The organism is Oscillibacter valericigenes (assembly GCF_021531915.1).
In the GTDB taxonomy this organism is placed as follows: domain Bacteria; phylum Bacillota; class Clostridia; order Oscillospirales; family Oscillospiraceae; genus Oscillibacter; species Oscillibacter valericigenes_A.
In genome coordinates, this window is the sequence record NZ_JAFBIV010000015.1 from 1 (window position 1) to 52,081 (window position 52,081).

The following is a 52,081-nucleotide window of genomic DNA, read 5'->3' on the forward strand; positions in this document are numbered from 1 at the left end:
GGATCGAAACGCCCCCACGTTTCTGGAGGGGGGCACAGGGGGAGAGGTCTTTGCGCCAAAGACCTCTCCCCCCTTCCCCGTCCCGGTGGGGGCCATCGGACAACGCTCAGGTCCGGTAATCGCCGTTGATCTTGATATAGTCGTAGGTAATGTCACATCCCCAGCAGGTGCAGGAACCGCTTCCTTCGCCCATGGTAATGTTGATCTCGATATCGTGCTCGGTCAGGATCTTCTTGGCGAAGTCCTCGTCAAAATCCAGGCCCCGGCCCTGCTCGCACACGGCGATGTCGCCCGCCGCGCTGGTGAAGTGGACATCCACCTTCTCCGGGTCGAACTCCGCGCCGGAGTAGCCCATGGCGCACAGCACCCGGCCCCAATTGGCGTCGGCGCCGAAGATGGCGGCCTTGGTCAGGGTGGAGGAGATGACGGACTTGGAAATGGTCTCAGCCTGGGCCTCGTCCGCCGCGCCCTGGACGGTGCAGGTGATGAGGTGCTTGGCGCCCTCGCCGTCGGAGGCCATCTTTTTCGCCAGGGCCATGCACAGGGCCTGGAGGGCCTCCAGGAAGGCCGCGTAGTCCTCGCCCTTTTCGGTGATGGTCTTGTTGCCCGCCAGGCCGTTGGCCAGCACGATGCAGCTGTCGTTGGTGGAGGTATCGCCGTCCACGCTGATGCGGTTGAAGCTGACGTTGACGGTTTCCAGCAGAGCGGTACGGATCATTTCCGGGGAAATGGCGCAGTCAGTGGTCAAAAAGCACAACATCGTACCCATATTGGGGTGGATCATGCCGCTGCCCTTGGCGATGCCGCCCATGCGGACCACTTTGCCGCCGATGACGGTCTCCACCGCCGCTTCCTTCTTCTCGGTGTCGGTGGTCATGATGGCGTGGGCCGCCGCATCGCTGGCCTCTGCGGAGTGGTCCAGAGCCGCGTACAGCTCCGGCATGCCGTCCTCGATGACCTTCACATTCAGGGTCTGGCCGATGACGCCGGTGGAGGACACCAGCACGTCCTCCGGCTTGCAGCCGATGGCCTTGGCCGCCGCCTGACACATTTTGATGGCGTTCTCCTCGCCCTGGGGGGCGCAGGCGTTGGCGTTGCCGCTGTTGGCGATGATGGCCCGGGCCTTGCCGTCGGCCAGGTGGGTCTTGTCCACATGGATGGGGGCGGCCTTCACCACGTTTTTGGTGAACACGGCGGAGGCGGCGCAGTCCACGTCGGAGACGATGAGGGCCACATCCTTCTTCCAGTTGGCGTGGGTCTTGACGCCCACATGGATACCAGCGGCCTGGAAGCCCTGGGCGGCACACACGCCGCCGTCGATAAATTTCAGCATAGTCGTTACCTCGTTTTTCACAGGTTCAGGCCCGTCGTTTCCTCAAAGCCTAACATCAGATTCATATTCTGGACGGCAGCGCCGGTTTTGTCATCCCGGCCGGTTGCCGCTTCAGCGGCGAGGACGGGTGACATTCCCTCGCGCCCAATGGGCGCCTCCGGCGCAGGCCCACTTCACAGGTTCAGGCCGGTGGTCTCGTCAAACCCCAGCATCAAATTCATGTTCTGGACGGCAGCGCCGGAGGCGCCTTTACCCAGATTGTCGAACAGGGCGGTAATAGTGAACTGTTCATCGTTGCCCGCCACGTACAACACCAGGGTGTCCTTCCCCGCCTGGGCGTTGGCGTACAGCTTGGCGGTGTCCGTATCGTCCGCCACATGGACCAGGGCCGCTCCCGCGTAGTAGTCCGCCAGCTTCTGCCGGACCTCCGCCAGGGTGGAAACACCCTGCATTTGGCTCATATGAAAAGGAACGGTGGTAGCCATGCCCTTGTAGTAGTCGTCCACGATGGGGGTGAACACAGGCTTGTTATCCAGGCCGCAGATCTTCCGCATCTCCGGCAGGTGCTTGTGGCTCTGGCCCATGCCGTAGGGGCAGGGGGCCAACAGGGCCGCGTCCTTGTCCGGGGCTTCGTACTGGGCGATCATCTTCTTGCCGCCGCCGGAGTAGCCGGTGAGGGAGAAGGCAGACAGGCAGGCGTCCCTGGGCAGCAGGCCCATGGCCACCAGCGGATACACCACGCTGATGAAGCCCGTGGCGTGGCAGCCGGGGTTGGCGACACGCTTGCTGTTCTGGATGGCCGCCCGGCGCTCCGCCGACAGCTCGGGGAAGCCGTAGTCCCAGTCAGGGTCCGTGCGGTGGGCGGTGGAGGCGTCGATGACCCGGGTGGTGGGGCTTTCAATGAGACCCACGGCCTCGACAGCCGCCGCGTCGGGCAGGCACAGGAACACGATATCCGCCGCGTCCATCAGCTTCTTCCGCTCGGTCGGGTCCTTGCGCTTTTCCTCGTCAATGAGGAGGAGGTCGATATCGCTTCTCACGGAAAGGCGGTCGTAGATCTGTAAACCTGTGGTGCCGTCCTTGCCGTCGATATATACCTTTGGTTTCAATGGGAACATCCCCTTTTATTTGGTGTGGGCTTTCACAAAGTCCTCGATGGCTTCGATCTGGCGGGTGGTCTCGCTGACGGCGGGGCCGCCGTAGCTGGCCCGGAGGGCCATGCAGTTCTCCAGGTTGATGGCCTCGTACACGTCCTGGTCAAAGAGGTCGGACACGGTCTTCAACTCGTCCAGGGTCAGCTCTTCCAGGGTCTTGCCCTGGGCGGTACAGGCGGCCACCAGCTTGCCGGTGACGGTGTAGGCGTCCCGGAAGGGCATGCCCTTCTTGGTGAGATAATCGGCGCAGTCCGTGGCGTTGATAAAGCCCTTGCCGGCGGCCTTGCGCATGTTGTCCGTGCGGACGGTCATGGTGTCGATCATGGCGGCGAACACGGGCAGGCACATCTCCACGGTGTCGATGGCGTCAAACACCGGCTCCTTGTCCTCCTGCATGTCCTTGTTGTAGGCCAGGGGCAGGCCCTTCATGACGGTCAGAAGGCTCATGAGATCGCCGTAGACCCGGCCCGTCTTGCCCCGGACCAACTCCGCCACGTCGGGGTTCTTCTTCTGGGGCATGATGGAGCTGCCGGTGGCGTAGGCGTCGTCCAGCTCAATGAACTTGAACTCCCAGCTGCACCAGAGGATCACTTCCTCGGAGAAGCGGCTCAGGTGCATCATCAGGATGGACAGGGCGGACATCAGTTCCAGGGCGTAGTCCCGGTCACTGACGCCGTCCAGAGAGTTGCTCATGGGGGCGTCGAAATCCAGGGCCTTGGCGGTCTGCCAGCGGTCGATGGGGTAGGTGGTGCCGGCCAGGGCGCCGCTGCCCAGAGGGCACTCGTTGAGACGCTTGGCACAGTCCTCCAGCCGGGTCACGTCCCGGGAGAACATGCTGGCGTAGGCCATGAGGTGCTGGGCGAAGGAGATGGGCTGGGCCCGCTGCAGGTGGGTGTAGCCCGGCATGACGGCGGTCTGGTACTGCTTGGCCTGACGGCAGAGAACCGTTTCCAGTTCCAGAAGCTGGCCCACGATGGTGGGGATCTGCTCCCGGACGTACATGCGGAAGTCCAGGGCCACCTGGTCGTTGCGGCTGCGGGCGGTGTGGAGCCGCTTGCCGGCGTCGCCGATGCGGGCGGTGAGCAGGGCCTCCACGTTCATGTGGATATCCTCGTTGTCGGCGGTGAATTCCACCTTTCCGGCTTCCACATCCTCCAGAATGGACTGCAGGCCCTCTAAAATGGCGGCCACATCCTCCATGGAGATGATGCCGCAGGCCCCCAGCATCTTCGCGTGGGCCATGGAGCCGGTGATGTCCTCCCTATACAGCCGCTGGTCAAAGCTGATGGAGGCGTTCAGTTCGTTTACCAAGTTATCGGTTTCCTTCTGAAACCGGCCACCCCAAAGTTTCATACATGTTGTCCTTTCACCACGAACGCGGGGCGAAGAGGTCTTCTCCGTCCCGCTGGCGTGTTTTTCTTTTCAAAGAGGTGTCCCCGGCCGGGGACGGGGATGTGCCCCTGCTGGGGCACGCGGGGGATGCGCCGCTTTGCGGCGCGGGAATGCGGCCCCCACTTTTCTTTGTCTTGCCAAAGAAAATGGGGGGTGCATTCCCCGCACCGGGCTTCCGGTGCAGCTTCTTAAAGTTTGCCCTGCTCGCGAAGGGCAAGGACGGTATCGGGCAGGCCCCACAGGTTGATGAAGCCGGTGGCATTGGTCTGGTCGTAGCTGCTCTCGTTAAAGGTCACCAGCTCCTCGGAGTACAGGGACTCGGGAGAGGTGATGGAGGCGGTGATCATGTTGCCCTTGTACAGCTTCAGCTTCACGCTGCCGGTGACGTGCTCCTGGGTCTTGTCAGCGAAGGCGGACAGGGCCTCCCGCACGGGGGTGAACCACTTGCCGTTGTAGATGAGGTCCGCGAAGTCCACGGCCAGCTTGGCCTTCATGTGGGCGGAGTCCTTGTCAACAGTGATCATCTCCAGGCACTGGTGGGCCTTGTAGAGGATTGTGCCGCCCGGGGTCTCGTAAACGCCTCTGTCCTTCATGCCGACCAACCGGTTCTCCACGATGTCCAGCAGGCCGATGCCGTTCTCGCCGCCTAGCTTGTTCAGCTTCCGGATGATGTCGCTGCCCTTCATCTTCTCGCCGTCCACAGCCACGGGCACGCCCTTTTCAAAGTCGATGGTCACGTAGGTGGGTGCGTCGGGGGCGGTGATGGGGCTGACACCCATCTCCAGGAAGCCGGGCTTCTCGTACTGGGGCTCGTTGGCGGGGTCCTCCAGGTCCAGGCCCTCGTGAGAGAGGTGCCACAGGTTCTTGTCCTTGGAGTAGTTGGTCTCTCTAGAGATCTTCAGAGGCACGTTGTGGGCCTCGGCGTAGTCGATCTCTTCATCTCTGCCTTTGATGTCCCACTCTCTCCAGGGGGCGATGATGGTCATGTCGGGGGCAAAGCGCTTGATGCCCAGCTCGAACCGGACCTGGTCGTTGCCCTTGCCGGTGCAGCCGTGGGCGATGGCGTCGGCGTTCTCGGCCTTGGCGATCTCCACCAGCTTCTTGGCGATGATGGGTCTTGCAAAGGCGGTGCCCAGCAGGTACTGCTCATAGCTGGCGCCCATCTTCAGGGCGGGCCAGATGACGTCCTCCACCATCTCGTCGGTCAGGTCGGCGATGTACAGCTTGCTGGCGCCGGTCTTGATGGCCTTCTCCTCCAGACCGTCCAGCTCGTCGCCCTGGCCCACATCGGCGGCCACGGCGATGATCTCGGGATCGTTGTAGTTCTCCTTCAGCCAGGGGATGATGATGGATGTATCCAGGCCGCCGGAATAGGCCAGGACGATCTTCTTGATGTCTTTCTTATCTTTCTTCATGATGGATTCCTCCGTATGTGTTGTTTGATGATGGTTGAATTATACGCCTATTATGAATATTTATGCAAGTGTCATGTTGCACAACATTTTCTTTCTTCTTTGGATATTTTTGCGCACTCCCACAACGCAGCCGGATATATTTGCTGTTTTTGGCCACTTTGGCAGGACCGTTTCCCCGCCGTCCTCCCCTCTCGCGTATATTTTCACGGAATATGCGAATATTTATGTATATATGCACACATTCGTGGTCAGACAAAAGCAGCGGCCTATTCAGACCGCTGCTCAATTTTCTCTTTATACCATCTTCTCCGGCCGGACCGTCTCGTCGAACTCCTCGGCAGTCAGCAGGCCCAGGGACAGGACCGCTTCCTTTAAGGTAGTGCCGTCGTGGAGGGCCTTTTTGGCGCACTTGGCGGCGGCCTCGTAGCCGATCTTGGGCGTCAGGCAGGTCACCAGCATCAGGGAGTTGTGCAGGTTGTACTCCATCCGCTCCACGTTGGGGGTGATGCCCTCCACGCAGTTGGTGCGGAAGGAGTCCATCACGTCAGTCAGCAGCCGGGCGGAAAGCTGGAAGTTATAGGCGGACACCGGCAGGAACACATTCAGCTGGAAGTTGCCCTGCGAGGCCGCCATGCCGATGGCGGCGTCGTTGCCCATGACCTGCACCGCCACCATGGTGACGGCCTCGCACTGGGTGGGGTTCACCTTGCCGGGCATGATGGAGGAGCCGGGCTCGTTCTCCGGGATGTGGAGCTCGCCCATGCCGCAGCGGGGGCCGCTGGCCTCGAAGCGGATGTCGTTGGCAATTTTCATCAGATTCGCCGCCAGGGCCTTCAATGCGCCGTGGGCAAACACCAGGGCGTCCTTGCTGGTCAAAGCGTGGAACTTGTTGGTATCAGGCACGAAATCCAGGCTCGTCATCTCCCGGAGCTGGGCGCACACCATCTCGTCATAGCCCTTGGGGGCGTTGAGGCCGGTGCCCACGGCGGTGCCGCCGATGGCCAGCCGCTCCAGCTCCATCAGGGCCAGCTTCAGCATCCGCACCGGGGCCTCCACCAGCTCCCGCCAGCCGGATACCTCCTGGGCGAAGCGCAGAGGGGTGGCGTCCTGCAGGTGGGTACGGCCGATGCGGATCAGGTCGGGGTACGCCTGCTCCAGCTTTGCAAAGGCCGCCGCTAGCCGCTCCGCCGCCGGGATGACATCGTTGGCGACGCTCATGGCCGCCGCGATATGGAGGGCGGAGGGGAAGGTGTCGTTGCTGGACTGGGAGGCGTTGACGTGGTCGTTGGGGTGGAGGGTCACGCCGTGGTCCGCCGCCAGATGGGCGATCACCTCGTTGACATTCATATTGGTCTGGGTACCGCTGCCGGTCTGCCACACCACCAGGGGGAACTCCTCGTCCCACTTGCCGGCGCGAATTTCCTCACAGGCGGCGGAGATGGCCCCGGCCTGCTCCGCCGTCAGCTTGCCCATCTGCGCGTTGGCCCGGGCGCAGGCGTCCTTTAAATAAGCAAAGGCGGTGATGATCTCCCTGGGCTGGCGCTGGCCGCCGATGCGGAAGTTCTCCACGCTGCGCTGGGTCTGGGCGCCCCAGTGCCGGTCCGCCGGGACCGCGATCTCGCCCATGGTATCGTGTTCGATGCGGGTATTCATAGGTGGTTCCCCCATTTGTACAAAATTTGGCATCATTATACTAGCAATGGCGTGGATACGCAAGAGGGAGCGTCACGGTTTCCAGGGGGAAAACCGGAACCGCCCCAGCCCCCGGGTCTCCAGGACGGCGTAGTCCTCCGTCCCCTTCTGGGCGTACCGTATCCGAAACACGCCTTTCTCCGGGTCGTACTCCGCCGTAACGGAGTTGGCGCCCCAGTTGTCGTGGTTAGGCAGGCCGGTCAGGTCCAGGATCCCCCTCCAGACGGTATCCCCCCCGGCGCTGGTAGACGAACACGTCCCGGCGGCCGTCCCCGCCGAACTGGACGTTGGCCGCCAGCTCCTTCCAGCCCTTCCCGTCCAGGTCCACGGACCAGTCCTGGGGCCCCTCAAAGCCGAAGCTCACGGCAATGGGAAAGGTGCCCCGGTCCGTCACAGCGTAGTAGGTCCGCTTCTGCCAGATGGTGCCCTCGGTCTGCATGTAGCCGTCGTAGCCCAGAATATCGGTGAAGGGAATGCTGCCCTCCGGCCATGGCTGCTTGCTCATACGGTTCTCCTCCTTCGGCATTGTCCGCCGGACCATTCAATGCCCCGGCCCGGCAGGGGGTGCAAAAAATACCCGGGGCCTTTCGGCTCCGGGTATCACCGTGCGTTTTTACTTTTTTCCGGCCCAGCCGGCGGGGTTGTCGTAGGGGCGGTAGGCGGAGGTCAGCACCTTTTCAAACACCGGGGCGTCGGGATTCTCGATGCGGCTGAGGATCTGCTCACCGGCGGCCTTGCCCAGCTCCTCGGCAGGCTGGACGATGCAGTCCATCTGGCCGGAATAAAGCTCATAGAAATTGGAATCATAATCCACGAAGCTGACCAGGTCAATGTCCCGGGCCAGCTGGATGCCCTTCTGGTGCAGGTAGATGATGGTCTCGGAGGCCATCAGGCCCTGGCAGACCACGATGGCATCGCACCTCTGCTCCAGCAGCTCGTCCAGGCAGGACTGGACGCTGTTCTCCATAGAGTTGCCGTAGCGGATCAGATCATCCTCCACCGGCAGGCCGCAGTCGGTCATGGCCTCCCGGTAGGCGGAGATGCGCTCCTTGGTGGAAGACAGCCGGGGCAGGCCGCCCACGATGCCGATGCGCTTGGCGCCCTTTGCCGCCAGACGGCATACGCTGCGGTAGATGGGCTGGAAGTTGGACACGCAGATGGAGGAGTACTTCTTCACGTCGAAGGTGCGGTCCACCAGCACCACCGGGAACCCGGCGGGGATCAGCTGGTCGAAGCGCTGGAAGTCCTCCATGGTGCTGGCCACCAGCAGGCCGTCCACCAGACCGGCGCTGAGCAGACGGATGTTGTTCTCCTCCCGCTGGGCATCCTCCTTGGTGTTGGCGATGATCAGGTGGTAGCTATGGGCGGAGAGGTAGTTCTCCACCGCCTCGATGATGGTGCCGAAGAACTTGTTGGAGATATCCGGTACGATGAAGCCCACGGTCTTCTTCTTTCCGGTGCGGAAACTGCGGGCGGAGGCGTCGGGCGTATAGCCCAACTCGGCGATGGCCTGATAGACCTTTTCCTTGGTCTCGCCGGAGACGTAGCGGGTATTGTTAATGGTATGGGACACGGTGGCGGTGGAGACACCGGCCATCCGGGCAACGTCACTGATGGTCACTTTCATATCGGTTCACCCTTTTGCGTAAACGCTTTTCTTTTTGCGCAATCAATTAGCTTATGCACAGTATAGGACAGGTTTCACGCATCCGTCAAGACTTTTTCTTCTCTTTTCGTCAAAAGTTCCGTGAATATTACCATTTTCCTATCAAAATTCACAAGCGGACATTTGGAATGTTATCTGAAATGACGATTGTCAAAAAGGTCTCTTTATGGTACTATAATGGGCGTATCCCAACAAAACAAACGTTTACGCAATCGTTTCGGCGTGTTTCCGTTTCTAAATTGTGTCAAAATATTGAAAGGAGCATATCATTTATGAAAACTCAGATCGGTATCAATGGTTTTGGCCGCATCGGCCGTCTGGCCTTCCGCGCCGCCCTGTCCCGCGATGATGTGGAGGTCGTTGGCCTGAACGACCCCTTCATGAACCCCGAGTATATGGCCTACATGCTGAAGTATGACAGCGTCCACGGCAAGTTCCCCGGCGAGGTCTCCTCCGAGGAGGGTGCCCTGATCGTCAACGGCAAGAAGTACCCCGTCTTCACCGCTCTGGAGGTCAAGGACATTCCCTGGGCTTCCGTCGGCGCTGAGATCATCTTCGAGTGCACCGGCAAGCACCTGAGCAAGGACCTGTGCCAGGGCCACATCGACGCCGGCGCCAAGCATGTCATCATGGGCGCTCCCTCCAAGGATGACACCCCCATGTTTGTCATGGGCGTCAACAACGACAAGTACACCCCCGACATGACCTTCGTGTCCAACGCCTCCTGCACCACCAACTGCCTGTCTCCCATCGCCAAGGTCCTGAATGACAACTTCGGCATCGTGGAAGGCCTGATGACCACCGTGCACTCCGTCACTCCCACCCAGAAGCTGCTGGACGGCGCTTCCCTGAAGGATTGGCGCGGCGGCCGTGCTGCCACCGGCAACATCATCCCCTCCTCCACCGGCGCCGCCAAGGCCGTGGGCAAGGTCATCCCCGAGCTGAACGGCAAGCTGACCGGCATGTCCATGCGCGTTCCCACTCTGGACGTGTCCGTGGTGGACCTGACCGTCCGTCTGGAGAAGCCCGCCTCCTATGAGGAGATCTGCAAGGCCATGAAGGCCGCCTCCGAGGGCGAGTTGAAGGGCGTTCTGGGCTACACCGACGAGGATGTGGTCTCCAGTGACTTCCTGGGCGACACCCGCACCTCCATCTTCGATGCCAAGGCCGGTATCGCTCTGACCGACACCTTCGTGAAGGTCGTCTCCTGGTACGACAACGAGTGCGGCTACGCCACCAAGATGGTGGAGCTGGCTGCCTATATGCACTCCGTCGACAACAAGTAATCTGTCTCACAGGATATTTGCTTTATCGTACAGCAGCCGTCCGGGCCGAAAGGTCCGGACGGCTGTTTTTTTGTCGAGACGGCGTTGTTGCGGACCGGTTCGCTGCATGGTATGATGGACTCGTTCAATCGGAATTTAAGGAGGTGTTCTGTTGCTTATTCTCATTATTTTTGCCTTGATACTTCCTTTTATTTACATAAAAAAGCCTGTTAGAGCCAAGAATCTGGCTGCTTATGATGTCATCATTGTTTTAGGTCATCTACCTAATGCTGACGGCGAAATGAGCACAATAATGAAATCAAGGATTTTTAAAGCCATTGAGCTTTACCATTTAAACCAGAGGCCGATGATCTTATGTGGCGGCTCTCACTTTGATCGACCCGAGGAAGCAAAACTTATGGCCAAAGAAGCTTTAAAAAACGGTGTTTTAAGAGAAGATATTTTATTAGATGATAAATCTTTGAATACCTATGCAAATATCAAGAATGCTAAAAGGATTATGGATGAACATTCCTATAAGAAGGCTATTATTGTATCATCTTCCTGGCATGCTTATTTGAGTGCCCGTTTTGCGTTTGAATTTGCGATAGATAATGCCATTGTCAATGCGAATAGGCCAGAGGATTTTACCTTTTTTCATGTTATATTAGCTTATGTTTATATGTATATCCACACTTATAAAAATCTCTTTTATCGTCTAAGTCATCCGCATCAAAGATAAATAATTTGTAAGCAAAACTATGTGCTATGATGTCTTCCGGTGAGTAGCTCCGATAAATTCCAGTTTATCGAATAGCGATATTCATATAAAAAGGCACAGACCATATCGCCATACAAAAACATTTCCCCCCATCCGCTCCGTCGGCGAATGGGGGGCTTACCCGTTGGTTGGATTGTCCAATGGTCGATACCTCTTGCTTTCTTGAATTACCGTTCGGAAAGGGGGATGAAACGTGGGAACTCTCGTCTTGCCAATCCTTAAAACATCAGGTACACGCAGTTTCAACTCGTGCGGCTCATCATAGTGAGGTATGTTTCGTCTTTGGTTCTGTCGGAGTCACGCTGTTTATTTGCGGTTTTGAACGGTGCTGAGGTCACAGTTTTGGAATCTCTTGAGCTTGCTAGCCCATGGGACTCACTCCTTTCCTGTGTCTACAATGTACAACACTTTCTCATTTTTGTCAATATGTTTTATGCAATTTTCATATTTTCAACAAACGCAAAACGTTTGCAGTCAGCAAGGCGAACAAAGGTCGATCACTGCCCCAGCTCCGCCAGAAACCGCTCCGGAGACAGGGCGCCATCCATCGCGAAGGCCTCCAGCAGGGCATCCAGATTGCCGTCGTCATGCTCGATCTCGCAGCTGAACCTCCGGAGCGCTTCCGTCAGTCCGCAGACCGCCGCCAGCCGCTCAATTACCAGCACGGCAAACACGCACAGCTCCGCTCTGCCCAGCAGGTCGGCGTCGTTGACGGCTTTCAGCAGGTAGCGGAAGGCAAAATAAACGGCGATGCGCTCCAGCAGCTCCTCCGGCACGGCCTCCGGTTCCACCGTTTCCGCCTGTTTCAGCAGGGCGGGCCAGTCCGGGTCCATCACCTCCAGAGATGCCAGAAAAGACAACGCAGCCGGGAACAGGCCCTCCGCCGCCGGAGACAATACGGCTTCCCCTACCTCCGGCAGTTCCTCCGGACAGTCCTCCTCCAGGCAGTCCTGGGCCGCCAGCGCCAGGGCCAGGAAGGATGCCAGCCGCGCTTTCAGGGGCCGGCTCCGGTCCGTCAGCAGGTCCAGCATCCGCCCCCGCAGCGGCAGCAGATGCGTCAGCCAGTCGTCTCCGTCTTCCTCCGGTTCCTCCGTTTCAAAGCTGCGGAAGGTCAGCGGCGCTTCACTCCCCAGCAGCAGGGCGTTGGCCGCCGGACAGGAGGCGGACAGGGTGATCTCCCGGAAGGGGCCGTAGTCCTCGGTGAACCGGGGGTGCTCCCGGCAGGTGACGCTGGTGGCTTCCTCACCCAGTTTTTTATGAATTTCGCAGAGGTTGTCTTCGTCCAGAAAAGGGCACCGCCCGCCGTTCAGAGGAAAGCACAGGTCGCCGTCCTCGTCCTCTTTCAGCGCGGAACGCAGCTTCTCCCCCAGGTCCCCGGGCACCGTTTCATAGAACGCGGCGCTCTCCTGGTCAATGACCACCTCCCACTTTTCACAGCAGGTGTGGGGGCAGGCCCCCGCAAGGCACTGAAACTGATCAAAATAATCCGGCACACGCACCAGCATGGCAATTCTCCTCTCAGTCGACCTCCTGCCGCAGCAGGCGGAAGTGGTTTTTCCGGAACTCCAGGACCCCCTCGTCCCGCAGCTTCCCCAGGGCGGCGGACATGGCGCTGCGGTCCACCGCCAGGAAATCCGCCAGTTGCTGGCGGTCCAGGGGGATGTCGAACTCCGCCGTTCCCGCCCGCAGGGCCTGGGCAGACAGATAGCTCAGCAGCTTTTCCCGGGTGGTGCGCCGGGCCATGTGGCGCATCTTCTCCGTCAGCATCAGGTTCTTTTCCGCCAGCAGGGCCAGCAGGTTGGCGGACAGCCGCTCCGACAGGTGCCCCGCGTCCAGAAAAAGCGCCCGCCCATCAGTGGCCGCCAGCACAGACACCGCCAGGGGCTTTCCCGCTAGGGCGTAGGACTCCGCGAAGATCTCCCCCGGCCCCGCCAGCCCCACGATGCTGCGGTTCCCCCAGAAGTCCTCCCGGATGATGTGGACGCCGCCCTCCAGCACCAGCCCCAGGCTGCGGGGCGTCTCCCCCCGGCGGAGCAGCAATTCCCCTTTGGCAAAACGGACCTCCCGGGCCGCCGCCCGGTCCAGCAGGGCGGGCAGTTCTTTGGCAGGAATATCCCGGAACAGAGGTGCGGCGGAAATTTCCATAGGCTTCTCCTTTAATTTGTTGGAAAAACAACAGACTTTTCAGTTCTATTGTAGGATACTGTACCCACCAACGCAAGAGAAAAAACGATTAAACATCGAAAAAGGAGATATACTACCATGGTACGAAGAATCATTGAGATCGATCAGGAGAAGTGCAACGGCTGCGGCGCCTGTGCGGCGGCCTGCCACGAGGGCGCCATCGGCATGGTGGACGGCAAGGCCACTCTGCTGCGGGACGACTACTGCGACGGCCTGGGGGACTGCCTGCCCACCTGCCCCACCGGGGCCATCACCTTTGTGGAGCGGGAAGCGGCGGCCTATGACGAGGCGGCTGTTTTGGCAAAAAAAGCGGCGGCACTGAAAAACAGCGCCCCGGTGCAGGTTCCTCCCTCCGGCGGCTGCCCCGGCAGCATGGCCCGGGCCATGAACCGGGATGACGCTCCCGCCGCGCCCACCGTCACCGCCGGTCCCATTTCCCGTCTGGCCCAGTGGCCCATCCAGATCAAGCTGCTGCCCCTGGAGGCTCCCTTCTATGACGGCGCGAAGCTGCTGATCGCGGCGGACTGCTCCGCCTTTTCCCGGGCGGACTTCCATGAGCGGTTCATGAAGGGCCATATCACCATGATCGGCTGTCCCAAGCTGGACGAGGGGGACTACGCCGAAAAGCTCACCGAGATCATCCGCCGCAACCACATCCGGGAGGTCACCATCGTCCGCATGGAGGTCCCCTGCTGCGGCGGGCTGCAGCGGGCGGCGGAGACGGCCCTGCAAAACAGCGGCAAGTTCATTCCCTGGCAGGTGGTGACACTGGGCCGGGATGGAAATATCATCGACTGAACTGGAGGAATATCCATGAACGCGACGGTCAACGAAAACTGCATCGGCTGCGGCCTGTGTGCCGGGGTCTGCCCCGAGGTCTTTTCCATGGGGGACGACGGCTTCGCCCACGGCGGCGAAGTTCCGGCGGAGCTGCTGGACAGTGCCCAGGAGGCCCGGGACGGCTGCCCCGTCAGCGCCATCAGCATCGAGGACTGAGCGAAAGGCCCGGAAAGCGTCATGCTTTCCGGGCCTTTTTCTGTCTATTCCTTTCCGTCCGTGGCGGCGAAGTACGTGCCCGCCAGCATGATCACCAGCGCCGCTATGTAGGTGCCGCTGGGGGCCTCCCAGAAGATCACCATGGACAGCCCTGCCCCCACGAAGGGCGCCGCCGCGTAGTAGGTGCTGGTCTTGGCCGCCCCCAGATGCCGCTGGGCGTAGATGTAGAAATAGATGCTGAGGCCGTAGGCCACAAAGCCCAGGGCCAATGCGCAGAGGCACAGAAGCGCCCCCGGCAGCCGCTCTCCCAGGGCAAGGGCGATAACCAAGGACCCCAGGCCGGAGCCGAAGCCCTTGATGACCACGATCTCCATAGGGTCCTTGGAGGAGAGCATCCGGGTGCAGTTGTTCTCAAAGCCCCAGCAGACGCAGGCCAGCAGCACAAAAAGGGACCCCCAGGAGAAGGACAGGCTGCTCATGTCCTCGAAGGACAGCAGCAGGCTGGAGGCCGTCACCAGGGCGATGGCCAGCCAGAGCCGCTTGGAGATGGCCTCCCGGAACACCACCAGCGCAATGATGGAGGTGGCCACGATCTCAAAGTTGTTCAGCAGGGAGGCGTTGGCCGCCGTGGTACGGGTGAGGCCCACCATCAGGAAGATGGGGGCGGCAATGTCCAGCGCCACCATGCCCACGGTGTAGGGCAGCTCCTTTCGGGTGAGGGGCCGTTCCTGTTTCTCACGTCCGGCAGCCCGCTGGGCGGCGCCCATGAGGAACACCCCGGCGCCCGCCCCCAGATACAGTAGCGCCGCCATGACGGTGGCGGGGACCTGCCGCAGCAGCAGCTTGGAGACCGGCGCGTTCACCGCGTACAGAACCGCCGCCAGCAGGGCGAAGAAGGTGGCTTTTTTCTGTGTTCTGTCCATGGACTGCCTCCTCACTTGAGAAACCGGTCGATGGCCTCGTTCAGGTCGTCGAAGGCCTGCTGGTCGCCGCTTTTGGCCGCCTCCACCATGCAGTGGTTCAGGTGGTCCTTCAGGATCAGCTTGCCCGTGTTGTTGATAGCCGACTTCACGGCAGCCAGCTGGATCAGCACCTGGGTGCAGTCCCGTCCCTCCTCCACCATGGTCTTCACGGCCTCCAGATGGCCGATTGCCCGGGACAGGCGGTTAACCACGGCCCTCGTCTCGGCATGGGGGTGTTCGTGATGATGTTCTTCCATACAAATATCCTCCATATCCCCCCAGGGAGGATATGGAGGATGATACACCTGTTTTCCCAAAAAAGCAAGGGCCTGGACGTTTTTCGCCGTCAGGTGTTGTCCCGGCTGATGGGCTCCCGCATCAGCAGCCGCCGCAGGGCCTTGCCGTTGAAGGGGATCAGGGGATAGAGATAACCCTTGCCCACCATGGGCTTGGTGGTTGCCAGCAGCACCAGGATGCCCAGCACCCCCAGGACGAAGCCCCACACGTCGAAGGCCGCCGTCACCAGCAGCAGGACTACCCGCAGCAGCTTGAAGGCGTAGCCCATCTCATAGCTGGGCTGGGCAAAGCCCGCCACGGACACAAAGGCCATATACACCAGCACCTCCGGTCCCAGCCACCCGGCCTGCACGGCGAAGTCGCCCAAAATCAGGGCCCCCAGCATGGAGAAGGAGTTGGACAGGGAATCCGGCGTATTCAGTGACGCCAGCTTCAATACGTCGATCAGGAACTCCACCACCAGCAGCTGCCACAGCAGGCCCAGGGAGGCCGGCTCCGGGGAGGAGAGGAACTCCAGCCACTCCGGCAGCCGCCCTGGCTCGCTGACCATGAGATACCAGGCCGGGGTGATGAACATGGAGATCAGGAACACGATGATCCGCAGCAGCCGCAGGTAGGACCCCACCAGGGGCGGGAAGTAGTACTCGTTGGCCTCCTGGGTGAAGTCGAAAAAGGTGGTGGGCAGGATCATCACCGAGGGGGAGTTATCCACCATCAGCACAATGTTCCCCTCCAGCACACTGGCGGCGGCGGTATCGGGCCGCTCCGTGTAGCGGACCTTGGGAAAGGGGTTGTACCACTGTTTGGGGCGGATGGCCTCCGCCAGGCTCTCCTGGGCCATGGTAAGGGACTTCACGTCCACCGCCTTCAGCTTTTGGCGGACCTCCTCCAGCAGTTCCCGGTCCACCCGGTCCTCCAGGTAGCACAGCACGGCGTCCGTGCGGGAGCGGGAGCCCACCTTGTGGCCCTCCATGGTGAGCCGCGGGTCCCGGATGCGGCGGCGCAGCAGGGCCATGTTGGGCACCACCGCCTCCACAAAGCCGTCGTGGGACCCCCGCAGCACCTTGCCGTCCGGCGGCTCCCCCACACTGCGGGCCGGGTACTCCTTGCAGTCCATGAGGGCGGCGCCCCGGACGCCCTCCACCAGCAGCAGCGTCTTGCCCAGCAGGACGCTGGTGACGATATCGTCCACGTCAAAGCTGACATTGCTCTCCGAGAAGGTGACGAAGTGGTCGATGAAGGCCTGCATGTCCGCCAGGTCCCGGACCTCCTCCGCCGTCACCCGCAGCCAGAAGGCCCCCATCCGCTCCAGGGTGCCGTCCTTGCCGTATCCGTCAACCACCCAGATGCGGGCCCGCCGCCCGCCGATGACGTAGTCCCGGCTGACCATGTCGCTGCTGCGGCCCACTCCCAGTGTGTCGTTGAACCAGGCCACATTGTCCATGTAATGCTCCGAAAGCGTCTCCATAGGCCACCTCCATTGATGGAAGTAGTATGCGCGTTCAGCAGGCTTTTTACCCGCCGGACGCCGCCCAAATACACCAAAAGCCGGGTGAAGGGAATGTTCCCCTCACCCGGCTTTGTATTCAGTCCTCCGGCGGCACCGCCAGCTGGAAGCTCTCCCAGGTATGCCCCGCCGCCTCCACGGCCGCCCAGGTATACCCGGCCCGTTCACATTCTTCCCAGGTCAGGTAGCGGAAATAGAACTCCACTTCCAGGTGGCAGGGCAGGATGTCCAGAATGATCTTCTCAATCTGGTCGAACTCCGCCGGGACACCCGCCACCTCCGGAAAGAGGACCCGCAGCCTGCCGTCCCCCATCTCCACGGCCCGGGCCCGGATGCCGCAGCCCCGCAGGGTGCGGTCCATGGCGTCGGGCGTCAGGCTGTCGCCGTCGATCTGCAGCAGGGCCGCGATGGCCGCTCTGCGCTCCTCCGCCGTGGCGGCGGCGGGGCGCCGGGCGAACAGCGCCTCCCGGCGGCGCAGGCCCTCGTCCTCGGCGGTGGCGGTCAGGGATTCCCGCTCCACGGTGTCCAGCTTTCCGCCGATGCCGTCAAACCCCGCTCCCAGGGCCGCCAGCTCCGCGCCGTTGATGGTCCCCCGGCTCAGGTCATAGACCCCCAGGGGCTCCAGAAGCGCCCGCAGATATGCTTCATACATGGCTCACGCCTCCATTTCCCTCACCGTCAGGGTCCCCAGCACCGGCAGCACGGTATCGTCGGCAGCCAGGTCCGCGGCGGGAGCGGAAAAGCGGTAGTTCTCCACGCCCTCCAGGGCATAGAGCCGGCTCCCCAGCTCCGCCAGCCGCACCGGCCTGCCCAGGAGCCGTCCCGTGAAGAAGGTGGTGATGCTCTGCTCCGCGGCGGCCTTCACCCCGTCGAAGGTCCAGCCTTCTTTCTTCGCCACAGCCACTGTCACATCCACCGCCCGCACCGTGGGGGCCTTGACCTGCACGTCCACCGCGATCTCCCGCTTGGCCTGCAGTTCCGCCGTCAGGGCGGTCAGCAGAGCTTCGGAGGGCAGGCCGCTCTCCGCCGCCACGTAGACGTCCACGGTGCCGATGCCCCGGGCCCGGCCCACGGCTCTGGCCGCCGCCACGCCGCTGACTCCCATGGCCGTCTGCTCATACCAAGCGGCGTTGGCGCCGTTGGGCAGCCTCTGATAGCTCTCCAGGATCCGGGCCCGGAAGGCCTCGTCCCCCTCGGCGTCGGCGCCGCCGTAAAAGGCGGCAGGGTTGGTGCAGCCGGTCACCGCCAGGGGACAAGCCGTCAGGATGCGGACAGTCCCCGGTGCCGCGTTGCCGTCAGCGCCGCCCTCCAGGGCCTCCGCCGGAGCGTCCGCCGTCAGGGTCCCCGCCGCCAGCACCACCGTCTGGAGGGTCTGGAACCGGACCTCCCCGGCGGTCATGCACACGGTGCCCGCCGGGATGGTGATGTCCGACACCGGCGCCATCTCCACGGAAAACCGCAGGGTCCCCACCGCCTTTGATGCCGGCTGCCGGGTCAGGCCCCGCATCTGCCCGTGGCGGTCCAGATAGACCCCCTGGGCTGTCTGGGGAAAGCTCTGGTCCAGCACCCAGTCCGCCTGGATATCCAGCGCCTGGAGCTGGGCCGCCGCGGCCCACAGCCGGACCGACAGGTCACAGCCCTCCTCCGGCGTGAACCCGGCCCGCTGGGCGAAGGCCTCCAGTAACTCCCCATAGATCGTTTCAATCTCTCTCACTGTCGTCTCCTCTCATGCCCGCAGCTCCACCGTCACCGACAACGGCGTTCCCTCATAGGACAGCTCCGCCGTCAGCGACGCGCTGCCCGCCTTCTGGAGCAGTGTCACCTGCTCCACCGACAAGCCGGGTTCCTCCTCCAGCGCCTCCGCCACGTACTGCCGTGCGGCGGCCTGCCGGGCGGAGGTCGGCAGCTGTCCCAGCTGCCACAGGCGGCTGCCCAGATCCTCCCGGAAGGGGAAGGCCCCCCGCTTGGCCGTCAGCCGGAACAGTACCCGCTGCAAAAGCGCCTCCTGCCCTCCCACACGACGGAGACCCGCCGCGCCGTCAGACACATAGTCGCCGTTCTGAAGCGCCAGTTCCATCAGACCACCTCCTGACCGCAGGTGCAGGGCTTGTAGAACTCACCGTTGATCACCAGCGTCCCCCGGATCTCCACCGTGCCGTCTTTCCGCAGATAGATGGAATTATCGCCCGGGCCATAAAGATAAACCTCCCCCGGCAGCATGCCCTTAGGGACAGTCCCCTGCCGCATCCCCGTTACGCACTGCTCCTCGCCGCCGGGGCCGCCCTTGATGACCAGCACCGCCGCGCCGTTCTCCGGCTGCCATATATAGCCGCCGGGGCCGTACACCGGCAGCGCCCGCACCTCGCCCCGTGTCACCACGCCCACGCTGTCCCCGGCGATGGTGGTCATTCCCATGTCCGCGTCCGCCGTGGGCTGTTGGCCCCGCATCTGTCTGGAAAGCCACATCTCAACCACGCTCCTTCAATGTCAGTGTCGCCGTGTATCCGTCCCGGGCGGAATACACGTTTTCCGCCTCCTGCACCCGGAACTCCCCTGTCAGGCCCATGCGGTCCAGGGACAGGGACACCCAGTCCCCTGGGAAAGCCAGGAAGCTCCCCGGCAGGGTCACCGTCACCAGCTTCTCCTCCTCCCGGGACTTCTCGATCTGGTATTGGCCGGTGTAGCGCATGGCGTCCCAGGTGCTCTGCCCGGGGGTGTAGACCACCCGGCGGCACTGGCCGCCCCGGGCGATCATCTCCGGGTTCTTCACCGAATAGGAGGTGTTCCGGGTCTTGTCGATGACCAGCGCCTCCGTCAGCACGCCGTAGTGGTCCTCTCGCAGGGAGCAGGCCAGCACCGGGTCCGTCTCCCCGATGGTCAGCCGCTTCTTTGGCGCCCGCTCCGGCACCGCCAGCAGGGCGCCGTTGGTGGCAAAGCGGGGCAGGAAGCCCCCGTAGGTCCGGCAGAAATCCACCAGCGCCTTCCACTGGCTGCACCCCGCCGCCACGGTGTACACCGAGTCGGCCCGCACATCGGCGATCTCCCGGGTCACCACGCCGTAGGGCGTCACGTGGCAGCGGATGATCTCCGCCAGGGTGGCCGCCTGGTACGTCACCGGACGGCTCTCGTTGTCCAGCAGCCGTGCGGCGGCTCCCCGTCCGGTGATGGTGGCGGTGATCCCGCTGCTGCCCAGGTCCACCGTATACTCGTCCACGATGCCCCGGGACACGATCTGCCCCTTCTCCATACCCAGGAAGCCCGCCGCCAGCCGCAGCACCGGCGCCATCTCCTTCCGGTACAGGAAGGTGACGGAATAGCTGTCGCAGGGCACCCCGCCGGTGAGATTCACCCGCCAGCTCAGCAGCGGCGGCAGGTCGTAGACCTTGTGGTCACTGGTAAAGATCCGTCCTGTCATGGGATCGTCACCCTGTCCCCCGGATAGATCAGATTGGGATTCTTGATCTGGGGATTGGCCGCGATCAGGGCCGTCAGGCTCACGCCGTGCCGCTTCGCGATGCCCCACAGGGTATCTCCTTTCTTCACCAGATACACCGCCGCCTCCGCCCCGGCGTCCGTACCGGCAGAGGATGTGTTTTCTCCCTGAGAAGGGCTCCCCACATCCACCTGGGTCAGGCCGCCGTCATAGCCGTTCCAGTCCTCCCAGAATTCGAACCGGTAGCGCACGTAGTCCGGCAGCGGCTCCTCCGTCACCGTCAGGGACGCGAACCAGGCCCGCTCCGTCTGCCAGACGGGATGGACCAACAGGCCCGAGCCTCCCTCCCGGAAGACCTCCGCCAGCTGCCGGAACTGCTCATAGGCATTCTCTCCGGCGAACACGCCCTCGCCCCGCAGCACCTGGTATCCGCTGCCCAGGTCCTGGATCACGCACCGCCCGAAGGGCACCGGATGGACCGCCAGCCTTCTCTGGCGCTCCACCACATAGACCTCCGGATTGTGGGGCCAGGTGTAGTCCTTGAATCGCATGGGCGTCAGCCGCATGCCCATTCCTCCCTTCAATAGATGGAAAAACCACCGTCATAGCGGCGGGCGTCCCGCTGGATGGCTCTGGACACCTCCCGGACGCCGCTCTCTCCCACAGCGGAGCTGCCTGCCGGCCACGTTCCGCCCCAGCCCGTGAAGCCGCTGTCCGGAGGCCACACCGTCCCCCACTCTCCGGCGGCGTCCCGTGTCACAAGCTCCCGCCGTGTTTCTTGGGACGCCGCCGTGCCGGTCTGCCGTTCCTGCGCCCGGTATCCCCCCGCCGCAGGCACGGTCTCCTCCGCTCCGGCGGAGCGGGCCAGGTCACCTTCCGTCTCCATGGACCGGGCCGCACCCGCATACACCGCATTCTCCACGGTCCCGCCGTCTCCGGCCCGCGTCTCCTCCGTTTCGCCGCCCAGCAGCAGCGCCGTCAGGGCGTCCCGCTGCCGCCGCAGCAGCTCTCCCATGTAGTCCAAGCCTATCCCTCCTTCAGCGCCAGAAACCGCTCCCGGTCAAAGGCGGGATTGTCCCCGGCGGTGGCCGGGGGCTCTCCCTCCGCCAGCTGCCGCAGGAGCAGTTCCATCTCCCGGGGCGTCAGGGTCTCCAGGACCTCCTCCCCGCTTCGGAACACCGCCCTGCCTTCGCAAAAGCAGCTCTCCGCCAGCACCCGGGCGTTGCAGAGGAGGGCCCGTTCTCCGGGCTCCTCCGCCGCCTCGCCGCTCTCCCGCCAGATGGCCAGCAGCCGTCCCGCCGTCAGCTGCCGCAGCTCGTCCAGTTCTCTCATGCCGTGGTCTCGATGCGCTTGGCGGCCACCACGGTGATCTTCTCCGCCACCATGGCGTTGAGCTTGCCCTCTTCCTCAATGGCGCTCCACTCACAGCCGCTGTAAATGATCTTCCGGTCCGGCTTGCAGATGACCAGGGAAAAATCCGTCAGGTCATAGAAATTGATGCCGTCGGAGATGGCGTCGTCGGTGGCATACAGCCGGGTCAGTTCCAGCACGTATTTCCGCTGTCCCGCGATGGTGGCCACCGGCTCGCTCTCGCCAAAGGCCTCCACGTTTTTGGAGGATTTGCTGGCCTTGGCGGTGTAGCTCTGCACCACCGCCACCTTTTTGCCCTCCAGCTCCAGATAGATGTCCGAGCTGGTGGGGAATCCCTTTACTTCCATATCCCGTTCCTTTCCCTACTCCGTCAAACGGTGATATGCACCGTCAGGTAGATCTGGTTGAGACCGTGGGCCACGGCAAAGCTGAACTCCACCAGACACACGGTGGGGTCCTCCTCCGATGCCGTCACCCGCACCTCGCCATAGCTGTCGATGATCTCGGCGGCCACCTTCTTCTCCAGCTCCACGATGACCTGGGACCGGATGGCACCCCGGCTGCGGGCCGTGTTCTTGGCTCTGGAGAAGCGGCTCCGCAGGGCGGAGCGCATGGTGGGGATGATGTCGTCCACGATGAGAATGGTGGTCAGTTCCCGCCAGGTGGTGTCCGCCGCGCCGCCGGTGGTGGTGCGGGTGGTGATGCCCCGCACGGAGGAGATGACTCCCGCCACGCTCTCCAGAGGCGTCACGCCGCCCCGCACCAGCAGGTCCACCTCGTTGTCGCCGTAATCCTCGGCAAGACCCCCCAGGCCGGACAGCTCCGCCCCGTTCAGGGGCACCGCCGGGTCCCCGCCGTCGGCCAGGACACCGGCCACCGCCGCGGCGGCAAAGGCGCCCGCCAGAGCGTTGCCGTTACTGTCCAGGGCGTCCGGCCCCACCAGGACCATCCGCTCGCTGTTCAGCTTGGCGGCCCGCTCCACCAGCTCCGCCGCCGTGTCGCCGTCGCCGCCCACCACGGCGATGCGCTCCCTGCGCTGGGCGGAGGCCGTTTCCACGGCAGTCCGCAAAGCCTGCTGCACCGCCGCGTCAGCGCTGTCGCAGACCACGATCTGCATTTCTTTTTTGCCCAGCGCGTCAAAGGCCGCCTGATAGTCGCTGACCGCGCCCGTGTCCGCCACCCGGACGGCCACCACCGTGGCGGTGCCGTTGGCGAACAGCAGCCGCAGGATGGTGCTCATACCGGGAGTGGTGTCCTCGCCGAACACCGCCACGCCAGCCGCGTATCCGGTAATGGTCACCGCTTCCCCCACCGTGCCGCGGGCGGCCCTGGCCGCCACACCCACGGTCTTGCTGCCGCGTCCGGCGGTCACCACCGCCGACGCGTCGTAGGCCGAGTACACGCCCGGCCGCTCATGCCTGATCTCGCTCAATCCCGCATGACCCCTTTCAAAATAAAGTCCAGGAAGATCTCACCGTCCTCCTGGCTCTCCGCCACGAAAACGGCCTGACACCGCAAGCTGCCCCGCCGCAGGAACAGCCCCGTGGCCTTCTCCCATTTCAGAGCCTCCCACCGCAGCTCTCCCGGCCGGATGCCGCTGGGCAGTCCGCCCAGCAGCACCTCCGCCGCCTGCCTGCAGCCCGCCTCGCAGTCCGCCGCCCGGGGCCCCCGGATGTCCACGGTGATGTCCCCCTCCAGCTGCTTGCCGTAAAGCTCCCGCACGGTCCCGGCTGTCTCGTCATAGACCTCCCCCAGGTAGTTGCAAAAGCCCATGGCTTTGCCCTCGACGGCCCCCACGGCCACTGCCGCCACGGCGCCGCTGTAGTCCTTGGCAAAGCCCTCCGGGAAGGCCTCTACCGCCGTCAGCCCCGCTTCCCGCAGGGCCTTCAGCACCGCCTGCCGCACCTGTTCCAATTCCTTCATGTGGCCGCCTCCTTTGCCCGTTCCAGTGCCGCCCACCAATAGAGCTGGGTCTCACCCACAGACCAGGGGCGGCTGCTGCGGACCCGGTACGTCACACCATCCCAGGTCATCCGGTCCCCCGGCTCCACGGCCGTCTGCCCCAGATACAGCCACAGCCTGCCGTCCACGGCGCCAAGCCCCGTCATCTCCGACGGCACCTGCTCCTGACGACCTGTGACCGGCTGCAAAAAGGCCCGGACCGCCGCGTCTCCACCGGCCAGGTGGACCGTCACTTCCTGCCCGTACCGGCACAGGACCTCTTCGATCATCCGCTTCATCCCCGCACTCCCTGAAAGGCAAAGTCCGTCTCCGCCGCGTAGGGTGCCATGAGCCGCTCCGCCGTCTGCCGCAGGGCGCCAGCCACCTCCGCCGCGTCAGCCCCGTCCCGGCCCTTCACGGAGATCTCCCCCGCCTTAAACTCCCTTACGCCGCCAGAGCGACTCACCATAAAGTCCGCCGCGGCGGTAAAAGCCGCCGCGCAGCAAAAGACCGTTCCGCACGTTCCGGTGGTCATGCCTTCCCGCAGCCGTGCGGTCCAGACCGTTTCCGCCGCGGCGCACAGGGGCTTCAGCAGCGCCCGGTCCTCCTCACCGGCACCGGCCACCGCCATAGCCAGCGCCAGGATCTGTTCCCCCATCCGTCTTCCCTCCTTGTCAGTTATCCAAAGGGACGGCATTCCGCCGTCCCTGCCTTACACCGTCAGGACCTTGGAAGCGTCCTGGAACAGCTTGGCAAAGCCGGAGATGGAGGTGATGGCGGCCCGCTCCAGCTGGCGGTCGATGAGTTTGTCGTACTCCACGGTCACCTCGCTGCCGCAGATCTGCTCCAGGGCGTAGTTCTTGTCCAGGCCGATGAGTTTGCCGCTGCCCAGGGCGCTGGTGCGCAGCAGCTTGGCGCCCTGGGGCGTGGTCAGGGTGCCGGTACCCTGGAAGTTCAGGCCGGTCAGGGGATTCTGGAACTCAGGCAGCTTCAGCATGGCCAGCATCATGTCGTTGCTCACCAGCAGGGTGTTCATGGTGTAGGGGTCAAACTGGCTCCAGAAATCCAGCAGCGCATCGTAGCTCAGAGTCCCGGCAGTGCCGGAAATGGGGCTGGTGCCCACCTTGAAGGTATCGGCGGCGTTGTCGTTGCCGTCGCCGTCGCAAAGGACCTTGATGGCGTCCTCCAGATGCATTCTGCCGATGTAGGCGCCGATCTGGCGCAGGGTCACGGAGAACAGGTCCAGCCGCTGGAAGCGGATGGCCTCGTAGGAAGCCACCAGCATGCGGCCACGCTTGTGCAGACGCACCAGGTTCTCCTGGGTGCGGACGGTGGTCTGGGGGATGGCAGCGCCCTCCTCCACCCGCAGCAGCTTCTTGTCGGCCTCGGTGGGCACGGAGGCGATGGAACGGTAGTCCATGCCGTCAAAGCGGGTCACGGTGGCGGTGATGTCGGACAGGATGCTCTCCTCCTCCATGCCCTGGCGCACCACGCGGGATACGAACTCAGGGAACAGCACGGCAGACTCACTGGTGTGGAAGAACTTCTCCACCATGTCGCTGCCGGCACCCTTGACCTTGATGTCGAAGCGCTTCAGCTGGCGCTGGAAGGCGTCCAGGCCCTCCAGGGCCGTGCCGCTGTAGTGCTCGCTGGGGTCCAGCTCCTCCAGGGTCTGGCTGAAGGTGTGGCCGCTGCGGCCGTACATACCCTTTTCCAGCTTCACGTTTTCAAAATGATAAGCCATCTCGTCTCTCCTCCTTACAGTACAAAAGTGACCAGCTTGCCGGTGGTGTCCACATCCACCACCAGGCAGGCGCGGCCGTTGGTGTCGGCCTTCACGCCGCCGGTGCCGTTGGCGGAAAGGCCGCTCCAGCCCAGAACGGGTGTGGTGCCGGTGTAAGGCACCTCCACCATGCCGCCAAGGATCACGGCGCAGGCAGTGCCGTCACGGCCCACCACATCCACAACACCGGCAAAGGCGTTGCCGTCTGCGCAGGCGCTCACCGTGCCGTTGGCACTGACCTTCACCACTTTGCCCTCGGCCACGCCGCTGCCGCAGGCAAAGGTGGCGCTCCACTGGCCGATGCCCTCAAAAGAATGCTTCATATCCTTCCTCCTTCTATGTTGTTGTCCCCATCAGACAAGGAACACCGTTTCATCGCCCCGCTCCTCCACGCACTTTCTGCGCAGCTGGGGCGCCGCAGGGAAGCGCCGGGCTGCCTGGACCTCGTAGCCGCGCTTCAGTTCCAGCAGCTCCGGCTCCTCCAGCCGGTCCATGGCCTTGCCCAGCACGCTGCCGTCCAGGCCGTCATCCGCCAGCATGGCAAGGCGCACCACCTCTTTCCGCAGTTCCTGCAGGTACTTTCGGCCCAGGGCGGCCTGCTTCCGCAGCAGCGCCGCCTCGCCGCCCTCCTGGCCGAAGCGCTTCACCACGCCGGCCTCCCGCTGGGCGGGCACTGCCACGAAGGACCACTCGTAGGCGTCCACAGGCTCCCGCAGCTCCGTAAAGCACAGCCGGTCTCCGTACATCTGGCCCCGCACGTGCTGGCAGCAGCCCTCCTCGGCGCCGCAGACGGAGCACACCCGCTTCGCCACGCTGCAGCCCACACTGACTTCTTTCTTGATGCCGCCCTCGATCTCCGCGATCAGGTCGGCGTTCTTCTCGGTCCGCAGCAGATAGGCCCAGCCCTTGAGCCAGCAGTAGCCGTCTCCCGCGGTGGTCACTCTGGCCGCCTCCCGCACCACCTCCGTGCGGTAGATGCGGGCCGTCTGGCCCCTGGCGGACCACTGGTGGTCAAAGATGCCGCTTTTGCCCAGGAACAGCTCTCCCAGCCGTTCCAGCGCCGCCGTGTCGAACCGCTCAAAATCCCGGTCCACCTCGTTGTCGCACAGTCGCACGCTGAACACGTAGACCTGCTCCTCCGTCAGCGCCGTTCTGGCAAACTGATTGATGTACGCCAGTTCCTCCCGGATGTCCATGCAATTCCTCCTTCGTTGTCAAAAAGTCCGCTTCCAATGGCAGAAGCCAGGGTTTTCTCACTGTTTCCGCTCCCGCTCATCATTCTCAATTCTCAGCTTCCTGGCCTGTTCCCGATAGAGCTCCGCCCTGGCTTCTTCCACCTGGTCCTGCAGGTTGATGTCGTCCCAGACCACCTCAAACCCGCAGGTGAAGCCGTGCATCCGCAGCCAGAGCCGGCAGATGCGCTCCACCACCGGCGTCAGCGTCCTGCGGATGGCCGTGATCTCCGTGGTCAGCAGGTCCGCCTGCTGGCTGCTCATCCGCTCCGTGGAGCTCCAGTTCAGCCCCAGCATAAAAGGCGGGATGCCGGTCTTGGCCACGATCTGCTCCAGGATCTGCCGCACCGGCACCTGGCTGTCCAGAATGGGCGCGTCGCCGCCGATGACCCGGATGTTCACGTCACCCACGGCCACAAAATCCCGCACGCTGCCGTTTCGGGTCTCCTGCATGGCCCTGGACCACTCCTCCGCCAGCACCCGGCTGCGCTCCGCCGCGCTGACGCCCTCGCCGTCCCCGCAGGTAACGGCAAAGCGCACGTTGCCGCAGCGCTCCCAGTTGACGCCGATGGTGTGATAAATTTTCAGCAGAATGTCCGACAGGAAGGGCAGAGACCGCAGCAGGGACACACCGTAGGGATTCTCCGTCTCCGGGTTCAGGGGCGTAAACAGCAGCAGATCCTGATAGGGCAGCTGTCCCATCCTGCCGTGTTCGTCCGCGCCACAGATGGCAAATTCCAGAGGGCTGTTTCCCTCTTTGATCTCGATGTTCTCCACCCGGCCGCACAGCAGGGCCGCGATCTCCCGGTTCCCCACCGCCGGTACGATCTCGCCCACGGCCCGGCCGCAGGTCAGAAGGGAATCCAGATAGCACTCCAAAAAGGCGTTGATGCCGAACTGTCCCCGTCCGATGGGCACGGTCCGCAAGAACTCCCGCAGCGCCTTCTCGGCAGTCCGGTCCCCGCAGGCCACCGTCACGCCGCCCGTCATCCGGACCAGCTTGTAGATGGCCGCGTCCACCACCGGCACCGCCTCCCGCACGGACCGATAGAGCTGCACCTCACCGTTCCGCAGGGGCACATACTCCCGCAGCATCCCAAAGGGATGGGTCTCGCCGCCCCGCAGCTGTACCACCGCCGTGGGGACTTCTCCCCGCTTTTTCAACCACTTTCCCACCATATCCTCCCTTTCCATCGCAGTTTTCGTTCCATTGCCGCTATCTCATGGACGCCGTTCCACCGTCACCGCCGCGAACCCGCCGCTCTCCTTCTCCGCCAGGTCCATGGCGAAATATCGCATCTCGTCCATGGCATGATCGTGTTCCTTCCGGGGCGCGTCTCTGCCGCCCCGCTCGTCCCAGCAGTACAACGCCATTTCCCGCAGGCAGTCCCCGCAGCTCCGGCAGATTTGGATTTTCCCAGCCCGCAGCAGGTCCGCCGTCACCCGGATACCGTCCGCCACCGCGTTGTCGGCCCGGATGACCCGAAAGCCCCGCCGCCGCAGCACCTCAATGAAGCTGGCGGCGGAGGGGTCCACGATGACCCGGGCGATCCGCCGTCCTGCCGCCAATTTCTCCAGATCATCGGCGTACTCCGCGTCGGTCCGCTGGCGCCCCGCCTTGTGGGAGTCGTAATAGTACTCCTCCGTCCGGTACCAGACGCCCTCCTTCCTGCCCCAGAGGCCGAAGGACGCCGGGTTGGAGGTCCCGTAGTCCACGGAAATGCGCCCACTGGTCAAAGGGTCCCTCCGGCGCTTCCACAGCGTCCCGCTCCCGGTCAAAGAAGTCGTAGACCAGTCCCTGGGCCGCCGTCCACTCCCCCAGCACAAACCGGCGGTAGAATACGCCCGAGTAGGCCCGCTCATACCTTGCCCGGATGCGGGGCGTCAGGGAGGGATTGTCCGCCATGGTGAACCGCAGCCGCAGGGCCTTCCGCTCCCCGGCCTTCAGGATCCACTCCTGATAAAACCAGTGCTGAGGCCCCTCCGGGTTGCAGTTGAACCACAGTCGGCTCCCCGGCACGCTGCACCGGGCGATGGCCTGCTCCACAAAGGACCGGGGCATCAGCGCCGTCTCGTCCATGAGGATACCCGCCAGTGTGCTTCCTTGGATCAGGGCCGCACTGGACTCATCCCGGCCGCCGAACAGCAAAAAGCGGTTCTCCCGGCCGCCGTACCGCACGATCAGCAGATTTTCCGACCGCCGCTCCCGGACGGTCATTCCCATCCTTCTCAGGCAGGGGATCAGTTCCGCCAGCAGGTTACGCCGCAGAGACCCGATGGTCTTGCCGCACAGACCGAACTGCTTCCCCTGAAAGCACCCCTGCGCCCACAGGAAGAAGGACAGGCCCATGGCAAAGGTCTTGCCGCTGCGCACGGCTCCGTCGCAGATGATGGCCTCCCAGTCTCCCCGCTGCCACCAGGTCAACACCCGCATCTGCTTCCGGGAGAAGTGCATGCCCTCAATCGTCACCCCAGCCGCCCTCCATCTGCCCGGCGGCGTCCTCCAGGGCCCGGTACAGTTCCTCCGCCCCGCCGCTGCCGCCGCTCTCCAGCAGGCCGCACAGGGTCTCCAGGGCCCGGACCCGGTCCACCAGCTTCACTTCCACGCCCTTGTCCGTCACCTTGAACTCCGCCACGGCGGAAAGGTCCAGAGTGTCCACATCCGCGCTTTCCGGGTGCAGAGCCAGCCCCAGCACATCGTTGGCCCGCCCGAAGGCCAACTGGGCCAGCCGCCGGACGGCGTCCTCCCGGCGGATCTGCGCCGCCGCATCCGTCCGCATCTTCTCCAGCTTGGCCTGGGTCCGCTGCTGTCCCAGCAGGGTAAAGCCGTCCAGCCGGCCCACCGCCTCCGCCGCCCGTTCCGGGTCCATGGTCCGGAGATAAGTCCGACAGAAGACCCCGTCCTCTTTTCTCTTGTCCATATCCGCTCGCCTCCCGTCTCCGCTCACACAGTACGTCTCTCCCCGCCGCTCTCTTGCACGCCGCCGTGCATCACTCCGCATTTTTCCGCTGGAAATCAAAAAAATTTTCCCGTTCCACGCATAAAAGAAGACCAGCGCCTCATCAGCGCCGGTCTCCGAACTCCGTTCTTATCTGCGGCCCTCAAACCGTCTTTTCCATATACTGCCGAAGCAACGCTGCCATACTCACCACCGCCGCGATGATTCTCTTGGCGTTACCGGTCAGGAGCGGGAACGCCTTCGTTCAGCCGCTGACAATTACTTTCTGTCCTCTGTGAAATCCCCGTCAACATTTTTAGCGCCACATTAACAAATCTTCTGCTATAATAGATTTGTACCTTCCCGGAAAGGAGTGCGTTCCTTGACTCCTCAAAAATCTCTCTTTGCCCGCCTGTTCCCCTTTTCCTGGCGGGATCTGGCGGTCTCCGCCGCCATTCTCTCCTGCGCCGCGGGCATCTGCATCCCTCTCCAGCGAGCCAACAGCAGCGACGGCTTCGCCTCCCCGGTGTTCGTGCTGGCGGTGCTGTGTGTCTCCCGCTTCACCACCGGCTACCTCTTCGGCCTGATCGCCTCCGTGCTGGGGGTGGTCTGTGTCAACTTCATCTTTACATACCCCTACTGGGTGGTGAACTTCACCCTTTCCGGCTACCCCCTGACCTTCCTGGTCTTCCTGGCGGTGTCCATCATGACCTGTGCCCTGACCACCCAGGCCCGCCAGTCGGAACGTCTCCGGGCTGAGAACGAGAAGGAGAAGGCGCGGGCCAACCTGCTCCGCTCCGTCTCCCACGACATCCGCACCCCCCTGACCTCTATCGTGGGCTCCACCTCCGCCGTACTGGACAATCCCGGTCTCTCACTGCCGGAGCAGCGGGAGCTGCTGGAGGATGTCCGGGGCGAGGCCCAGTGGCTGATCCGTGTGGTGGAAAATCTGCTGTCCATCACCCGCATCGGCGAGGACCAGGCCCGCATCACCACGGAGCCGGAAGCCGCCGAGGAGATCATGGGCGAGGCCGTCCGGAAATTCCGCCGCCGCTACCCCGATATCAGCGTGTCTGTGGAGGTCCCCGCGGACCTGCTGATGGTTCCCATGGATCCCATTCTCATTGAGCAGGTCCTCGCCAATCTGTTGGAAAACGCGGCAGTCCACGGCGAGCGCACCAGCCGCATCCGGGTCTCCGTCCAGGCCCAGGACGGCTTCGCCCGCTTCGCCGTGGAGGACGACGGCCGCGGCATCCCGGAAAAGGAGCTCCCGACCCTGTTTGACGGCACCCTGAAGCGAAATGAGACCACCAGCAGTGACGGAAAGCGCAACATGGGCCTGGGGCTCTCCGTGTGCCTTGCCATCGTCCGTGCCCACGGCGGCACCATGCAGGCCCAAAATCTGTCCGGCGGCGCAGAATTCACCTTCCGCCTGCCTCTGGAGCAACAGGAGTGATGTTATGACGATCCGAGAAAAGGTCCTGGTCATCGAAGACGAGAAGAGCATCTCCCACTTCATTTCCACCGTCCTGAACAACAACGGCTACGAGGCCATGCAGGCCCGCACCGGCAGCGAGGCCCTGTCCATGATCACCTCCCACTGCCCGGACCTGATCATTCTGGACCTGGGCCTGCCGGACATGGACGGCCTGGATATTCTCCGCCAGCTGCGGGAGTGGTCCAGCCTGCCGGTGGTAGTGGTCTCCGCCCGGTCCTATGAAAAGGATAAGGTCCAGGCCCTGGACCTGGGGGCCGACGACTATCTCACCAAGCCCTTCGGCACCGACGAACTGCTGGCCCGGGTCCGCACCGCTATTCGTCACACCCGCACTGCCAGCGGCAACAACGAGATCGCTCAGAAAGGCACCTACACCGTGGGCGATCTGACCATCGACTACAACAAGCACCAGGCTCTGGTCCGGGGCGAGAACGTGAAGCTGACCCTCAGCGAGTTCCGCATCGTGGCCCTGCTGGGCAAACATGCCGGCAAGGTCCTGACCTACGACTTCATCATCAAGGAGCTGTGGGGTCCCCGGGCCGGGGGCGACAATCAGATCCTTCGGGTCAACATGGCCAATATCCGCCGGAAGATCGAAAAGAACCCCGCCGAGCCGGAGTACCTGTTCACGGAAGTAGGCGTGGGCTACCGCCTGGCCGAAGAATATTGAGCCCAGCCAAAAGCCCGCCGCAGCCATACTGCGGCGGGCCTCTTTTTACCCATATACAATGACCATGCCCACCAGAATGCCTACCACCGCCGCCAGGGCCGGCACTGTGTTCTTCCACAGCGCCGTGGACTCCGGCAGCAGCTCTCCGAACACCACATACAGCATGGCCCCCGCGGCGAAGCTCAGGGCCGACGCCAGAGCCATGGGCCCCACGGTCCCCAGGCAGTATCCCAGAACCGCCCCCAGCACCGTGGGCGCTCCCGTCAGGGCCGCGATCCCCACAGCCTTCCCTCGGGTCTCTCCTCCGGCTGCCAGGGGCACCGAGACCGCCATCCCCTCCGGGACGTTGTGCAGGCCGATCACCGCAGCCATCACCCATCCGCTTCCGGCGCTGCCCCCGGCAAAGGACGCCCCGATGACCATGCCCTCCGGCATGTTGTGCAGGGCAATGGCAATGGCCATGACCACCCCTGCCCAAAGCAGATGGGACCGGCTCCCGGCCTCTTCGGTCCGCCGCTCCAGCACCCTGTTCAGTCCCCCGGTAAGACCGAAGCCCAGCAGGACTCCGCCCGCCGTCAGCCCCAGTCCCCCGGATGCCGCAGCCTCCGCCAGCAGGTCGAAGCACACCACCCCCGCCATGACCCCCGCCGCGAAGCTCAGCATCAGGCTGACCATCCGGTCAGACCTTCTCCGCAGCAGGCAGGCAGCTCCGCCGCCCAGCCCCGTTCCACCGATGCCCGCCGCCGCGGTCACCAGGACCGCCGTCCTCAGAGTCCCCATCTTATCCCCCCTAAACGCACAAGCAGGAAGCCGGGACCCCGGCCTCCTGCTGCAATTTTCTTCTGATTCCTTTGTACGCTCCCGACGAAAGCCATAATTTACTGTATTCCCTGCTCCCGCGAAACATACCGCTTCACGTACTCCATGAAGTTTCTGGTCACCGGGGACGCCGTTTTCAGCTGCGGCACGCCCATGCCCAGCATCCGCTCCTGGGGCGGGTCCATGGGCAGGGCCACGGCGGAGTGGCCGTAATTTTTCAGCAGCAGCTCCGGCAGGATGGAGACCCCCAGTCCCTCTGTCACCATGTTGATGATGGCGTAGTCGCTGCAGGCGGAGAACAAAATCTGGGGCCAGCGGGGCAGCTTGTTGAGGATATACCGCACCTCGCCGTCATAGTCCGGCATAGGCATGATGAACTTCTCCTTCAGCAGCGCCTCCAGCGGCACGCAGTCCTGCCGGGCCAGGGGGTGCTCCGGCGGCACCAGGGCCAGCATCCGGTCACGGCACAGGGGAACCCACTCAAACTCCTGTCCTTCGCCGCCGGCATAGATGCACAGGTCTGCCTTCCGCTCCCGCATGATCTGCTCGATGGCCCCGGAGCCCATCTCGATGATCTGGATTTCCACATTGGGATAGTCCTTCTGGAAATCCCGGATAATGCCCGGCAGCCAGTAGGTAGCCACGCTGGTATAGGCCGCCACCCGGATACGCCCGGTGTCGGCTCCCTTGATCTTGGCAATATACTGCTCCAGGGATTCGCTGGTGTTCAGAAGCTGGCGGATGACCGGCAGCAGCAGCTCTCCCTCATGGTTGGGCTGGATCCCCGCCGAGGTCCGCACCAGCAGCGGAAAGCCCACCTCTTCCTCCAGGGACTGCATCATGTGGCTGATGCCGGACTGGGTGTATCCCAGCTCCTCCGCCGCCTTGGACAGGCTCCCCAGCTCTACGGCCCGGGCAAAGGCCTCGTATTTGCGGATATTCATCGGTCATTCCCCCGTATCTGTCATGCCGTTTTTTCATATTCACCGGCACGGGCTTTATTTGTCCTCATGGTATTCCAACTTTTTGCAAATGGCAAGCATTTTTTCATCATTTCCGCTTCTCCCGCATAGGGTCTCCAGAAGGAGTGATTTGCCATGACCATCCATGTCGTCCAGCCCGGAGAATCCGTCGCCTCCATTGCCGTCTATTACGGCGTCGACCCCGCCCGCCTCGCCTCCGACAATACCGTCCCCGCCTCCGGGGCCCTGGCCGTGGGCCAGACCCTGGTGATCCGCTTTCCCCGCCAGGTCCACGCCGTCCGCCCCGGAGAGACCCTGACCTCCATCGCCGCCTCCTACGGCACCACCGTCCGCGCCCTGTGGCGGAACAACTGGTTCCTGGGCGGCGGCGAGGCCCTGTTCCCCGGCCAGACTCTGGTGATCTCCTATTTTGACGAAAAGCTAGGTGCCGCCGCCTTCAACGGCTACGCCTATTCCTTCATCGAGCCGGGGCTTCTGTCCCAGCAGCTCCCCTACCTCACCTATCTGACGCCCTTTACCTACGGCATCACCGCCTCCGGCGGCCTGCTTCCTCTGGAGGACGACGCGCTCCTGGCCGCCGCCCGCCAGCGGGGCACCCGCCCGGTCATGCACCTGTCCACCCTGACGGAGTCCGGCCAGTTCGACACCCAGCGGGCCCAGCAGGTGCTGACCGACCAGGCCGTTCAGGACCGGCTGGTGGACCAGGTCCTTCAAACGGTCCGGAACCGGGGCTATGTGGGGGTGGATGTGGACTTCGAGTACCTCCCCGGCCAGCTGGCCGCCGCCTATGCCGCCTTTCTCTCCCGCCTGCGGCGGCTCCTCCATGCCCAGGGTGCCTTCCTCTGGACGGCCCTGGCCCCCAAAACCAGCGCCGGTCAGCGTGGCCTCCTGTACGAGGGCCACGACTACGCCGCCATAGGAGCCGCCTCCGACGGCGTTTTGATCATGGCTTACGAATGGGGATATAGTTACGGCCCGCCCATGGCGGTGGCGCCGCTGCCCAACGTCCGGGCAGTGCTGGACTACGCCGTGACGGAGATCCCGCCGGAAAAGATCTTCCTGGGCGTCCCCAACTACGGCTACGACTGGCCCCTCCCCTTTGTCCAGGGCGTCACCCGGGCCCAGTCCATCTCCAACCAGCGGGCCATTGAGCTGGCGGTCCAGTACGACATCGCCATCCAGTACGACGAGACCGCCCAGTCCCCCTTCTTCCACTACACCGATGACGCCGGGACGGTCCACGAGGTCTGGTTTGAGGATGCCCGCAGCATGGACGCCAAGCTCCGCCTCATTGCGGAGTACGGCTTCCGGGGCGCCGGCTTCTGGAATCTGATGCGCCCCTTCTCCCAAACCTGGCTGGTCCTGGATTCTCTTTATGATATCAGGGACGTCTGAATCCACAGGCACTTGCAATCTCTTCCATATATGATACACTTTCTAAAAAAGGAGGGATCGTCATGGAGAAAAAGCGCTGTCCCTGCGGCGGGACCTTTCAGGACCTGGGCCGCCGGGAGATTCGAATGGGTCCCACAACTCCCCTGAAAGTCAGCAGTCTGGAAAACTACTCTCTGGAAGTGGACCTGTTGGTCTGTGACCGCTGTCATGAGTGTAAGCTGTTTCTTCCGGAAGAGCTCGCCTTTGAGCTGACTCACTCGCCGGAGGAACACTATCTCCGGGAATTTGCGGACTATTCAGATGAAGAGCTGCGGCGGATCGCGGAAAAGAGCTACCACCCGGAAGCCCGCCGGGCAGCAGCAGCTTTGCTGAAGCAGCGGGAAAGCACCGAATGAGCAGGGTTTCCCGGTTGGTCGAGAATGATAAAAGAGGACGGCAAAGCCGTCCTCTTTTATCATTATATCAGCAATTTAAGCTATTATATTGTGCTTATAATCCGTTGACCACCCGGTCCGGCCGTTCTCCCGCCATCAGCTTCCCCAGATTCTCAAACAGCATCCGGTACACGTTGTGGAAGGAGGTCAGGGTGATCCCCGCCTGGTGGGGACACAGGATCAGCCTGTCCGGGCACTCCTGGGCCAGCTTCACCAGCGGATGATCCGCCGGAACGGGCTCCGGAGCATAGGCGTCCAGCCCCGCCCCTGCCAGATGGCCGGAACAGATGGCCTCACACAGAGCCTCATCGTCGATGATGGCCCCCCGGGCGGTATTCACCAGAAAAGCTCCGGGCTTCATCCGGGCCAGGAAGTCCCGGTCCACCATGTGGGTGCTCTCCGCGGTGGCGGGCAGGTGGAGGCTGACGATATCACACCGGGCCGTCAGTTCCTCCAGGGGCAGATACGTCACGCCCAGCCGCTTCTCCGTTTCCTCATCCTTGCGGTGGCGGGCGTAGTAATAGACCTCGGTGCCATTGGGCCGCAGCCGTGCCGCCGTCTCCTGGCCGATGGCGCCGAAGCCCACCAATCCCACCTTGGCGGCAGCCAGGTCCAGGGGCACGTTGCCCTCGATCTCCCGCACCGCTTCTCCCTGATGGCCGGACAGCACCATGCGGTGGCCCCACAGGATGCGGTGAAGCAGCATGCTCATCAGCATCACGGCCTGCTCCGCCACGGGTCCTGCGTTGCACCCGGCGTTGTTGCACACGTAGATACCCCGGCGTCTTGCGGCCTCCAGGTCGATGCGGTCAAAACCCACACCCTCGCTGTGGATCATCTTCAGGTTGGGCATCCGTTCCATCAGGCTCTCCCGGACCCAGGTCACCGGGGTGACGAAGATCGCCTCAGCGTCGCCTCCAGCTGCCAGCCAATCCTCCTCGGAATCATCCCGGTCGCAGAAAATCAGCTCCGCCGCCTGGTACGCGGCAGAGTCCTTGGGTGCGAACCGGTCATACCGCTTTTTCATGGTCAAAACCAAAACTTTCATGGGCAGTTCACTCCCGCATCAGATTCGTATGGGCCAGCGCCCGGAACAGGCACGCGGCCACCAGTCCCGTCAGGGCACCGGTAAACAGGGACACGCCCAGTAGAACAGGCAGATAATACAGCGGCGCCGTATTCCCCAGGGTCAGCACCGCCGCGGCCACCTGGCCGCAGTTGTGGGCCGCCGCGCCGCCGACGGACACGCCATAGACCGACAACCGCCGGCTCCGGGACAGCAGGATCATAACCAGCATAGCAGTCACGCCGCCCAGCAGGGAAAAGATCAGGGTGTTCATGTTGCCCGCAAACACCGCTCCCAGCAGGCACCGCCCGATCAAAATCAGCAGTGCCTGTCCCGGTCCCAGGGCGTACAGGGCGAACACCGTCACGATGTTGGCCAGTCCCAGCTTGATGCCGGGGATGGGAATAGCCAGGGACAGGGGGAAGAAATTCTCCAGATAGCTCAGGGCCAGCGCCATGGCGGTCAGCACCGCGCACAGCGTCAGCTGTTTCGTTGTCAGCTTCATGGCGCCCTCCTATCCGATGACCACATCCGGGGCGTCCCGGTCCACGGTGCCGCCCTCCAGACGGATGATGATGCGGGCAGGCAGGCACACGATGCTCTGTCCCGCCCTGGTAATGGTCCCGGTGTGGACGCAGTACTGGGTGGGGCAGTCGGCCTCCGCCACATACAGGCCCGGGCCATCCGTCAGGCGGACATGAATCGTATATCCGTTCCCGCTGTATGTCCGCTCCCCGTCCGGGAAATCCTTTAAGGGGATGCGCTCCGCCTCGGTCCCATCCACGGTCACCACCGCCGTCAATTCTCCGGCGTCGGTCCCCCGGCTCCACACCGCCAGGGCGCAGGCCGCCGCCAGGGCCACGATCAGCAGTACCACCAGTCCGTCCCACAGGCAGGGCCGCAGCTTAGGAGACGACTTCATAGCTGTACCCGCTCTCCTTGCTCTCCTCAAATTCCCCGGCGATGCCGTCGGTGATGACCACGCGGCCGTCCGCCGTCACCAGCACCAGGTCGAAGTCATAGGCGCCGCTGCGCCAGAAATCCAGGGCCTTCTCCTCACCCATAACGAACAGGGCGGTGGACAGGGCGTCGCACATGGTCCCCACGCCGGGGGTGCCGTCGGCTCCGTCCCGGTCGCAGTCCGCCACCACGGTAACGGAGGTCAGTCCGCTGTCCGCCGGATATCCGGTGGCGGGGTCGATAATGTGGTGATAGGTCTTTCCGTTCTCCTCAAAGAACCGCTGATACCCACCGGAGGTGACAGCAAAGGCGTCGGTCAGGTGCAGCATGCCCGCGAAGGCGTTGGCATTGTTGGCGTCCTTGGGGTCCTGGATGCCCACCCGCCAGGGGGTACCGTCCGGCCGGTCGCCCCAGGCCAGCACATTCCCGCCCAGGCTGATGGTGGCCCGGGGGATGTTGTTATCCTTCAAAATCTCCGCAATGCGGTCGGAGGCATAGCCCTTGGCGATACCTCCCAGATCGATCTGGGTGCCGGGGGTCAGCGCCGCCGCGTCATCGGCTAGGGTGATATGCTCCGGCCCCACCAGGGCCAACAGCCCGTCCAACTCTTCCTGGGCAGGCACCCGGTTTTCCTCCTCCGTAAAGCCCCAGGCGGAGACCACCGGCGCGATGGTAATGTCAAAGGCGCCGTCCGTTGCCAAGGCGTATTCCTCCGCCGCCTCCATCAGGCCGCAAACCTCTTCTCCCACGTCGATGCCCAGTCCCCCGGCGTGGTTCAGCTGCCAGATCACGCTGTTCTCGTCGGTCCGGGACAGCAGGTCTTCCAGCCGCCGCACCTCATCCTCCGACAGATAGTCAGCATGGGTGCTCTTTTCCCCGTAGGTGGTGAAGATCATCACCGTGTCCATAGCGATGACCTGGATGACCTCCCGGGCCTCGTCCGGGCTCTCCGTCTGCCAGGAGCAGCCGCACAGTCCCATCGTCATCAGTACAGCCAGCAGGGCCGCTGTAAAACGCTTCATAGGCTTCCTCCGTATATGTTCTGTCCCGAAATGGTCTCATTCCGGGCTGATTTCGCTGTTACATTGAAGTAGTATATCACGCTCTTCCCCGCTTCTCAAGCATGGATGCGCCGCAATCTGAAAAAGATTGAAAATCCACCGGCAGTTCCCCTTGCAAAGAGTGTGAAAGTCTGCTATACTAAATAAGCATGTCAGCGGGCTTTGCAGCTCGCTTTCTATCTGAAACCAACCCTGGAGGTCTTATTATATGCCCAAACATCCCAACAGCAAGTCCAAGCAGGTCAAGCGGGACGAGCCCATGACCGGCGCCATGAAGTTCTTCCTGGCCGGCTGTGTGGCGGAGCTGTATCTGTTGATCATCCGTCGTTTTTATGTGAAGAGCCCTGACATTGTCAAGATTCTCTGGTATGACCGCTATCTCTGGGTCCTGCTGGGCGTCGGCGCGGCGATCCTGGTAGCCGGCGTTGTCGGCGGCCTGCTGCTGCGGGGCGACAAGAAAAAGCGGACCATCGCCTGGTGTGTGGCTGCCGCCGGTGCTTTTCTGGGCGGTGCCGCCGGCCTGATCCGCTGGAACGCCTCCACCCTGACCCTGCTGACCGTGGTAGTCCCCGTGGTGATGGTGCTGGGTGTGCTGTGGAATCTGTATGACCGGGAATGTGCCCTGTCCCTCACCATTCTGGGTGCCTCTCTCATCGCTCTGTGGATCTGCCGCAAGCAGATGTACAGCATGTTCCTGGGCACCTATGTGAAGATCTTCGCCGTGGTGTATATCCTGGTGCTGATCGCCGTGGCGCTGCTGACCAAGCAGGGCAAGCTGAAGAAGCTGCTGCCCGCCAGTGCCGATCCCCTCCCGGTGTATGTGGCCTGCGGCCTGTCTGCTGTGGCCATGCTGGGCGCCTTGTTTAGCTCCATCGTAGCCTATTATGCCATGTGGGCCCTGGCCATCGTGGTCTTTGGTCTGGCTGTGTACTACACGGTCAAGCAGCTGTAACCTTTATTAAAAACAGCCTGTCCATCCGGACAGGCTGTTTTTTTCACTATTTCTCAAACATTCCCAATCGAATATCCATACCGATCTCAAAGGCCCGGTCCCAGGGGAAGCGGTAGTTTTCCAGTTCGACCTTCCCCCAGCTGATCTCCCCCAGACTCTTATCATTCCGGTCCAGAAAGACGATCATATTGCTGTTCTCCAGATTTTTCAGCACCTTCCGGGTGCTCTTTTCCATACCGCTCTCCAGCCGCTTCAACACGGCCTCCCGGTCGATCTCCGGAGCCCAGAAGTTGTTGGGATCACCGCCCAGGTCATTGCGGATATAGGCCAGCAGGTCCTCCCGCACCACATGCTTATAGCAGAAGTCCTTGATGATGCTGTCCGCCAGAGTCCGGACAAAGGCCCGCTCCTCCGCCTTGGATGTCTCCCCCCGGGTGAGATGGGCATACCGGGCAAATCCGTGGCTCAGAGCCGTTCCGGTGACGATGGCCATGTCCAGGAACCCGGCGTAGCTCAGCAGATACCCCAGCTCCGCCTCTTCGGTCAGCATCTTCTGGAAGTCATTTCCATACGTGCCGTTGCTGGCGTCGATGAGGATGACGGGCACCTGCCGGTTCCGGAACGTCTTCATCCAGCTCACCAGATTGGTGCATTCATGTTTCTTCCGCCAGTCGCTCTCCTCCTGAGTCATCCCCTCCACATTCGGCTGGGTCAGCACCAGAATTTCCATGTCCGCCGCGCCGCTTCCACCGGATAGCTGATGCACACCGAAAAACTCCAGATGCTCTTCCACAATCTCTTTCAGCGGCTTGTAATCGTAGGCGCAGGCAGGCCGGTCCTCCGTGCCGCCGAAGTACGTGATACCGACATGGACCGTCTGGCTGTCCCAGCCAGTCTCCGCCATATACAGCTTTGCCACCGCCTTGAAGGCCAGATCATCCACGCCGGAGAGGAGCGCATTCCCTTCCCGCAATTGGCTCCGCAGATAGGCGATCTCGTTTTTCTGGATGCTCTCCTCCTCGGAGGAGTCGTCGATGCCGATCAGCACCCGAAAGTGCTCATAGCCGCCGCACTGGACTGTGTGGAGCATCCGCTCCGACAGCGCCAGCTTCCGGCTCCGGGCGGCCAGGTACGCGTCCACCCGTTCCTCCGTCAGGCCGAAGTCCGCCGGGTCCAGGGGCTGACCGTCACTGCCCAGCTGATAGAGAGCCCGGATGTCCGATGCCTCCAGGTCCCCACCCGGAAGTTCCGGACGGCCCACCGCACCGTAGGCCCGCAGGGCGTTGTAATCCTCCAGAGTGCCGCCCTGGTAGCCCACCGTGGGCGCCAGGCGCATGACGCTGTCCAGCAGCCAGACCACGTTATTTTTATCCTCAGCCAGGGCGGACAGCAGGGAATCCATCAGTTCAGATGAGGAGGTGGTGCCGCCGGGAATGGGGACCTCGTCCTCCGTTATGCACCGGGAGCTCACCAAACCGCCGGAGTGCAGCTGGTCCATAGAGAGGATGTAGCGGTCGCAGCCCGCCGCCTCCTGGTCCAGCACCCAGGTGTAGAGGGACCAGGGGTTGCCGCACTGGAGGCTGTCGTAGTTTTTGGGCTGTCCGTCCAGCGCCGTCCGGTAGTCCTCCAGTTCCGGCATTTCCAGCCGGTAACCCAGGGACTCCGCCAGATACACCACCCGCTCCACGTTGTCGGGTCGGTCGTCCAGGGGCACATAGGCGATCTCGGGACCGTCCACCGCCGGCTCCTCCTCCGGGGGCACCGTGGTCCCCGGGGCACACCCGGCCAGCAGCAGGCAGGCCAGCACCGCCGCCAAGATTCGTTTCTTCATTCGTTTCTCCTTGTTTGCACAAACAGCCTGCATGAACGCATGCAGGCTGTTTATGTTTCATTTACAGGCCGAAAGCCCCCAGATTCAATCCTCCGGTGACGCCCTCCATGCCCTTTTCCATGGCGTCGCCCGCCTGGCGCAGGGCCTCGTTGACGGCGGAAACCACCAGATCCTGCAGCATCTCCACATCCTCGGGGTCCACGGCCTCGGGCTTGATGGTGACGGACAGGACCTCCTTCTTGCCGTTGACCTTGGCCTCCACAACGCCGCCGCCCACGCTGGCGGTGAACTCCTGGGCCTCCACGGCCTCCTGGGTGGCGTTCATCTGCTCCTGCATAGCAGCGATCTTCTGCTGCAATTCCGCCTGGCGCTGAGCGCCGGACACCTTTCCGTTGGTAAATCCACGGCGAGCACTGTATCCCATGGTTGTATCTCCTTTACTGTTTACTTGATTTCAATATTATCAAATTGACTGCCGAATTTCAGCAGGTTTTTCAAATTTTCCTGGGGCGAGGCCTTGGGGGGCTCTCCCACCCGGAGCAGCAGCCGCACCGCCGTCCCGGCGGCATTCCCGGCCTCTTCGCTGAGGACGCCCTTCACCCGGTCGTTGTCCAGCCGGTTCAAGGTAATGTCATCAGGCGCATAGACTGTCAGCTGATCACCCTCCAGCACGCCGGTGCACATGTCCAGAAACACCCGGTACATGGGTGACAGACGGCCCTTGCAGGCCTCCGCCAGCGCCCGCCACCAGTTCCCGCCCACAGCGGACGCAGCCGCTGCCGCGGCGGCAGGTCTGGCTGTCTCCCGCATGGGTTCCGGCACGTCGAAAACCCGCTCTCCCGGCTCCTGGGGCATGGGCGGCTCCTCCGGCAGCGGGGGCCGTTCTTCTTCCGCTGGGGGTGCCTTTTTCTCCGCAGGCGGTTGTTTCGCAGCCGGCTCCTCCCAGGGCGGCATGTCTTCCTGCTTCGCAGGTGCCGTCTCCCGGGCGGGCTTGGCGGCCGCCACGCTCTGCTCCACGGCGGAGCGGATCACCTGGCCCCGGGCCAGGGCGTCCTCCAGCCGTTGAATGCGGGCCTCCAGCGCCGTCAGGTCGCCGGAGAGGGATTCGTCACACAGCCGCAGGATGCAGAGTTCCGCGTCCGTGCGGCGGTTGGAACTGTAATAAAGGTCCGCCGTGGCCTTCTGCAATGTCGAGGCCAGATGCAGGAACCGGCTCCCCGGCACGTCTTTGGACAGCCGGTCCAGGGTGGCGGAGTCGTATCCGCCGGACAGCAGCGCCGCGCCGCCCTCCGGGGCGGTCCGCCGCAGCAACAGATCCCGGACCAGGGTGGAAAGCTCCCCCAGCACAGCGCCTACGTCCTTGCCGCCGGCGTAGAGCTGGTTCAGCAGCAGCAGGGCCGCCTTGGCGTCCCGCCGCAGGATGCACTCCAAGAGCTGCGCCGTCTGGAGGTTTCCCGCCAGGCCCAGCACATCCAGGACCGCCCCGCTGTCCACCTTGCCGCCCGCCGCCGCGCACTGGTCCAGCAGACTCAGGCCGTCCCGCAGGGCACCGTCTGCCAGACGTGCCAGAATTTCCGCGCCGTCCGGCGTCAGGTCGATGTGCTCCTGTCCCGCCACATAGGTCAGCCGCTGGGCGATGTCCGTTGGGGTAATGCGCTTGAAGGAATACCGCTGGCAGCGGGAGAGAATGGTGGCGGGCACCTTGTGGAGCTCCGTGGTGGCCAGAATGAACATCAGGTGCTCCGGCGGCTCCTCCAGAATTTTCAGCAATGCGTTGAAGGCCGGGGTGGACAGCATGTGGACCTCGTCCACGATGTAGACCCGCTTTTTCACATTGGCGGGTGAATAGATGGCCTCATCCCGCAGGGCCCGCACCTGGTCCACGCCGTTGTTGGACGCGGCGTCCAGCTCCAGCACATCCAGAAAGCTGCCGCTCTCGATGCCTACGCAGGAGGGGCACTGGCAGCAGGGATCACCGTTGACCGGATGCTCGCAATTCACCGCCTTGGCCAGAATTTTGGCGCAGGTGGTCTTGCCGGTGCCCCGGGTCCCGGTGAACAGGTAGGCATGGGAGGTCCGGCCCTCGGCCACCTGCTTCTGCAGGGTCTCCGTAATATGAGACTGCCCGATGACGTCGGAAAACACCTTGGGCCGCCACTTTCGATACAGGGCCTGATACATGGGAAATTCCTCCCTGGACAGAGTAAGTCCCCCGCATGCAGCTGCGGAGCCGGCACCCTCGCGGCACATGGAAGGTCCCGCTTAATGCTGCTCGGTTCCCCGCCTGACATGGTTCGCAGGGTCCCATTGCGCGAGACCGGCTCCGCAGCTGCACGCGGAGGACTTGTTCATAGCTTATTTATTTTACTATATTCTTTCCAAATAAGCAACCAGAAATTTTTGTTTTTTTAATTTACACTTTACAACCATTGAAATTATGGTATAATATCACTTGCCGCGGAATTCCTGCGGCAAATGGGGGCGTAGCTCAGCTGGGAGAGCGTACGGTTCGCATCCGTAAGGTCGAGGGTTCGATCCCCTTCGTCTCCACCATCTGCAAGGCAAGCGGTTATACCGCTTGCCTTGCTTTCGTTTCAATGGCCAGGAGCGTTTCGGCTCCGGGCCTTTTCGCTTCCTCCGGCTCTCCCTCCAGATACAGGGCCTGAAATTCTTCAAACGACACATTGAACTCTATGTCGATCTCATAGTCACGCCGTACACGAACAGCCTTTACGAACTGGGCCACGATCATTTTCTTGGCCTCAAAGGTGCAATTATCGTACATTTCAGCCCAGCCTACCAACTGGTCATATTCCTGCAACACTTGACTGGCATCACGCAGAGTTTCCTCAAGCTCTACCTAACAGCGGCAGCAACTGCCAGGGAAACCACCAGAACACGAGCAAATCCCTTGATAATGGGAATTTGATTCAGCGCATTCAGCACCGGACCAATGGCCATAGTGATGAGGTCGATGCCGAAACCGTTGTTCAAGATACGCACATTGTAACTGCTGTCTCTCTTTTTCTTCTGCTATATTTGGGGTTTAATCATCTTTTTTATAAAACAGCACCGTTTCCGTGGCATCGTACAATATGTAAAAGATGATGAGAAAAGTCGGTGGCGGTGTGCGGATATACACTCTGGGCGGCAAGCGCCTGGTGCCGGACTTTGAGCTGCCGATCCCGGCGGAAGCCCTTGGCGTTACAACCGACTGGCTGTCGGACAAAGAATAATCCCCCTACGAAATGTAGGGGGATTCCAGCTTTAGATTTGAATGGCACAGGGCACCCTTCCTGGGTTCCCCGCGCACACCCTTCCTTCCCGTCACGCAAGTTTTCCGGGTTTATCGACAGGCTGAAAGAAGGCACGACAAAGTCGAGCTTTCCTTTTTTGATCTCTGCCGCAGTGTCTCACCAGTTCCATCCGAACCAGTCCCAGAAGCCGCCCGGTCTTTCCGGCTCCTCCGTTCCCGGCTCCGGTGCAGAATCCTCTTCCGGTTCCTCCGGGAACAGCCAGTTCCACCAGTTCCGGTGGACCTGACAGGTCTCCCCGGTCTCCGCCGGGGCCACTGCGTCCTCGTCCGCCGTTCCGGTGGTGCCCGTTGTCAGATAGACCGCCCTGTCGACCTCCCCGGCAGGGCAGTAGGTCCCCGCCGCCTGCCCGGAGCGCCGGCAGATGGACACCTCCACATGGCAGTCACAGCTCTCCCCGGGTTCCGTGCCGGGAGTATAGTACTCTGTCCGGGTCATGTCTCCCTGAACCGTGTCCCCGCAGAGGCCATCCACCGCCAGCTTGCCGCATTTGACGCAGATCACCCGCTGCTCCAGGTCCCGCATGCCGGAAAAGCCCTGATTGGCCAGTCCCTGGTGTGCCTGCTCCATAATGGACCGCCAGAGCTTCTTCACGTAGGTGCCGCTGCTCTGGGGGGAGAAATCGTCATAGCCGCCCCAGACGCCGCAGGCGTAATAGGGGGAATACCCCACGAACCACAGATCCCGCAGTTCCGTGGTGGTGCCGCTCTTCCCCGCCAGGGCCATGCCGGAGAAGGCCGCCTGGACGCCGGTGCCCCGGGTCATGACCTCCGCCATAGCGTCGGTCAGCAGGGCCGCCGTGGAGGCCCGCACCACCGTATGGCTCTCCGGCGTCTTGCTCAGCAGCACGTTTCCCTCCCGGTCCAGGACCTCCGTGTAATACACCGGCTCCCGATAGGTGCCGCCGTTGGCGATGGCGCTGTAAGCCGCCGTCATCTCCAGATTGGTGACGCCTCCATGGGTGCCGCCCAGAGCCAGGGCCTCCACCTTGTCCTCCTCTGTCAGATGGCCGAAGCCGAACTGCTCCAGCCGGTCATAAACGGTGTCCGTCCCCATGTCCTGAAAGCATTTCAGCGCCAACACGTTCAGGGACTTCACAATGCCCTGCCGCAGGGTGGTCCTGCCGCCGTAGGTGCCGCTGGCATTGCGGATGGCGGTGCCGTCGGAGTAGGTGTGGGGCGCGTCATCATAGACGCTTCCTAGGGTGGCCGCGCCCCGGTCCAGGGCAGCGGCATACTCCCCCACCACCTTGATGGTGGACCCCGGCTGCCGCACGCTGGAGATGGCCCGGTTCAATGTCAGGCTGCCGGTCTTTTCTCCCCGGCCGCCCACCAGAGCCTTCACCTGCCCGGTGGCCGGGTCCATCAGGACCACGGTGGCCTGGGCGTCGGAGGTGTACCAATCCTCCCGGTTGATCTCCGTCTCGCAGATGGTCTGCAGGCGGCTGTCCTGGGTGGACCGGATGGTGAGACCGCCCCGGTACAGCAGCCGCCAGGCCTCTTCCTCCGTGCAGCCCAGTCCCGTCTCCAGGTCCTCCACCACCTGCCAGACCAGGGCGTCCTCAAAATAGGACTGGACCTCCGTCTCCAGGGCGGTGCTGTCCCGGGCGATCCGCTCATACACGTCGTCCGCCGCGGCTTGCTCATGCTCCTCCTGAGAGATCATCCCCTGTTCCAGCATCTTCCCCAGCACCAGGAGCTGCCGCTCCCGGCTGGCCTCCGGATTTTTCAGAGGGCTGTAACCGGAGGGACTTTTGATGACCCCCGCCAGCACCGCGCACTCCGACAGCGTCAGGTCCGACACGTCCTTTCCGAAGTACCGCATGGCGGCCGTCTGGACGCCCCAGGTGCCGCTGCCCAGATTGATGGTGTTGAGATAGTTCTCCAGGATCCAGTCCTTGGATTCCCGCCGCTCCAGCTGCAATGCCAGATACTGCTCCTGCAGCTTCCGGGTGATCTTGTCCAGGGCCGTTTTCTCCTGGGTCCAGCCGGTGAACACGTTGTTCTTGATGAGCTGCTGGGTCAGGGTGCTGGCCCCCTCCGACAGCCGTCCGGCGGTCAGGTTCCGGTAAGCGGCCCGGGCCACACCCCGCAGGTCCACGCCGTGGTGCTGAAAAAAACGCTGGTCCTCGATGGCCACCACGGCATTCTGCAGGTCCTTGGGGATCTGGTCCATGGTCACATAGACCCGGTTGGAGGCCTCCCCCATCAGGGTCAGGATGGTCTCTCCGTCATCGTCCAGCACCGTGGTCCGGTAGCCCTGGGGCGAAACATCCACCCGGTCCAGATCCGGCGCCGTGGCCAGGGTATATCCCAAAAAGCAGCCAAGCAGGACGGCAAGGATGCCCACACCCCACAGCAAACCCTTTCCCAGGCGGCGCAGAACCGCCCCGGCTTTCTTCTGTTCTGTCATCGTTCCTCCCCTCCGCCCCCGCTCCGCAGGGGCATGTTCTTGGAAACCGGCTGTATTATAAAGGGAAAATGTGAACCGTCTATGAATGGACGCTCACAATTTGATGACAGTTTTCCTGAAACTTTCTGGAATTTTATCAATTCTGACACCTTTTGTAACCATTTCAAAAACCGGCGCCCCCATAACGGGGACGCCGGTTTTTGATCATGCCGCAGCAGATTCCCATTTGAAATATCGCACCGCGAGCCCGGTACAGACAGTCGTGACCGCCAGCATCACCAGGACCGGCAGCCAAAGCGTCTCTGTTTCCACTCCCAGGAAGGATGCCTTCATCAGCCGGATGCCCTGGTTCAGCGGGAAAACGCCGATAATTTTCTGTATGGCCCCGGGCATGACCTCCACCGGCACCGTGGTGCCGGAGAACAGCAGCATGGGGAAATACAGCAGGCTGGCGATGACGCCGGCCTGCTTGGCGTTTTTCGCCAGACCGCCCACCAGCAGGCCGATGCTCAGGGTGGACACCATGGTCAGCAGCCAGCTTGCCAGAAAGGCGGCAGTGGAGCCCCGCAGGGTCACCCCCCAGAACAGACGGGCCGCAACGGCCAGCGTCATCAGAGACACGGCGCAGTACAGCATGTAGATGCTCAGCTCCACCCCCAGCAGCAGTGCTGGACTCACCGGCGTCACATGGAACCGCTTCAGGATCTTCTTTTCCCGGTAGTCCGAGGCCACCAGGGGCAGTCCCATCAGCCCGCCGGCGCAGATGGAGACGGTGCAGACTGCGCCGAAGGATTGCTCCAGGAAGGTGTAGTCTGCCCCCGGGAAGGCAGGTTTCGTTCCGTAGAGAAAGCCCAGGACCACCAGAACCGCCAAGGGCATGGCGATGGCAAAGATGACCATGTTCATGTCCCGGATGTTCAGCTTCAGTTCATTTTTCAAAAGAACGCCATATCGCTTCATTCCGCCGCCTCCTGTTCCGTCAGCATCAGATATGCCTCCTCGAAGTGGTCACAGCCGCAGGCAGTTTTCGCCTGCTCCACCGTTCCGCGAAACACAGTCCGCCCCTGTTTCAGCACGCAGATCTCGTCACAAAGTGCCTCCACCTCGTCCATGAAGTGGGAGGTCAGGAATATGGTCAGTCCCTCAGCTTTCAGATCGGAGAGGATCTTCCACACATCCCGCCGGGCTCTGGCGTCCAGGCCGGTGGTCAGTTCATCCAGAAACACCAGTTCGGGATCGGGGATCAGGGCCAGCACGATGAACAGCCGCTGCCGCTCGCCGCCGGACAGCCCTTTGACGGCGCTGTTCAGCTTGTCCCCGATGCCGAACCGGACACAGATATCCTTCCAGTCCGCCGGGTCCCGGTAGAGACAGGCAGTCTCCTCACACAGCTCCGACACCCGGATCTCACTTTGACAGTCTCCCTCCTGGAACTGGACGCCCACCTTCTGAAAAAGGCGGCGCCGGTCTTTTTTCGGGTCCAGATCCAGCAGGGACACCGTTCCGCCGTCCGCCCGCTTTGTACCCAGGATGCACTCGATGGCGGTAGTCTTCCCGGCTCCGTTGGCGCCCAGCAGGCCAAACACCGTCCCCCGCTCCACGGACAGGTCCAATCCGTCCAGGACGGTCTTTCCTCCATAGGACTTCCGCAGTCCCTTCACGCTGACGGCACAGCTCATTCCCGCACCTCCGGGCCCAGGGGCCGGACCGGGCGCAGCTCGATGTAGCCCCGCTCTCCCCGGGGCTCCAGCTGGATGCGGGGCTGGCTGTCGTCCCAGCGGTAGCCGATCAGGGTGGGATCGTACCGATCCGCCGCGTTCTGCACAGCTATGATGGCCTCGCAGTAGTCCTCCTCCCGGAAGGGCTCACCCTGGAACACCAGATACTCCGCCGTAGGCAGGGTGATGACGTCGAAGCCCTCAGGAACGGGGCCGCTGTCCCCGGTCTCCACCTCCACACCCTGCACATAGGTGGAGGTGCCGGGGGTTTTGTATTCCTCCGGCAGCCACAGGCACACCGGCTCCCCGCACAGGGAGTCCATACTGGTCAGCAGGCCCCATACGTCGCAACCCACCTCCTCGCAGTATTCGAAATAATCCTCCGCCCGGACACCCCGCTTCAGGATGACCTTCCGCTCCGGTTTCCGCATCAGCTGGACGAACACGCTTGCCACTTCTCTCACATCGGACACTTCCTTTCTCAATTCGCGGAATTTGACACCGTAAGGGATGAACAGCGGGATAGGCACCTTGGTCCGGGCATACTCCCCGGGATTGCAGCCGAACTCCCGCAGAAACGCCCGCTGGTAGCCGTCCACACTGCCGAAGCCCAGGTCGCAGGCCACGTCCAAAACCCGGCAATTTCCCGCCTTCAGCCGCTGGGCGGAGCGGGATAGCCGCAGACGGCGGATGTAATCCGCCGGGGTCAGTCCCGTGTACTGCCGGAACAGCCGGTGGGCGTGCCAGGGGGAAAACAGGGACGCCCGGGCCAGGTCCGCCAGGGTGATGTCCTCCTCCAGATAGCCTTCGATATAGTCCTGCATCCGCTGGACCGCCAGAATTTGTTCCTTCATCCGTTTCGCCTCCTTACAGCGTCCATCTTACCGCTTTCTGTGTCCGAACGCTCGACGTTCCTTGCTGTTTTCCCAAATACACAGGCGGCAGGTTCTCCCTGCCGCCTGTGTTCGGTCAAAGGGACCGCCGCAGATATTCCGCCGTGATGGTGTCTCCGCGCTCCGCCATCTCCCGAGGGCTCCCGGTGAAGACCACCTCACCGCCCGCCGTGCCGCCGTCGGGACCCACGTCGATGAGCCAGTCCGCCCGCTTCATCACGTCCAGATTGTGCTCGATGACGATGACCGTGTTGCCCCGGTCCCGCAGGCTTTGCAGCAGCCTTGTCATGCGGTGGACATCCCGGGGGTGCATGCCGGTGCTGGGCTCGTCGAAGATGTAGGTCATGCCGGTAAGAGAGCTGCCCATGTACCGCACCAGCTTCAGCCGCTGGGCTTCGCCGCCGGACAGGGTACTGGACTCCCGGTCCATGGAGAGGTAGGGCAGCCCGATGTCGATCATCCGGGTCAGGGAGGCCACCAGGGCGTCTACGATGGTCCTGGCCCTGGGGTCATCAATGGTCTTCAGCACCTCCACCAGCTCCGTGAATTCCATGGCGCATAGTTCGTCGATGCTGTATCCTGCCACCTTACAGGAGAGCGTTTTGGGATTCAGCCGCCGTCCGCCGCAGTCAGGGCAGACCTTCTCCTCCATGAACTGATTGAGCTTCCGCAGCGTATGGTCACTCTGCTCCTCCGAGCCTTTCATCAGGCACAGCCGCTGAAACTGGGTTTTGATGCCCTCCACCCGCTTGTGCTCGCGAGGGCCGCCCGGTTCCCGGCTGCCAAACAGGAGCAGATTCCGCTCCTCCGGCGTATAATCCCGGTATTTTTTATCCAGATCGAACAGGCCCGAACCGGTGTATTGCTTCCAGTAGTAGTTCCCCACGCCGAAGGCAGGCAGGGCCAGCATGCTTTCGTTCCAGGATTTCTCCGGGTCGATGGCCCGCTCGATGTCCAGGTCCAGAATTTTTCCGATGCCGGAGCAGGTCTTGCACATGCCGTTGGGGTCGTTGAAGGAGAAGTAGGATGCGGTGCCCACGTAGGGCTCCCCGATGCGGGCATACAGCAGCCGCAGAGCGGCGTACATGTCGCTGATGGTGCCCACGGTGGACCGGGCGTTGCCCCCCAGGCGGGACTGGTCCACAATGACGGAAGCGGACAGGTTGTCGATGCGCTCCACCCTGGGCTTCTCATACTTGGGCAGCCGCCCCCGCACGAAGGCGGTATAGGTCTCGTTCATCTGCCGCTGGCTCTCGGCGGCGATGGTGTCGAACACGATGCTGGATTTGCCGGAGCCGGAGACCCCGGTAAACACCACGATCTTCCCCTTGGGAATATCCAGAGAGACGTTTTTCAGGTTGTTCTGGTTCAAGCCGCGAATGATGATGGCATCCTGCTGTGGCATAAATGGCCCTCTCTTTCCTTGTTCTCGCTGCCCATGATACAGGACCGGCGGGGTCATTTCTCGACCTTCCTTGCTTTCACCATCCTAATCCCTGCCACTGTGTAAGAGTCAAGGGGCACTCACCACAGGAAGGGAATCAGCCGGTACTTCACCTTGTTCCTGTACTCCGCATACCCCGGCAGACCTGTTTCCAGCACCCGCTCCTCATTGCGGATGCGCTTTACAAGCACCCAGGGAACCAGCAGAAAGGGCACCAATGCCACCGCGGAGCCCAGCACCAGGGGTATGGAGAGGAACAGCACCAGCACCCCCAGATACATGGGGTGCCGCACCACGCCGTACAGCCCGGTGTCCACTACCCGCTGGTCCTCCTGCACCTCCACGGTGCGGGAAAGCCAGGCGTTCTCCCGCATCACCTCTGCGTACAGCCCATAGGCCCCGCAGAACAGCACGCACCCGGCGATCACCACAGCCAAAGGCAGGTGAGTCCAGCCGAAGTGGAAGTCCAGTCCCGCCAGCACAAAGCCCGCCACAAACACCAAAGCAGACAGCAGGATGACCCGCTTCTGCTCCGGCTCCTGTTCCCGGCTGTTCAGCCGTTTCTCCAGCAGCTCCGGGGCCTTCACATACAGCACCGCCCCCACCACCGGCATGGGGACGAACAGCAGGGCCATCAGCCGCCACCCGCCGGGATAGCGCCAGGTGCCCGCCGGGACAAACAGCAGCAGGCCCATCACCAGCAGGCCCGACAGCATTTTCAGCCCGCCGGCTAACAGCAGTTTCTTCTTCATTCTTTCCGCCTCCATTCTCTGTTCCTCGTGTCGTTCCTGTTCAGCAGTCCGCCGACTGCGGCTCTGCCTGTCCTTTCATGCGGATCGTTTGTTTCATTATAATTGACAGCGTATCTCTGTCAATGATAAAATTCGTTATAGTTCCAATCATAAAGGAGAAAGCGTATGAAAATCGGGTTTAATGAAGGCTGCAACCGTTTCTGCGAAAATCACTCCGTTCTGGAGGACCTGGCCCTGTGCGAAAAATACAGCTTTGACTACATTGATGTGCAGTCCGAGTGCCTGGACCGTGACCTGGCGGCAGGCAAGTACACGCTGGAGGAGTTGGGCGAGTTCTTCCGCACCCACAAGCTGAAGATGCTGTCCTACAATGCCCTGGTCGGTTTTAATATGAAGCAGACCCAGGCGGAAAAGGACGCCGTCATGGCCCAGCTGGACGAGATCATCCGCCGCTGCCGGATTTTGGACTGCAGGATGGTCGTGGTGGTGCCCTCCATGGACCTGACCGTCCACGCCACCCTGGACGACATCCGGGC

General features: G+C 62.7%; 56 protein-coding genes, 1 tRNA gene, 1 other RNA gene and 2 pseudogenes. 11 read left to right on the forward strand and 49 right to left on the reverse strand.

The genetic code is table 11. From position 1 onward, the window contains the following. Positions 1 to 106: 106 nt before the first annotated feature. The 7 genes from argJ to JQM66_RS09665 form a co-directional block, all read right to left on the reverse strand. Entirely contained in the window at positions 107 to 1,333 is a 1,227-nt protein-coding gene (gene argJ, locus JQM66_RS09635) for a bifunctional glutamate N-acetyltransferase/amino-acid acetyltransferase ArgJ (RefSeq protein ID WP_235229664.1), read from the reverse strand. Between the two features lie 173 nt (positions 1,334 to 1,506). Next, entirely contained in the window at positions 1,507 to 2,442 is a 936-nt protein-coding gene (gene argC, locus JQM66_RS09640; protein ID WP_235229665.1) for an N-acetyl-gamma-glutamyl-phosphate reductase, read from the reverse strand. Between the two features lie 15 nt (positions 2,443 to 2,457). Further along, positions 2,458 to 3,840 carry an argininosuccinate lyase gene (gene argH / locus JQM66_RS09645; protein ID WP_235229666.1) on the reverse strand — a complete coding sequence of 461 codons (1,383 nt, stop codon included), beginning with the start codon at positions 3,838 to 3,840 and terminating at the stop codon, positions 2,458 to 2,460. Between the two features lie 227 nt (positions 3,841 to 4,067). Then, positions 4,068 to 5,294 carry an argininosuccinate synthase gene (locus JQM66_RS09650; RefSeq protein WP_235229667.1) on the reverse strand — a complete coding sequence of 409 codons (1,227 nt, stop codon included), beginning with the start codon at positions 5,292 to 5,294 and terminating at the stop codon, positions 4,068 to 4,070. A gap of 294 nt (positions 5,295 to 5,588) precedes the next feature. Next, positions 5,589 to 6,947 (reverse strand): class II fumarate hydratase, encoded by a 1,359-nt coding sequence (gene fumC / locus JQM66_RS09655; protein WP_235229668.1) that lies wholly within the window; start codon positions 6,945 to 6,947, stop codon positions 5,589 to 5,591. Positions 6,948 to 7,173: 226 nt separating this feature from the next. After that, positions 7,174 to 7,491: a hypothetical protein gene (locus JQM66_RS09660; protein ID WP_235229669.1), complete on the reverse strand. Its 318-nt coding sequence runs from the start codon at positions 7,489 to 7,491 to the stop codon at positions 7,174 to 7,176. 108 nt (positions 7,492 to 7,599) lie between these two features. Beyond that, on the reverse strand, positions 7,600 to 8,613 hold the full coding sequence (locus tag JQM66_RS09665; RefSeq protein WP_235229670.1) for a LacI family DNA-binding transcriptional regulator: 1,014 nt from the start codon (positions 8,611 to 8,613) through the stop codon (positions 7,600 to 7,602). Between the two features lie 311 nt (positions 8,614 to 8,924). Between JQM66_RS09665 and gap the strand changes: the two genes are divergently transcribed. Both gap and JQM66_RS09675 read left to right on the forward strand, forming a co-directional pair. After that, positions 8,925 to 9,938: a type I glyceraldehyde-3-phosphate dehydrogenase gene (gene gap, locus JQM66_RS09670; protein WP_235229671.1), complete on the forward strand. Its 1,014-nt coding sequence runs from the start codon at positions 8,925 to 8,927 to the stop codon at positions 9,936 to 9,938. Positions 9,939 to 10,089: 151 nt separating this feature from the next. Next, positions 10,090 to 10,659, forward strand: a complete 570-nt coding sequence (locus tag JQM66_RS09675) for a YdcF family protein (RefSeq protein WP_235229672.1) — start codon at positions 10,090 to 10,092, stop codon at positions 10,657 to 10,659. Between the two features lie 536 nt (positions 10,660 to 11,195). Here JQM66_RS09675 and fliB read toward each other — a convergent pair. Both fliB and JQM66_RS09685 read right to left on the reverse strand, forming a co-directional pair. Continuing rightward, a complete protein-coding gene (gene fliB / locus JQM66_RS09680; RefSeq protein ID WP_235229673.1) occupies positions 11,196 to 12,203 on the reverse strand; it encodes a flagellin lysine-N-methylase in 1,008 nt (335 codons plus the stop codon). A 13-nt stretch (positions 12,204 to 12,216) separates the two neighbouring features. Then, positions 12,217 to 12,843 carry a Crp/Fnr family transcriptional regulator gene (locus JQM66_RS09685; RefSeq protein WP_235229674.1) on the reverse strand — a complete coding sequence of 209 codons (627 nt, stop codon included), beginning with the start codon at positions 12,841 to 12,843 and terminating at the stop codon, positions 12,217 to 12,219. 117 nt (positions 12,844 to 12,960) lie between these two features. On the opposite strand from JQM66_RS09685, the gene JQM66_RS09690 reads away from it, so the two are divergent. Further along, a complete protein-coding gene (locus tag JQM66_RS09690) occupies positions 12,961 to 13,680 on the forward strand; it encodes an ATP-binding protein (protein WP_235229675.1) in 720 nt (239 codons plus the stop codon). A 15-nt stretch (positions 13,681 to 13,695) separates the two neighbouring features. Beyond that, the gene (locus JQM66_RS09695; RefSeq protein ID WP_235229676.1) at positions 13,696 to 13,878 is read left to right on the forward strand and encodes a ferredoxin; all 183 of its coding nucleotides are present in this window, start codon (positions 13,696 to 13,698) and stop codon (positions 13,876 to 13,878) included. A gap of 44 nt (positions 13,879 to 13,922) precedes the next feature. On the opposite strand, the gene JQM66_RS09700 is transcribed toward JQM66_RS09695, so the two are convergent. The 23 genes and pseudogenes from JQM66_RS09700 to JQM66_RS09805 all read right to left on the reverse strand — a co-directional run bounded on the left by JQM66_RS09700 (position 13,923) and on the right by JQM66_RS09805 (position 29,325). Further along, positions 13,923 to 14,801 (reverse strand): DMT family transporter, encoded by an 879-nt coding sequence (locus JQM66_RS09700; RefSeq protein ID WP_235229677.1) that lies wholly within the window; start codon positions 14,799 to 14,801, stop codon positions 13,923 to 13,925. 11 nt (positions 14,802 to 14,812) lie between these two features. Next, positions 14,813 to 15,097, reverse strand: a complete 285-nt coding sequence (locus tag JQM66_RS09705) for a metal-sensing transcriptional repressor (protein ID WP_235229678.1) — start codon at positions 15,095 to 15,097, stop codon at positions 14,813 to 14,815. 89 nt (positions 15,098 to 15,186) lie between these two features. Beyond that, positions 15,187 to 16,605, reverse strand: coding sequence for a spore germination protein (locus JQM66_RS09710; RefSeq protein ID WP_235229679.1), 1,419 nt, complete (start codon positions 16,603 to 16,605; stop codon positions 15,187 to 15,189). 118 nt (positions 16,606 to 16,723) lie between these two features. Next, complete coding sequence (locus JQM66_RS09715; RefSeq protein WP_235229680.1) at positions 16,724 to 17,296, reverse strand: hypothetical protein; 573 nt, start codon at positions 17,294 to 17,296, stop codon at positions 16,724 to 16,726. Positions 17,297 to 17,299: 3 nt separating this feature from the next. After that, positions 17,300 to 18,358, reverse strand: a complete 1,059-nt coding sequence (locus tag JQM66_RS09720; protein ID WP_235229681.1) for a baseplate J/gp47 family protein — start codon at positions 18,356 to 18,358, stop codon at positions 17,300 to 17,302. A 12-nt stretch (positions 18,359 to 18,370) separates the two neighbouring features. Then, the gene (locus JQM66_RS09725) at positions 18,371 to 18,721 is read right to left on the reverse strand and encodes a hypothetical protein (protein ID WP_235229682.1); all 351 of its coding nucleotides are present in this window, start codon (positions 18,719 to 18,721) and stop codon (positions 18,371 to 18,373) included. Continuing rightward, positions 18,721 to 19,110 (reverse strand): hypothetical protein, encoded by a 390-nt coding sequence (locus JQM66_RS09730; protein WP_235229683.1) that lies wholly within the window; start codon positions 19,108 to 19,110, stop codon positions 18,721 to 18,723. The genes JQM66_RS09725 and JQM66_RS09730 overlap by 1 nt, the downstream gene beginning before the upstream one ends. Before the next feature lies 1 nt (position 19,111). After that, complete coding sequence (locus JQM66_RS09735; RefSeq protein ID WP_235229684.1) at positions 19,112 to 20,059, reverse strand: hypothetical protein; 948 nt, start codon at positions 20,057 to 20,059, stop codon at positions 19,112 to 19,114. Continuing rightward, positions 20,056 to 20,643: a SafA/ExsA family spore coat assembly protein gene (gene safA, locus JQM66_RS09740; protein WP_235229685.1), complete on the reverse strand. Its 588-nt coding sequence runs from the start codon at positions 20,641 to 20,643 to the stop codon at positions 20,056 to 20,058. The genes JQM66_RS09735 and safA overlap by 4 nt, the downstream gene beginning before the upstream one ends. 14 nt (positions 20,644 to 20,657) lie before the next feature. Further along, positions 20,658 to 21,101, reverse strand: coding sequence for a hypothetical protein (locus JQM66_RS09745; protein ID WP_235229686.1), 444 nt, complete (start codon positions 21,099 to 21,101; stop codon positions 20,658 to 20,660). Between the two features lie 2 nt (positions 21,102 to 21,103). Next, positions 21,104 to 21,409: a hypothetical protein gene (locus JQM66_RS09750; protein ID WP_235229687.1), complete on the reverse strand. Its 306-nt coding sequence runs from the start codon at positions 21,407 to 21,409 to the stop codon at positions 21,104 to 21,106. After that, entirely contained in the window at positions 21,406 to 21,795 is a 390-nt protein-coding gene (locus JQM66_RS09755) for a hypothetical protein (RefSeq protein ID WP_235229688.1), read from the reverse strand. The genes JQM66_RS09750 and JQM66_RS09755 overlap by 4 nt, the downstream gene beginning before the upstream one ends. A gap of 23 nt (positions 21,796 to 21,818) precedes the next feature. After that, positions 21,819 to 22,880, reverse strand: coding sequence for a phage tail sheath subtilisin-like domain-containing protein (locus JQM66_RS09760; RefSeq protein WP_235229689.1), 1,062 nt, complete (start codon positions 22,878 to 22,880; stop codon positions 21,819 to 21,821). Next, a complete protein-coding gene (locus JQM66_RS09765; protein WP_235229690.1) occupies positions 22,877 to 23,371 on the reverse strand; it encodes a hypothetical protein in 495 nt (164 codons plus the stop codon). The genes JQM66_RS09760 and JQM66_RS09765 overlap by 4 nt, the downstream gene beginning before the upstream one ends. Further along, on the reverse strand, positions 23,368 to 23,688 hold the full coding sequence (locus JQM66_RS09770) for a hypothetical protein (protein ID WP_235229691.1): 321 nt from the start codon (positions 23,686 to 23,688) through the stop codon (positions 23,368 to 23,370). The genes JQM66_RS09765 and JQM66_RS09770 overlap by 4 nt, the downstream gene beginning before the upstream one ends. Further along, positions 23,685 to 24,047: a hypothetical protein gene (locus JQM66_RS09775; RefSeq protein ID WP_235229692.1), complete on the reverse strand. Its 363-nt coding sequence runs from the start codon at positions 24,045 to 24,047 to the stop codon at positions 23,685 to 23,687. The genes JQM66_RS09770 and JQM66_RS09775 overlap by 4 nt, the downstream gene beginning before the upstream one ends. A 54-nt stretch (positions 24,048 to 24,101) precedes the next feature. Beyond that, positions 24,102 to 25,133 carry a phage major capsid protein gene (locus tag JQM66_RS09780; RefSeq protein ID WP_235229693.1) on the reverse strand — a complete coding sequence of 344 codons (1,032 nt, stop codon included), beginning with the start codon at positions 25,131 to 25,133 and terminating at the stop codon, positions 24,102 to 24,104. Positions 25,134 to 25,147: 14 nt separating this feature from the next. After that, positions 25,148 to 25,495 (reverse strand): hypothetical protein, encoded by a 348-nt coding sequence (locus tag JQM66_RS09785; protein WP_235229694.1) that lies wholly within the window; start codon positions 25,493 to 25,495, stop codon positions 25,148 to 25,150. Positions 25,496 to 25,525: 30 nt separating this feature from the next. Continuing rightward, positions 25,526 to 26,368, reverse strand: coding sequence for a hypothetical protein (locus tag JQM66_RS09790; protein WP_235229695.1), 843 nt, complete (start codon positions 26,366 to 26,368; stop codon positions 25,526 to 25,528). 57 nt (positions 26,369 to 26,425) lie between these two features. Continuing rightward, on the reverse strand, positions 26,426 to 27,583 hold the full coding sequence (locus JQM66_RS09795) for a serine/threonine protein phosphatase (RefSeq protein ID WP_407946018.1): 1,158 nt from the start codon (positions 27,581 to 27,583) through the stop codon (positions 26,426 to 26,428). 42 nt (positions 27,584 to 27,625) lie between these two features. Beyond that, positions 27,626 to 28,120, reverse strand: a complete 495-nt coding sequence (locus JQM66_RS12685; RefSeq protein ID WP_328284133.1) for a phage terminase large subunit family protein — start codon at positions 28,118 to 28,120, stop codon at positions 27,626 to 27,628. Between the two features lie 106 nt (positions 28,121 to 28,226). After that, positions 28,227 to 28,859 (reverse strand): annotated as a pseudogene (locus JQM66_RS12690) (PBSX family phage terminase large subunit); the annotation flags it as partial. A 4-nt stretch (positions 28,860 to 28,863) separates the two neighbouring features. Beyond that, on the reverse strand, positions 28,864 to 29,325 hold the full coding sequence (locus JQM66_RS09805) for a hypothetical protein (RefSeq protein ID WP_235229697.1): 462 nt from the start codon (positions 29,323 to 29,325) through the stop codon (positions 28,864 to 28,866). A gap of 400 nt (positions 29,326 to 29,725) precedes the next feature. On the opposite strand from JQM66_RS09805, the gene JQM66_RS09810 reads away from it, so the two are divergent. Then, positions 29,726 to 30,799 carry a sensor histidine kinase gene (locus tag JQM66_RS09810; protein WP_235229698.1) on the forward strand — a complete coding sequence of 358 codons (1,074 nt, stop codon included), beginning with the start codon at positions 29,726 to 29,728 and terminating at the stop codon, positions 30,797 to 30,799. Between the two features lie 4 nt (positions 30,800 to 30,803). Next, positions 30,804 to 31,511: a response regulator gene (locus tag JQM66_RS09815; protein ID WP_235229699.1), complete on the forward strand. Its 708-nt coding sequence runs from the start codon at positions 30,804 to 30,806 to the stop codon at positions 31,509 to 31,511. 45 nt (positions 31,512 to 31,556) lie between these two features. Here JQM66_RS09815 and JQM66_RS09820 read toward each other — a convergent pair whose 3' ends face one another. Beyond that, positions 31,557 to 32,291 carry a ZIP family metal transporter gene (locus JQM66_RS09820; RefSeq protein ID WP_235229700.1) on the reverse strand — a complete coding sequence of 245 codons (735 nt, stop codon included), beginning with the start codon at positions 32,289 to 32,291 and terminating at the stop codon, positions 31,557 to 31,559. A gap of 98 nt (positions 32,292 to 32,389) precedes the next feature. Next, positions 32,390 to 33,274 carry a LysR family transcriptional regulator gene (locus tag JQM66_RS09825; protein ID WP_235229701.1) on the reverse strand — a complete coding sequence of 295 codons (885 nt, stop codon included), beginning with the start codon at positions 33,272 to 33,274 and terminating at the stop codon, positions 32,390 to 32,392. A 153-nt stretch (positions 33,275 to 33,427) separates the two neighbouring features. Between JQM66_RS09825 and JQM66_RS09830 the strand changes: the two genes are divergently transcribed. Together JQM66_RS09830 and JQM66_RS09835 are read left to right on the forward strand one after the other, a co-directional pair. After that, positions 33,428 to 34,708 carry a glycosyl hydrolase family 18 protein gene (locus tag JQM66_RS09830; protein ID WP_235229702.1) on the forward strand — a complete coding sequence of 427 codons (1,281 nt, stop codon included), beginning with the start codon at positions 33,428 to 33,430 and terminating at the stop codon, positions 34,706 to 34,708. A 62-nt stretch (positions 34,709 to 34,770) separates the two neighbouring features. Beyond that, positions 34,771 to 35,103: a hypothetical protein gene (locus JQM66_RS09835; protein WP_235229703.1), complete on the forward strand. Its 333-nt coding sequence runs from the start codon at positions 34,771 to 34,773 to the stop codon at positions 35,101 to 35,103. Between the two features lie 94 nt (positions 35,104 to 35,197). Here the strand turns inward: JQM66_RS09835 and JQM66_RS09840 are convergent, their stop codons facing one another. From JQM66_RS09840 to JQM66_RS09855, 4 genes are read right to left on the reverse strand one after another with little or no spacing between them, the layout of a single operon-like run. Beyond that, the gene (locus JQM66_RS09840) at positions 35,198 to 36,190 is read right to left on the reverse strand and encodes a 2-hydroxyacid dehydrogenase (protein WP_235229704.1); all 993 of its coding nucleotides are present in this window, start codon (positions 36,188 to 36,190) and stop codon (positions 35,198 to 35,200) included. Positions 36,191 to 36,197: 7 nt separating this feature from the next. Next, positions 36,198 to 36,713, reverse strand: coding sequence for a Gx transporter family protein (locus JQM66_RS09845; RefSeq protein WP_235229705.1), 516 nt, complete (start codon positions 36,711 to 36,713; stop codon positions 36,198 to 36,200). 9 nt (positions 36,714 to 36,722) lie between these two features. After that, entirely contained in the window at positions 36,723 to 37,130 is a 408-nt protein-coding gene (locus JQM66_RS09850; protein ID WP_235229706.1) for a NusG domain II-containing protein, read from the reverse strand. Beyond that, positions 37,114 to 38,190 carry an FAD:protein FMN transferase gene (locus JQM66_RS09855; RefSeq protein WP_235229707.1) on the reverse strand — a complete coding sequence of 359 codons (1,077 nt, stop codon included), beginning with the start codon at positions 38,188 to 38,190 and terminating at the stop codon, positions 37,114 to 37,116. The genes JQM66_RS09850 and JQM66_RS09855 overlap by 17 nt, the downstream gene beginning before the upstream one ends. A gap of 247 nt (positions 38,191 to 38,437) precedes the next feature. Between JQM66_RS09855 and JQM66_RS09860 the strand changes: the two genes are divergently transcribed. Then, positions 38,438 to 39,181, forward strand: coding sequence for a hypothetical protein (locus JQM66_RS09860; protein ID WP_235229708.1), 744 nt, complete (start codon positions 38,438 to 38,440; stop codon positions 39,179 to 39,181). Positions 39,182 to 39,227: 46 nt separating this feature from the next. On the opposite strand, the gene JQM66_RS09865 is transcribed toward JQM66_RS09860, so the two are convergent. The 4 genes from JQM66_RS09865 to ffs form a co-directional block, all read right to left on the reverse strand. Next, positions 39,228 to 41,012 carry a DUF4127 family protein gene (locus JQM66_RS09865; RefSeq protein ID WP_235229709.1) on the reverse strand — a complete coding sequence of 595 codons (1,785 nt, stop codon included), beginning with the start codon at positions 41,010 to 41,012 and terminating at the stop codon, positions 39,228 to 39,230. Positions 41,013 to 41,073: 61 nt separating this feature from the next. Then, positions 41,074 to 41,436: a YbaB/EbfC family nucleoid-associated protein gene (locus JQM66_RS09870; RefSeq protein ID WP_235229710.1), complete on the reverse strand. Its 363-nt coding sequence runs from the start codon at positions 41,434 to 41,436 to the stop codon at positions 41,074 to 41,076. A gap of 20 nt (positions 41,437 to 41,456) precedes the next feature. Continuing rightward, positions 41,457 to 43,193 carry a DNA polymerase III subunit gamma/tau gene (dnaX, locus tag JQM66_RS09875; protein ID WP_235229711.1) on the reverse strand — a complete coding sequence of 579 codons (1,737 nt, stop codon included), beginning with the start codon at positions 43,191 to 43,193 and terminating at the stop codon, positions 41,457 to 41,459. A 43-nt stretch (positions 43,194 to 43,236) separates the two neighbouring features. Beyond that, positions 43,237 to 43,336: signal recognition particle sRNA small type (gene ffs / locus JQM66_RS12850), an RNA gene on the reverse strand. Between the two features lie 153 nt (positions 43,337 to 43,489). Here ffs and JQM66_RS09885 point away from each other — a divergent pair. Then, positions 43,490 to 43,565: transfer RNA gene (locus JQM66_RS09885), tRNA-Ala, on the forward strand. A 16-nt stretch (positions 43,566 to 43,581) separates the two neighbouring features. On the opposite strand, the gene JQM66_RS09890 is transcribed toward JQM66_RS09885, so the two are convergent. The 7 genes from JQM66_RS09890 to JQM66_RS09920 form a co-directional block, all read right to left on the reverse strand. Further along, complete coding sequence (locus JQM66_RS09890) at positions 43,582 to 43,797, reverse strand: hypothetical protein (protein WP_235229712.1); 216 nt, start codon at positions 43,795 to 43,797, stop codon at positions 43,582 to 43,584. 628 nt (positions 43,798 to 44,425) lie between these two features. Beyond that, entirely contained in the window at positions 44,426 to 46,738 is a 2,313-nt protein-coding gene (locus JQM66_RS09895) for a transglycosylase domain-containing protein (protein WP_235229713.1), read from the reverse strand. Between the two features lie 204 nt (positions 46,739 to 46,942). Further along, positions 46,943 to 47,698 carry an ABC transporter permease gene (locus JQM66_RS09900; protein WP_235229714.1) on the reverse strand — a complete coding sequence of 252 codons (756 nt, stop codon included), beginning with the start codon at positions 47,696 to 47,698 and terminating at the stop codon, positions 46,943 to 46,945. Next, on the reverse strand, positions 47,695 to 48,417 hold the full coding sequence (locus JQM66_RS09905; protein WP_235229715.1) for an ABC transporter ATP-binding protein: 723 nt from the start codon (positions 48,415 to 48,417) through the stop codon (positions 47,695 to 47,697). Before JQM66_RS09905 ends, JQM66_RS09900 begins: the two co-directional genes overlap by 4 nt. Then, on the reverse strand, positions 48,414 to 49,310 hold the full coding sequence (locus JQM66_RS09910; RefSeq protein WP_235229716.1) for a helix-turn-helix transcriptional regulator: 897 nt from the start codon (positions 49,308 to 49,310) through the stop codon (positions 48,414 to 48,416). The genes JQM66_RS09905 and JQM66_RS09910 overlap by 4 nt, the downstream gene beginning before the upstream one ends. A 115-nt stretch (positions 49,311 to 49,425) precedes the next feature. After that, positions 49,426 to 50,754 (reverse strand): excinuclease ABC subunit UvrA, encoded by a 1,329-nt coding sequence (locus tag JQM66_RS09915; RefSeq protein ID WP_328284134.1) that lies wholly within the window; start codon positions 50,752 to 50,754, stop codon positions 49,426 to 49,428. Positions 50,755 to 50,873: 119 nt separating this feature from the next. Further along, positions 50,874 to 51,545, reverse strand: a complete 672-nt coding sequence (locus JQM66_RS09920; protein ID WP_235229717.1) for a methyltransferase family protein — start codon at positions 51,543 to 51,545, stop codon at positions 50,874 to 50,876. A gap of 165 nt (positions 51,546 to 51,710) precedes the next feature. Between JQM66_RS09920 and JQM66_RS09925 the strand changes: the two are divergent. Beyond that, positions 51,711 to 52,081 (forward strand): annotated as a pseudogene (locus JQM66_RS09925) (hypothetical protein); the annotation flags it as partial.

Bases quoted from the DNA above. Each gene is read 5' to 3' on its own strand.
- JQM66_RS09910 (WP_235229716.1), bottom strand. From the start codon at position 49,310: ATGAAGGAACAAATTCTGGCGGTCCAGCGGATGCAGGACTATATCGAA.
- JQM66_RS09690 (WP_235229675.1), top strand. From the start codon at position 12,961: ATGGTACGAAGAATCATTGAGATCGATCAGGAGAAGTGCAACGGCTGC.
- JQM66_RS09855 (WP_235229707.1), bottom strand. From the start codon at position 38,190: ATGAAGCGTTTTACAGCGGCCCTGCTGGCTGTACTGATGACGATGGGA.
- JQM66_RS09915 (WP_328284134.1), bottom strand. From the start codon at position 50,754: ATGCCACAGCAGGATGCCATCATCATTCGCGGCTTGAACCAGAACAAC.
- dnaX (WP_235229711.1), bottom strand. From the start codon at position 43,193: ATGTATCAGGCCCTGTATCGAAAGTGGCGGCCCAAGGTGTTTTCCGAC.
- JQM66_RS09920 (WP_235229717.1), bottom strand. From the start codon at position 51,545: ATGAAGAAGAAACTGCTGTTAGCCGGCGGGCTGAAAATGCTGTCGGGC.
- JQM66_RS09820 (WP_235229700.1), bottom strand. From the start codon at position 32,291: ATGGGGACTCTGAGGACGGCGGTCCTGGTGACCGCGGCGGCGGGCATC.
- JQM66_RS09850 (WP_235229706.1), bottom strand. From the start codon at position 37,130: ATGAAGTCGTCTCCTAAGCTGCGGCCCTGCCTGTGGGACGGACTGGTG.
- JQM66_RS09695 (WP_235229676.1), top strand. From the start codon at position 13,696: ATGAACGCGACGGTCAACGAAAACTGCATCGGCTGCGGCCTGTGTGCC.
- JQM66_RS09735 (WP_235229684.1), bottom strand. From the start codon at position 20,059: ATGACAGGACGGATCTTTACCAGTGACCACAAGGTCTACGACCTGCCG.
- JQM66_RS09755 (WP_235229688.1), bottom strand. From the start codon at position 21,795: ATGGAAGTAAAGGGATTCCCCACCAGCTCGGACATCTATCTGGAGCTG.
- JQM66_RS09890 (WP_235229712.1), bottom strand. From the start codon at position 43,797: ATGTACGATAATTGCACCTTTGAGGCCAAGAAAATGATCGTGGCCCAG.
- safA (WP_235229685.1), bottom strand. From the start codon at position 20,643: ATGCGGCTGACGCCCATGCGATTCAAGGACTACACCTGGCCCCACAAT.
- JQM66_RS09840 (WP_235229704.1), bottom strand. From the start codon at position 36,190: ATGAAAGTTTTGGTTTTGACCATGAAAAAGCGGTATGACCGGTTCGCA.
- JQM66_RS09715 (WP_235229680.1), bottom strand. From the start codon at position 17,296: ATGTATGAAGCATATCTGCGGGCGCTTCTGGAGCCCCTGGGGGTCTAT.
- JQM66_RS09650 (WP_235229667.1), bottom strand. From the start codon at position 5,294: ATGAAGAAAGATAAGAAAGACATCAAGAAGATCGTCCTGGCCTATTCC.
- JQM66_RS09705 (WP_235229678.1), bottom strand. From the start codon at position 15,097: ATGGAAGAACATCATCACGAACACCCCCATGCCGAGACGAGGGCCGTG.
- JQM66_RS09780 (WP_235229693.1), bottom strand. From the start codon at position 25,133: ATGGCTTATCATTTTGAAAACGTGAAGCTGGAAAAGGGTATGTACGGC.
- JQM66_RS09775 (WP_235229692.1), bottom strand. From the start codon at position 24,047: ATGGGGGAACAGATCCTGGCGCTGGCTATGGCGGTGGCCGGTGCCGGT.
- JQM66_RS09730 (WP_235229683.1), bottom strand. From the start codon at position 19,110: ATGTGGCTTTCCAGACAGATGCGGGGCCAACAGCCCACGGCGGACGCG.
- gap (WP_235229671.1), top strand. From the start codon at position 8,925: ATGAAAACTCAGATCGGTATCAATGGTTTTGGCCGCATCGGCCGTCTG.
- JQM66_RS09770 (WP_235229691.1), bottom strand. From the start codon at position 23,688: ATGAAGCGGATGATCGAAGAGGTCCTGTGCCGGTACGGGCAGGAAGTG.
- argH (WP_235229666.1), bottom strand. From the start codon at position 3,840: ATGAAACTTTGGGGTGGCCGGTTTCAGAAGGAAACCGATAACTTGGTA.
- JQM66_RS09845 (WP_235229705.1), bottom strand. From the start codon at position 36,713: ATGAAGCTGACAACGAAACAGCTGACGCTGTGCGCGGTGCTGACCGCC.
- JQM66_RS09790 (WP_235229695.1), bottom strand. From the start codon at position 26,368: ATGGACATCCGGGAGGAACTGGCGTACATCAATCAGTTTGCCAGAACG.
- JQM66_RS09870 (WP_235229710.1), bottom strand. From the start codon at position 41,436: ATGGGATACAGTGCTCGCCGTGGATTTACCAACGGAAAGGTGTCCGGC.
- JQM66_RS09905 (WP_235229715.1), bottom strand. From the start codon at position 48,417: ATGAGCTGTGCCGTCAGCGTGAAGGGACTGCGGAAGTCCTATGGAGGA.
- JQM66_RS09830 (WP_235229702.1), top strand. From the start codon at position 33,428: ATGACCATCCATGTCGTCCAGCCCGGAGAATCCGTCGCCTCCATTGCC.
- JQM66_RS09700 (WP_235229677.1), bottom strand. From the start codon at position 14,801: ATGGACAGAACACAGAAAAAAGCCACCTTCTTCGCCCTGCTGGCGGCG.
- JQM66_RS09860 (WP_235229708.1), top strand. From the start codon at position 38,438: ATGCCCAAACATCCCAACAGCAAGTCCAAGCAGGTCAAGCGGGACGAG.
- JQM66_RS09660 (WP_235229669.1), bottom strand. From the start codon at position 7,491: ATGAGCAAGCAGCCATGGCCGGAGGGCAGCATTCCCTTCACCGATATT.
- JQM66_RS09725 (WP_235229682.1), bottom strand. From the start codon at position 18,721: ATGGAACTGGCGCTTCAGAACGGCGACTATGTGTCTGACGGCGCGGCG.
- JQM66_RS09765 (WP_235229690.1), bottom strand. From the start codon at position 23,371: ATGAAGGAATTGGAACAGGTGCGGCAGGCGGTGCTGAAGGCCCTGCGG.
- JQM66_RS09805 (WP_235229697.1), bottom strand. From the start codon at position 29,325: ATGGACAAGAGAAAAGAGGACGGGGTCTTCTGTCGGACTTATCTCCGG.
- JQM66_RS09685 (WP_235229674.1), bottom strand. From the start codon at position 12,843: ATGGAAATTTCCGCCGCACCTCTGTTCCGGGATATTCCTGCCAAAGAA.
- argJ (WP_235229664.1), bottom strand. From the start codon at position 1,333: ATGCTGAAATTTATCGACGGCGGCGTGTGTGCCGCCCAGGGCTTCCAG.
- JQM66_RS09825 (WP_235229701.1), bottom strand. From the start codon at position 33,274: ATGAATATCCGCAAATACGAGGCCTTTGCCCGGGCCGTAGAGCTGGGG.
- fumC (WP_235229668.1), bottom strand. From the start codon at position 6,947: ATGAATACCCGCATCGAACACGATACCATGGGCGAGATCGCGGTCCCG.
- JQM66_RS09900 (WP_235229714.1), bottom strand. From the start codon at position 47,698: ATGAAGCGATATGGCGTTCTTTTGAAAAATGAACTGAAGCTGAACATC.
- fliB (WP_235229673.1), bottom strand. From the start codon at position 12,203: ATGCTGGTGCGTGTGCCGGATTATTTTGATCAGTTTCAGTGCCTTGCG.
- JQM66_RS09785 (WP_235229694.1), bottom strand. From the start codon at position 25,495: ATGAAGCATTCTTTTGAGGGCATCGGCCAGTGGAGCGCCACCTTTGCC.
- JQM66_RS09865 (WP_235229709.1), bottom strand. From the start codon at position 41,012: ATGAAGAAACGAATCTTGGCGGCGGTGCTGGCCTGCCTGCTGCTGGCC.
- JQM66_RS09795 (WP_407946018.1), bottom strand. From the start codon at position 27,583: ATGGTGGGAAAGTGGTTGAAAAAGCGGGGAGAAGTCCCCACGGCGGTG.
- JQM66_RS09815 (WP_235229699.1), top strand. From the start codon at position 30,804: ATGACGATCCGAGAAAAGGTCCTGGTCATCGAAGACGAGAAGAGCATC.
- JQM66_RS09710 (WP_235229679.1), bottom strand. From the start codon at position 16,605: ATGGAGACGCTTTCGGAGCATTACATGGACAATGTGGCCTGGTTCAAC.
- JQM66_RS09835 (WP_235229703.1), top strand. From the start codon at position 34,771: ATGGAGAAAAAGCGCTGTCCCTGCGGCGGGACCTTTCAGGACCTGGGC.
- JQM66_RS09750 (WP_235229687.1), bottom strand. From the start codon at position 21,409: ATGAGAGAACTGGACGAGCTGCGGCAGCTGACGGCGGGACGGCTGCTG.
- JQM66_RS09665 (WP_235229670.1), bottom strand. From the start codon at position 8,613: ATGAAAGTGACCATCAGTGACGTTGCCCGGATGGCCGGTGTCTCCACC.
- JQM66_RS09895 (WP_235229713.1), bottom strand. From the start codon at position 46,738: ATGACAGAACAGAAGAAAGCCGGGGCGGTTCTGCGCCGCCTGGGAAAG.